This is a genomic window from Caloramator sp. mosi_1 (assembly GCF_028622835.1).
GTDB lineage: Bacteria > Bacillota > Clostridia > Clostridiales > Caloramatoraceae > Thermobrachium.
Genome location: NZ_CP117677.1, coordinates 169,565 through 227,235 on the forward strand (window position 1 = coordinate 169,565; position 57,671 = coordinate 227,235).

The 57,671-nt window shown below is 32.2% G+C and carries 43 protein-coding genes, 14 tRNA genes and 24 pseudogenes (2 of these 81 running past the window's edge); 14 read left to right on the top strand and 67 right to left on the bottom strand.

Annotation, left to right across the window (positions count from 1 at the left end; all coding sequences use genetic code 11):
* The 4 genes from PL321_RS01225 to PL321_RS01240 all read left to right on the top strand — a co-directional run.
* Positions 1–67, top strand: the final stretch of a protein-coding gene (locus PL321_RS01225) for a coiled-coil domain-containing protein (protein ID WP_273963201.1). The gene continues 98 nt to the left of window position 1, outside the view; the window shows 67 of its 165 coding nt (coding positions 99–165); its start codon lies beyond the left edge, outside the window; its stop codon occupies positions 65–67.
* A 134-nt stretch (positions 68–201) separates the two neighbouring features.
* On the top strand, positions 202–657 hold the full coding sequence (locus PL321_RS01230) for a C40 family peptidase (protein WP_273963202.1): 456 nt from the start codon (positions 202–204) through the stop codon (positions 655–657).
* 210 nt (positions 658–867) lie between these two features.
* Positions 868–1,029 (top strand): transposase family protein, encoded by a 162-nt coding sequence (locus tag PL321_RS20700; protein ID WP_443110716.1) that lies wholly within the window; start codon positions 868–870, stop codon positions 1,027–1,029.
* Positions 1,002–1,940, top strand: coding sequence for an ISL3 family transposase (locus tag PL321_RS01240; RefSeq protein WP_337961026.1), 939 nt, complete (start codon positions 1,002–1,004; stop codon positions 1,938–1,940). The genes PL321_RS20700 and PL321_RS01240 overlap by 28 nt, the downstream gene beginning before the upstream one ends.
* Positions 1,941–2,177: 237 nt before the next feature.
* On the opposite strand, the gene PL321_RS01245 is transcribed toward PL321_RS01240, so the two are convergent.
* The 4 genes from PL321_RS01245 to PL321_RS01260 form a co-directional block, all read right to left on the bottom strand.
* Complete coding sequence (locus PL321_RS01245) at positions 2,178–2,678, bottom strand: HD-GYP domain-containing protein (protein ID WP_443110717.1); 501 nt, start codon at positions 2,676–2,678, stop codon at positions 2,178–2,180.
* A 17-nt stretch (positions 2,679–2,695) separates the two neighbouring features.
* Positions 2,696–2,950, bottom strand: a complete 255-nt coding sequence (locus PL321_RS01250; protein WP_273963203.1) for an HD-GYP domain-containing protein — start codon at positions 2,948–2,950, stop codon at positions 2,696–2,698.
* On the bottom strand, positions 2,935–3,237 hold the full coding sequence (locus PL321_RS01255; RefSeq protein ID WP_273963204.1) for a hypothetical protein: 303 nt from the start codon (positions 3,235–3,237) through the stop codon (positions 2,935–2,937). The genes PL321_RS01250 and PL321_RS01255 overlap by 16 nt, the downstream gene beginning before the upstream one ends.
* Before the next feature lie 98 nt (positions 3,238–3,335).
* Positions 3,336–3,965, bottom strand: coding sequence for a hypothetical protein (locus tag PL321_RS01260; RefSeq protein ID WP_273963205.1), 630 nt, complete (start codon positions 3,963–3,965; stop codon positions 3,336–3,338).
* A gap of 145 nt (positions 3,966–4,110) precedes the next feature.
* Between PL321_RS01260 and PL321_RS01265 the strand changes: the two genes are divergently transcribed.
* Positions 4,111–4,184, top strand: a tRNA-Gly gene (locus tag PL321_RS01265).
* Here the strand turns inward: PL321_RS01265 and PL321_RS20705 are convergent.
* The 20 genes and pseudogenes from PL321_RS20705 to PL321_RS01360 form a co-directional block, all read right to left on the bottom strand.
* A pseudogene (locus tag PL321_RS20705) lies at positions 4,153–4,568 on the bottom strand (class D sortase). The gene PL321_RS01265 and the pseudogene PL321_RS20705 sit on opposite strands and share 32 nt — an antisense overlap.
* Positions 4,569–4,605: 37 nt before the next feature.
* On the bottom strand, positions 4,606–4,731 hold the full coding sequence (locus PL321_RS01275) for a hypothetical protein (protein ID WP_273963207.1): 126 nt from the start codon (positions 4,729–4,731) through the stop codon (positions 4,606–4,608).
* A 44-nt stretch (positions 4,732–4,775) separates the two neighbouring features.
* Positions 4,776–5,691, bottom strand: a pseudogene (gene glsA / locus PL321_RS01280) (glutaminase A).
* Positions 5,692–5,766: 75 nt separating this feature from the next.
* Positions 5,767–6,454: pseudogene (locus PL321_RS01285) on the bottom strand (triphosphoribosyl-dephospho-CoA synthase); the annotation flags it as partial.
* A 143-nt stretch (positions 6,455–6,597) separates the two neighbouring features.
* Positions 6,598–6,992, bottom strand: a pseudogene (locus PL321_RS20710) (citrate lyase holo-[acyl-carrier protein] synthase).
* Between the two features lie 38 nt (positions 6,993–7,030).
* Entirely contained in the window at positions 7,031–7,621 is a 591-nt protein-coding gene (locus PL321_RS01295; RefSeq protein WP_273963210.1) for an adenylyltransferase/cytidyltransferase family protein, read from the bottom strand.
* On the bottom strand, positions 7,618–7,824 hold the full coding sequence (locus PL321_RS01300) for a hypothetical protein (RefSeq protein WP_273963211.1): 207 nt from the start codon (positions 7,822–7,824) through the stop codon (positions 7,618–7,620). Before PL321_RS01300 ends, PL321_RS01295 begins: the two co-directional genes overlap by 4 nt.
* Before the next feature lie 231 nt (positions 7,825–8,055).
* Positions 8,056–9,595 (bottom strand): annotated as a pseudogene (citF, locus tag PL321_RS01305) (citrate lyase subunit alpha).
* A 4-nt stretch (positions 9,596–9,599) separates the two neighbouring features.
* Complete coding sequence (locus PL321_RS19370) at positions 9,600–10,055, bottom strand: HpcH/HpaI aldolase/citrate lyase family protein (protein WP_337960917.1); 456 nt, start codon at positions 10,053–10,055, stop codon at positions 9,600–9,602.
* 38 nt (positions 10,056–10,093) lie between these two features.
* Entirely contained in the window at positions 10,094–10,474 is a 381-nt protein-coding gene (locus tag PL321_RS19375) for an HpcH/HpaI aldolase/citrate lyase family protein (RefSeq protein ID WP_337960918.1), read from the bottom strand.
* Positions 10,475–10,487: 13 nt separating this feature from the next.
* Complete coding sequence (citD, locus tag PL321_RS01315; RefSeq protein ID WP_273963212.1) at positions 10,488–10,748, bottom strand: citrate lyase acyl carrier protein; 261 nt, start codon at positions 10,746–10,748, stop codon at positions 10,488–10,490.
* 4 nt (positions 10,749–10,752) lie between these two features.
* Positions 10,753–11,313 (bottom strand): Fe-S-containing hydro-lyase, encoded by a 561-nt coding sequence (locus PL321_RS01320; RefSeq protein ID WP_273963213.1) that lies wholly within the window; start codon positions 11,311–11,313, stop codon positions 10,753–10,755.
* 10 nt (positions 11,314–11,323) lie between these two features.
* Positions 11,324–12,165, bottom strand: a pseudogene (locus PL321_RS01325) (fumarate hydratase).
* A gap of 150 nt (positions 12,166–12,315) precedes the next feature.
* Positions 12,316–13,583 (bottom strand): annotated as a pseudogene (locus PL321_RS01330) (methylaspartate ammonia-lyase).
* Between the two features lie 16 nt (positions 13,584–13,599).
* A pseudogene (locus tag PL321_RS01335) lies at positions 13,600–15,054 on the bottom strand (methylaspartate mutase subunit E).
* Positions 15,055–15,066: 12 nt separating this feature from the next.
* Positions 15,067–16,451: pseudogene (gene glmL, locus PL321_RS01340) on the bottom strand (methylaspartate mutase accessory protein GlmL).
* A gap of 15 nt (positions 16,452–16,466) precedes the next feature.
* Positions 16,467–16,885 (bottom strand): annotated as a pseudogene (gene glmS, locus PL321_RS01345) (methylaspartate mutase subunit S).
* A gap of 111 nt (positions 16,886–16,996) precedes the next feature.
* Positions 16,997–17,254 (bottom strand): hypothetical protein, encoded by a 258-nt coding sequence (locus PL321_RS01350; protein WP_273963214.1) that lies wholly within the window; start codon positions 17,252–17,254, stop codon positions 16,997–16,999.
* Positions 17,239–17,802: a GntR family transcriptional regulator gene (locus PL321_RS01355; protein WP_273963215.1), complete on the bottom strand. Its 564-nt coding sequence runs from the start codon at positions 17,800–17,802 to the stop codon at positions 17,239–17,241. The genes PL321_RS01350 and PL321_RS01355 overlap by 16 nt, the downstream gene beginning before the upstream one ends.
* A 282-nt stretch (positions 17,803–18,084) precedes the next feature.
* On the bottom strand, positions 18,085–18,318 hold the full coding sequence (locus tag PL321_RS01360; protein ID WP_273963216.1) for a hypothetical protein: 234 nt from the start codon (positions 18,316–18,318) through the stop codon (positions 18,085–18,087).
* Between the two features lie 741 nt (positions 18,319–19,059).
* On the opposite strand from PL321_RS01360, the gene PL321_RS01365 reads away from it, so the two are divergent.
* Positions 19,060–20,307, top strand: coding sequence for a dicarboxylate/amino acid:cation symporter (locus PL321_RS01365; RefSeq protein ID WP_273963218.1), 1,248 nt, complete (start codon positions 19,060–19,062; stop codon positions 20,305–20,307).
* A 98-nt stretch (positions 20,308–20,405) separates the two neighbouring features.
* Here the strand turns inward: PL321_RS01365 and PL321_RS01370 are convergent, their stop codons facing one another.
* From PL321_RS01370 to PL321_RS01390, 5 genes are all read right to left on the bottom strand, one after another.
* On the bottom strand, positions 20,406–21,890 hold the full coding sequence (locus PL321_RS01370; RefSeq protein WP_273963219.1) for a sensor histidine kinase: 1,485 nt from the start codon (positions 21,888–21,890) through the stop codon (positions 20,406–20,408).
* A 131-nt stretch (positions 21,891–22,021) separates the two neighbouring features.
* Entirely contained in the window at positions 22,022–23,296 is a 1,275-nt protein-coding gene (locus PL321_RS01375; RefSeq protein ID WP_273963221.1) for a YhgE/Pip family protein, read from the bottom strand.
* A gap of 8 nt (positions 23,297–23,304) precedes the next feature.
* On the bottom strand, positions 23,305–23,667 hold the full coding sequence (locus PL321_RS01380) for a hypothetical protein (RefSeq protein WP_273963222.1): 363 nt from the start codon (positions 23,665–23,667) through the stop codon (positions 23,305–23,307).
* A 71-nt stretch (positions 23,668–23,738) separates the two neighbouring features.
* A complete protein-coding gene (locus PL321_RS01385; RefSeq protein ID WP_273963223.1) occupies positions 23,739–24,371 on the bottom strand; it encodes a YhgE/Pip domain-containing protein in 633 nt (210 codons plus the stop codon).
* Between the two features lie 5 nt (positions 24,372–24,376).
* Positions 24,377–24,523 (bottom strand): hypothetical protein, encoded by a 147-nt coding sequence (locus PL321_RS01390; protein WP_273963224.1) that lies wholly within the window; start codon positions 24,521–24,523, stop codon positions 24,377–24,379.
* Positions 24,524–24,909: 386 nt separating this feature from the next.
* On the opposite strand from PL321_RS01390, the gene PL321_RS20715 reads away from it, so the two are divergent.
* Complete coding sequence (locus tag PL321_RS20715; protein ID WP_443110716.1) at positions 24,910–25,071, top strand: transposase family protein; 162 nt, start codon at positions 24,910–24,912, stop codon at positions 25,069–25,071.
* A pseudogene (locus tag PL321_RS01400) lies at positions 25,068–25,981 on the top strand (ISL3 family transposase). The gene PL321_RS20715 and the pseudogene PL321_RS01400 overlap by 4 nt, the downstream one beginning before the upstream one ends.
* A 198-nt stretch (positions 25,982–26,179) precedes the next feature.
* Here the strand turns inward: PL321_RS01400 and PL321_RS01405 are convergent.
* Complete coding sequence (locus PL321_RS01405) at positions 26,180–26,728, bottom strand: TetR/AcrR family transcriptional regulator (protein ID WP_273964332.1); 549 nt, start codon at positions 26,726–26,728, stop codon at positions 26,180–26,182.
* Between the two features lie 253 nt (positions 26,729–26,981).
* Between PL321_RS01405 and PL321_RS01410 the strand changes: the two are divergent.
* The 3 genes and pseudogenes from PL321_RS01410 (at position 26,982) to PL321_RS01420 (ending at position 28,675) form a co-directional block, all read left to right on the top strand.
* Positions 26,982–27,544 (top strand): annotated as a pseudogene (locus PL321_RS01410) (polysaccharide deacetylase family protein).
* A gap of 582 nt (positions 27,545–28,126) precedes the next feature.
* Positions 28,127–28,330: a hypothetical protein gene (locus PL321_RS01415; protein ID WP_273963225.1), complete on the top strand. Its 204-nt coding sequence runs from the start codon at positions 28,127–28,129 to the stop codon at positions 28,328–28,330.
* 156 nt (positions 28,331–28,486) lie between these two features.
* Positions 28,487–28,675: a hypothetical protein gene (locus PL321_RS01420; RefSeq protein ID WP_273963226.1), complete on the top strand. Its 189-nt coding sequence runs from the start codon at positions 28,487–28,489 to the stop codon at positions 28,673–28,675.
* Positions 28,676–28,763: 88 nt separating this feature from the next.
* On the opposite strand, the gene PL321_RS01425 is transcribed toward PL321_RS01420, so the two are convergent.
* The 30 genes and pseudogenes from PL321_RS01425 to PL321_RS01570 form a co-directional block, all read right to left on the bottom strand.
* Positions 28,764–29,327, bottom strand: coding sequence for a CPBP family intramembrane glutamic endopeptidase (locus tag PL321_RS01425; RefSeq protein WP_273963227.1), 564 nt, complete (start codon positions 29,325–29,327; stop codon positions 28,764–28,766).
* 240 nt (positions 29,328–29,567) lie between these two features.
* A pseudogene (yihA, locus tag PL321_RS01430) lies at positions 29,568–30,161 on the bottom strand (ribosome biogenesis GTP-binding protein YihA/YsxC).
* Positions 30,161–32,466: pseudogene (gene lon / locus PL321_RS01435) on the bottom strand (endopeptidase La). Before lon ends, yihA begins: the two co-directional pseudogenes overlap by 1 nt.
* A 129-nt stretch (positions 32,467–32,595) precedes the next feature.
* Positions 32,596–34,270: pseudogene (gene lonB, locus PL321_RS01440) on the bottom strand (ATP-dependent protease LonB).
* A 281-nt stretch (positions 34,271–34,551) separates the two neighbouring features.
* On the bottom strand, positions 34,552–35,625 hold the full coding sequence (locus tag PL321_RS01445; RefSeq protein ID WP_273964333.1) for an ISL3 family transposase: 1,074 nt from the start codon (positions 35,623–35,625) through the stop codon (positions 34,552–34,554).
* 259 nt (positions 35,626–35,884) lie between these two features.
* Positions 35,885–37,127, bottom strand: a pseudogene (gene clpX / locus PL321_RS01450) (ATP-dependent Clp protease ATP-binding subunit ClpX).
* Positions 37,128–37,141: 14 nt separating this feature from the next.
* Positions 37,142–37,728, bottom strand: a pseudogene (gene clpP / locus PL321_RS01455) (ATP-dependent Clp endopeptidase proteolytic subunit ClpP).
* Positions 37,729–37,778: 50 nt separating this feature from the next.
* Positions 37,779–39,071: pseudogene (gene tig, locus PL321_RS01460) on the bottom strand (trigger factor).
* 110 nt (positions 39,072–39,181) lie between these two features.
* A complete protein-coding gene (locus PL321_RS01465; RefSeq protein WP_273963228.1) occupies positions 39,182–39,508 on the bottom strand; it encodes a hypothetical protein in 327 nt (108 codons plus the stop codon).
* A gap of 330 nt (positions 39,509–39,838) precedes the next feature.
* Complete coding sequence (locus tag PL321_RS01470) at positions 39,839–40,426, bottom strand: MBL fold metallo-hydrolase (protein WP_273963229.1); 588 nt, start codon at positions 40,424–40,426, stop codon at positions 39,839–39,841.
* 2 nt (positions 40,427–40,428) lie between these two features.
* Positions 40,429–40,929, bottom strand: a complete 501-nt coding sequence (locus PL321_RS01475) for a sugar phosphate isomerase/epimerase family protein (protein ID WP_273963230.1) — start codon at positions 40,927–40,929, stop codon at positions 40,429–40,431.
* Positions 40,930–41,525: 596 nt separating this feature from the next.
* The gene (locus tag PL321_RS01480) at positions 41,526–41,894 is read right to left on the bottom strand and encodes a hypothetical protein (protein ID WP_273963231.1); all 369 of its coding nucleotides are present in this window, start codon (positions 41,892–41,894) and stop codon (positions 41,526–41,528) included.
* A 258-nt stretch (positions 41,895–42,152) separates the two neighbouring features.
* Positions 42,153–42,275, bottom strand: a complete 123-nt coding sequence (locus PL321_RS01485) for a hypothetical protein (RefSeq protein WP_273963232.1) — start codon at positions 42,273–42,275, stop codon at positions 42,153–42,155.
* A gap of 85 nt (positions 42,276–42,360) precedes the next feature.
* Positions 42,361–42,436 (bottom strand) — tRNA-Lys (locus PL321_RS01490).
* Positions 42,437–42,453: 17 nt separating this feature from the next.
* Positions 42,454–42,530 (bottom strand) — tRNA-Arg (locus PL321_RS01495).
* A 24-nt stretch (positions 42,531–42,554) separates the two neighbouring features.
* Positions 42,555–42,631: transfer RNA gene (locus PL321_RS01500), tRNA-Arg, on the bottom strand.
* 4 nt (positions 42,632–42,635) lie between these two features.
* Positions 42,636–42,709 (bottom strand) — tRNA-Gly (locus tag PL321_RS01505).
* Between the two features lie 6 nt (positions 42,710–42,715).
* Positions 42,716–42,791: transfer RNA gene (locus PL321_RS01510), tRNA-Gly, on the bottom strand.
* A 5-nt stretch (positions 42,792–42,796) separates the two neighbouring features.
* Positions 42,797–42,880: transfer RNA gene (locus tag PL321_RS01515), tRNA-Leu, on the bottom strand.
* A gap of 6 nt (positions 42,881–42,886) precedes the next feature.
* Positions 42,887–42,962, bottom strand: a tRNA-Lys gene (locus tag PL321_RS01520).
* Positions 42,963–42,991: 29 nt separating this feature from the next.
* Positions 42,992–43,067 (bottom strand) — tRNA-Lys (locus PL321_RS01525).
* A gap of 3 nt (positions 43,068–43,070) precedes the next feature.
* Positions 43,071–43,146: transfer RNA gene (locus PL321_RS01530), tRNA-Gln, on the bottom strand.
* 7 nt (positions 43,147–43,153) lie between these two features.
* A tRNA-His gene (locus PL321_RS01535) sits at positions 43,154–43,230 on the bottom strand.
* Between the two features lie 4 nt (positions 43,231–43,234).
* Positions 43,235–43,311, bottom strand: a tRNA-Arg gene (locus PL321_RS01540).
* A 4-nt stretch (positions 43,312–43,315) separates the two neighbouring features.
* A tRNA-Gly gene (locus tag PL321_RS01545) sits at positions 43,316–43,389 on the bottom strand.
* A gap of 3 nt (positions 43,390–43,392) precedes the next feature.
* Positions 43,393–43,468 (bottom strand) — tRNA-Pro (locus PL321_RS01550).
* A 63-nt stretch (positions 43,469–43,531) separates the two neighbouring features.
* A complete protein-coding gene (locus PL321_RS01555) occupies positions 43,532–43,933 on the bottom strand; it encodes a YfcE family phosphodiesterase (protein WP_273963233.1) in 402 nt (133 codons plus the stop codon).
* Between the two features lie 91 nt (positions 43,934–44,024).
* On the bottom strand, positions 44,025–44,627 hold the full coding sequence (locus tag PL321_RS01560) for an XTP/dITP diphosphatase (RefSeq protein ID WP_273963234.1): 603 nt from the start codon (positions 44,625–44,627) through the stop codon (positions 44,025–44,027).
* Positions 44,599–45,378 carry a ribonuclease PH gene (gene rph / locus PL321_RS01565; RefSeq protein ID WP_273963235.1) on the bottom strand — a complete coding sequence of 260 codons (780 nt, stop codon included), beginning with the start codon at positions 45,376–45,378 and terminating at the stop codon, positions 44,599–44,601. Before rph ends, PL321_RS01560 begins: the two co-directional genes overlap by 29 nt.
* Positions 45,375–46,214 (bottom strand): AIR synthase family protein, encoded by an 840-nt coding sequence (locus PL321_RS01570; RefSeq protein WP_273964334.1) that lies wholly within the window; start codon positions 46,212–46,214, stop codon positions 45,375–45,377. The genes rph and PL321_RS01570 overlap by 4 nt, the downstream gene beginning before the upstream one ends.
* A gap of 391 nt (positions 46,215–46,605) precedes the next feature.
* Between PL321_RS01570 and PL321_RS01575 the strand changes: the two are divergent.
* From PL321_RS01575 to PL321_RS01585, 3 genes and pseudogenes are all read left to right on the top strand, one after another.
* Positions 46,606–47,941: pseudogene (locus tag PL321_RS01575) on the top strand (IS1380 family transposase).
* A gap of 480 nt (positions 47,942–48,421) precedes the next feature.
* A complete protein-coding gene (locus tag PL321_RS01580; RefSeq protein WP_273963236.1) occupies positions 48,422–49,117 on the top strand; it encodes a hypothetical protein in 696 nt (231 codons plus the stop codon).
* A gap of 487 nt (positions 49,118–49,604) precedes the next feature.
* On the top strand, positions 49,605–49,754 hold the full coding sequence (locus PL321_RS01585) for a hypothetical protein (RefSeq protein WP_027308599.1): 150 nt from the start codon (positions 49,605–49,607) through the stop codon (positions 49,752–49,754).
* Here the strand turns inward: PL321_RS01585 and PL321_RS01590 are convergent.
* From PL321_RS01590 to PL321_RS01620, 7 genes and pseudogenes are all read right to left on the bottom strand, one after another.
* Entirely contained in the window at positions 49,718–51,433 is a 1,716-nt protein-coding gene (locus PL321_RS01590) for a peptide ABC transporter substrate-binding protein (protein ID WP_273963238.1), read from the bottom strand. The two genes, PL321_RS01585 and PL321_RS01590, sit on opposite strands and share 37 nt — an antisense overlap.
* Positions 51,434–51,506: 73 nt before the next feature.
* Positions 51,507–52,477, bottom strand: a pseudogene (locus tag PL321_RS01595) (ABC transporter ATP-binding protein).
* Positions 52,470–53,484, bottom strand: a pseudogene (locus PL321_RS01600) (ABC transporter ATP-binding protein). The pseudogenes PL321_RS01595 and PL321_RS01600 overlap by 8 nt, the downstream one beginning before the upstream one ends.
* A 14-nt stretch (positions 53,485–53,498) precedes the next feature.
* A pseudogene (locus tag PL321_RS01605) lies at positions 53,499–54,424 on the bottom strand (ABC transporter permease).
* Positions 54,425–54,436: 12 nt separating this feature from the next.
* Positions 54,437–55,356, bottom strand: a pseudogene (locus tag PL321_RS01610) (ABC transporter permease).
* An 860-nt stretch (positions 55,357–56,216) separates the two neighbouring features.
* A pseudogene (locus PL321_RS01615) lies at positions 56,217–57,165 on the bottom strand (ABC transporter ATP-binding protein).
* A gap of 12 nt (positions 57,166–57,177) precedes the next feature.
* On the bottom strand, positions 57,178–57,671 hold the 3' portion of the coding sequence (locus PL321_RS01620) for an ABC transporter ATP-binding protein (protein WP_273963239.1). 484 nt of this gene lie beyond the right edge of the window; 494 of the gene's 978 nt are visible here — the last part of the coding sequence; the start codon falls outside the window, past its right edge — the gene reads right to left on this strand; it ends in the stop codon at positions 57,178–57,180.

Genomic DNA, 57,671 nt, shown 5'->3' on the forward strand with positions numbered 1-57,671 from the left:
CGACTTAAATGCACTAGATGAAATTAACAAGGGAATTCAAGAGTTAAATAACAAAAACAAGAATTAGAACTTTCAAAATCAAAAATTGAAGAATTAAAGTATCAGAATGAAGAAAAATTAAAGGTTGTAAATCAAAAGAAAATAGAACAACAAAAATTAATCTCTCAATTAGAGAATAAGAAGAAACAGTACGCTGATCAAATGAAAAAATATCAGGCAAGAATATATCAGTTGTACAATCAAATAAACGGTAATTCTAATAAAGGTTCTACTTCAAGAGGAAGTATTACTGCATCTTCAAACGAAATAGTATCATTTGCCTTAAGATTTTTAGGAACTCCATATGTATGGGGAGGAAATACTCCTTCAGGTTTTGACTGTTCTGGCTACGTTAAATATGTTTATGCTCACTTTGGTATAAATCTTCCAAGAAGAGCCTCTGAACAAGCAACAGTGGGACAAACTGTTAGTCTAAGTGAGGCACAACCAGGTGATCTGGTATTCTTCTACAGCCCAATAAGCCACGTTGGAATATATTTAGGAGATGGAATGTTTGTACACGCACCCAGAACAGGTGATGTTGTAAAGATCTCACCACTTACTGGAAGAAAACTGACATTAATAAAGCGTGGTTCTATAATAAATGTTGGGGCGTAGACCCAGCATATTTTTTACAAAAAATATGTGCACCTGATTAGACACCTGGTAAAATTAAAATAACCAAACAAAAACCTTACCTGAAAGGAGGCATCCATCAAGTGCACACTAATAATTCTATCAAAAATTTATTAGGTTTTAAAGATGTTATTATAAAAAGATTATTCATAATGACACGTACATTGAGATATACTTAGAAACTAAGAAAAAATTTGTACTTGCCCTAATTGTAATTCCAAAGTTACAAGAGTTCACGATTATAGAATTCAGCGTATTAAAGACATACCCTTATTCTTTAAACATACTTTTATCATTCTTAAAAAACGTAGATATCGTTGTAATGCCTGCGGCAAAAATTTTATGAACATATAGAATTTTTACCTCGTTATCATAGAATAACTAATAGATTAGCTATGTTTGTAATTTATGAATTATCTAATGAATATAGTATGACATCAGTTGCTAGAAAAACTAATCTATCTATCGATACTATAAAACGTATTTTTGATAATGTATCTTACTCTTCTCCTACTAATTTACCTAAAATAATATCTATAGATGAATTTAAAGGTAACTCTGGTGGTTCTAAATATCATTGTGCAATAGTCGATCCTGTTAATCATAAAATACTAGACATTATTAAAGATAGAAAAGAGCATATTCTTATAGATTATTTTAGAAAAATTAAAAATCGCGATAGCGTTACACACTTTATTTGTGATATGTGGCAACCCTATATTGATTTAGCTAAAACTTATTTCAAAAATGCTGTAATTGTTATAGATAAATTTCACTATATTAGACAAGTCATATGGGCAGTAGAAGCGGTAAGAAAACGTATCCAAAGAGAACTATCAATTAAATTAAGAAAATACTTTAAAAGAAGTAAAAAGCTTATTTTAAAAAGATATGGCTTACTTGATACAGATTCAAAGTTAGCTTTACAAGTTATGTTTTCTTATAATAGTGAATTAGCAATTGCCCACACTTTAAAGGAAAAGTTATTGAGTATTATTGATGCTTCACCTTCTTCTAACGAAGCTCGTGTCCTCTTAAAAGATTGGATTAAACTTGCACAAAATAGTGGTATCAATGAATTGAAAAGATGTGCAAATACCTATATCAGATATTTTAATGAGATTTGTAATTCTTTTGATATTCCTTATACAAATGCTTGTATAGAAGGATTTAATAATAAAATCAAAGTTATTAAAAGAATAGCCTTCGGCTATAGAAATTTTGATAGATTCAGGAATAGAATTCTTCATTGTTGTAATAAATAATCTGTTAAATATTGTATTTTAGGAAATCCAACTATCGTTGGTCTTTTTGTCGTGCAATTTTTTAAGGGTAAACTCCCCTCATCCTATCTATCTTGCTAAAATCATTATCAAATAAGAAAGGACAGGCATTCTAATCTAATGCCCGCCCCAACTATTGACAAAGAGCCCATTTTAAACAACAAAAGTGCCATATCTATGGCACTTTTGTTAATCTATAAATTTAAAATATGATTCCACTTACACTATTACGTTTACAATAGTTATATTAGTCTGCTTTGCTAAATCAATTTCAATAGGCTGAATAGAGTTACCCTTCTCATCATAGATAATTCTTACTACTGGTTTATCTGGTAATCCCTTATTATGTTTTACTACAAACCCTTCAAGCCCGTTTGACAGCTTTACACATACACCTAAAGGATAAATGGAAAAATTATTTTTAAATATCTTTACAAGTTCAACATCAAAAAAAGTTCCGCTTCCACCTAATATAAATTCATAGGCCTCATTTGCTAAGAATCCCTTTCTATAAACCCTGTCGCTTACAATTGCATCATAAACATCACTAATACAGCCTATTCTTGCAAACATTGATATATTTTCTCCTTTAAGCTTATTGGGATACCCTGAACCATCATATCTTTCGTGATGTTCAAGTACAACTAACTTACCTCTTTCATTTATATAGTTTATATTTTTTACAATTTCATATCCATAGACTGTATGCTTTTTCATTATTTCAAATTCTTCTTCTGTTAGTCTTCCTTTTTATTTAAAATCTCTGTTGGAATTTTAGTTTTACCTATATCGTGAAGTAGTGCACCCATTCCTAAATCTAAAAGCATATTTCTTGTATAATTAAGATTAACGCCAAAGAACAGGGCCAATACACAGGTATTCAAAGAATGAATAAAAGTATAGTTATCAAAGGTTTTAAGCTCTAATAAATAAGTTGAGTTTATATCCTTGTTATCTAATAGATACTCAACAATATTCAATATAGTATCCATTGTGTTTCTAACTTCATTGACACTGTTATATTGGAGTTTTGAAAAACTGTAGATACTGATTTTACAGCCTGCGATTTAAGCTGCAAAAATTCAGCATCCTGACTTTTAATGTCCTCTAAATGTGCATCCTTTATATATAAAAACTCAACTCCTATATTTTTTAACCTTTTTATATAAGTATCAGTTAATATTACGCCCTCTCTTAATAAAATTGCACCATCTGAACCTAATATGCTTTGTGCTATCTCATCTCCTGGTTTAACTCTTTCTATGTTGACTAATCTCATTAATCTACACCTCAATACAAATTTTGACACAACTTTATTTTAATTTTTTTACAATTAAAATCAATATTAAAAAATAAAAATTTTGTAAAATACAAATATTATGATGCTTGATTAATAAAATGTAATTCTCTTAACAATCTTGGTTCAAAATTAGGTACTTGATAATTTTTAATAAAATCCAATGTACCCTCAAAATCACTTGTTAAATCCATCCTTTTTTCCATAAGTTCGTGTTTTATAACCTCGTTAAAATAATTCATATATGAAAAATAATCTCTTCTTTCCTTTGAAAACTCACTATATCCATCTTTACATAATTCTATTACTTCTCTGCATAAGTAAAGGTTACAGGGATGTGGACGAAGTTTAAACTCTATTTTACATCCATTTTCTTGCCAAAATGGGCACAATCTAAAAAATAGCTTTGTATCAAAGTCTATATCTTGTTTTAAATTTGATTTTTTATATCCTTCTTCATCAAAATATCCTCTAACTTCTAAAAAATAATTACTTTTATATACATTTTCTTTTGTACTTAGCTCCCTTATAAAGTCTTCTCTTCCTAAAGATATAATATTTTTTATATCCATTAAAGTGTATTTAGGATAATACCAACAGCATCCCCTATTTTTGTTTATATATGACTTAGATTCTATAAATCCATCACATCTTCCACACAAGCTGCATCTAAACAAAGGTATATTATCCTCAAAATGATATATTAACATAGAACCCCTCCTCAAAAATACTCAAATTTATATAAAATTAAAAGCACTTTTGAGATTTACCCAATAAAAACATATAGTTCTCTGAATTTTTAATATTTTTAAAATTGATTATAATTGTAAATTATGGTTATAATATTAATGTGATGCAGGTATAGCTCAATGGCAGAGCTCCAGCTTCCCAAGCTGGCTATGCGGGTTCGATTCCCGTTACCTGCTCCATTTTATTTTTGAGTTCTGCTACAACTATTAACCTCTGTTTATTACTATACAAAGGATGGCAGGTTATCAATGTAACAAGGGATTTACCTTCAACAGGGTTTAAAACTTCAACTTTATCAGGTGTTACTATTTTTTCTCTATAACCTTAAAGAAATACTCCTCATCCTTTGTTTTTATTTTTAATTCATCCCCAACATCAAGTTCATCAAGTCTGTGGAAAAATCCTCCTGTATAGTGTGCCCTATGTCCTGCAATACAATAATTGCTGCTATTTGCTCCTAAGGGCCCTGTTCCTTCAATATGACCTGCGGCGTTTTTTAAGCTCTCCTCTGTTGCTCCCTCAACTATAGGTATTATTAAATCAATTTTTGGTATTTCAAGCACACCTATTGGATTTTTAGCATTATATTTATTTTCCTTTTTAGCATCTTTTTTCTAAATCGTTTGGAAGTATTGTACTTTTAACTCCATTAACCGTCTCAATCAATGCCTGTCTTTCTCTATATGAAACATACTGTACTATACCGGTAAAAACAAGTATTAGCACTCCTAACGTAATTAAAAAACTCCTATTTTTTCATCTACTTCCCCTTAGAATATACTTAAATCAAGCTCTTTAGACAGCTCCTCTAAAACCTTAAGACCTGCTATGCTGTTGCCTTTTTATTTAGTGCAGGTCCAAAGACACCTATTCCCATTCTGTTTGGAACAGCTGCAAGTATTCCGCCGCCAACTCCACTTTTACCAGGTATACCAACCTTAACTGCGAACTCACCTGATTCATCATACATTCCACAGGTCACCATTATGGTTTTTACTATTCGTGCATAATGAGCTGGGATTATTCTTTCTCCACTCCAGGGTAAAAGCCCATTATTAGCAAGCATTGCTGCTATCCTTGCTATATCTTTACAGGTAACCTCCATAGAACATTGCATAAAATATGCATCTAAAATGTCTTCGACATCACCATCAATAACACCTGTGCTTTTCATATAGTATGCAAGAGCTCTGTTCCTATGACCTGTCTCTTTTTCCGATTTAAAAACGTCATAATTTATGTTAATATCCTTATTCCCTGTTATTCGTCTTGTAAACTTAAGTATTCTCTCTATCTTCTTTTCTGAGCTTTCTCCATAAATTAGTGAGGTGGTTGCAATTGCTCCTGAGTTTATCATTGGATTTAATGGTTTTTGTGGATTTCTTGTTTCAAGCGAGCTTATAGAATTAAATGTATCTGCTGTAGGTTCCATATCTATTTTTTCAAATACTTTTTCTGGTCCATTATCTAATAATGCAAGCATTAATGTTACAACCTTTGAAATACTTTGCATTGTAAACTTTACATTGTAGTCTCCCTCGCCATACTCTTCACCATCCAGAGTGACTACATATATTCCTAAATGGTTTTTATCTGCCTTAGATAGTTCTGGAATATAAGTAGCTACTTCTCCCTCCTGTGTATATTTTTATTGTGATTTATTATTGATGAAAGTAAAATTTGCATACTCATTCCTCCATATCTCTTCAATCGTATAAATAAAATAAGTTGCTGCAAGTAAATCTGCACATCCACCAGGACTTATATTCCTCTTTTAAATTCATTATCCATTTTTAAAATATACTCAACGCCCTCTTTTGTTGCCATTCCTCCAAGCTCTAAGGCAATTTTAGAATGGTTTTTTACAAACTCTAAGCCATCAATTGAAGCACGATGAACAACCGTAGTATCGTCAACAACAGACATAAGAGAAAGTAGTGTATTAACCAGCACATCATTTATGCTTAACTCTTTATTAAATTTCTCAAGCGTAGGCAGTGCATAATTTAAAATAGATTTAAGTCCTTCCTCAACTTCACCGCGAATTCCTGTTAAACCGTATTGCTTGTAAATTCTCTGTCCGTTTGTAATATCATTTTGTGTATTTAATTTGTTTAATTCTTTATCGACAATACCCTTAGTAATTTCACTAACTATTTCAGAAATAGTAAATCTATTAATAGTTTTATTTTTACGATATAAAACTCCACACCCTGCACATATAACACCCAATAAAAAATTAATCCCTTATGTGTATTTACTCCGTCTGTTGCACTAAACATATCTTTTTCTGCCATAATCCCTATTGGCCTTAAATTAGATAGGACATTTTCTGTGTAAAAATTCCTACTTTTGTAAATTCCGCAAAATAAGGTGCTATAGCAGCTGAACTTTTTATAAAGGTTACATAACTCATATCCTTATGTGAACCATTTGAAATTGGAGTTACAAGCCCTGGCTTAGGGTGTGTTGAAACCTCAAGTAAGGTAGCCTCTAATGCTGTCTGGGCTACTTTTTTATAAACTTCTCCCTATTTGTCATAATTATCTCCATATTCCTTTATCAATATATTTACTTTATCTAAAACCTCTGTTAAACTATGTCTTCTTTTACAATACATTCCCTTGCAGCATTTCCACAAACAATACATTTTCTTTCTTGTATATCAAGCTCGCCCCTACTTATTGGAACACCATCATTATTATATATATCGATATCAAATATTCTTCCTAAAGGATGTTCTGACTCAATTTTTATACTTTTTTCTTTAATTCTAAAGCTGGCAAATCAATAATTAAAAGTAAACTTTCCCCATCATATCCAAATGCATATTTTTCTAATTTAATAAACTCCTTAAACTCTTTGTATATTTCCTCCTTTAATATACTAAAGGCTCTTTTAGCATATTGCGTATTCTTGTCTGTACCTGGATAGTTTATTTTTGCACACAGTACAGTACCTAATTCTAATTTAATTAGCTTTAACACTTCTTCATATCTTTTTTCTCTGTCCTCTAAAACCTTTATCAATGTGGTAAATCTCTCCTTTTTATATTCTCTATTATTTTTTTACCCTCTTGTGTTTTTAAAAAGTCATAGGTAACTTGTGGTACTAAACTCTCAACCTCACTTAATCTATCGTGCTTTAAAAGCTCCCTTACAATGGATGCGCTAACTGCCCTTCCATCCTTTGTCATCCTTTCAACTAAGCAAACTTCAACTCCATATTTAGGAAGAACACTTAACATAGTTTTATTATATTCATTTGTTACATCGCAATAGGGTTCAGTACCAACATATCTCTTATTTATATTAAAAAACTTTGCTATATACATACCAAAGATTGTCGCATCCAGCTTAGTATAAATACTAAGTTTATCGTCCTTTTTCCTTAAAAAATATGAAGGAAAAGTATTTGAGGAAATAATATATCTACCACCCTTTATAACTGTAACGTTTTTTAGATGACTGCAACCAAGCTTCACTAAGTTAAATCTTATATCCGTTGGAAAAGATGACCTATCCTCCTCCACAACAAATACAATAACCTCTTCATTTTCCTTAGCTGCTGTTTCAATTAAATAAAGATGTCCAAACGTAAAGGGATTGCAATTCACAACAAGTGCTGCCCTTTTTTACCTGCATCAACACCACTTAGCTTTAACATATTCATAAGGTACCTATTTACATCCGAAGTACCACCCTCAAGAAGTACAACAGAATCGGACTTTGCAACCTCTTTAAAACCCAGTGATTTAAATATAGTTTCATTTTTTTCTAAAGTAAAGACAAAATATTCATATATCCCTTTATCAAACATTCTATTTTGTATTTTAGTAATAAGAGAGGAGGCAAGCCCCTCCCCTATATTCTTCCTTTATCCCAAAGCATTTAATTACATTTTTGAATAGGAGCAGGTTCCTATCACTACCCCATCTTCAAAACAGCACAAAGTCTCATCTACATCGTTTTCCAACTCTAATCCAATGGCCTTTAAAAATCCTCTGCCAAGTGTTTTTCAAAATCCATCAAAAATCTAAATTCCATACTATCATTCCTTTACCTTTTTAACTACATCAATCACAGTACCATCTCTATATTCTACTACAGCTACAACTTTATCATCAAACTCTATTTTTTCTGGAGTTCCTACCATATTTTCTGCAAGTGTTTTTAGCTCTTCTATTGTCATTATTGGTAGATTTCTATCCTTAAGTTTTTCAATCAAGTCCTGTCTTTTTGGATTTACTGCTATTCCTCTTTCTGTTACTATTACATCAACAGTTTCTCCAGGAGTTGTAACTGTTGTAACCTTGTCAACTACAATTGGGAGCCTTCCCTTCAAAAGCTTTGTTACTACAATTGCAAGCTTTGAACCTGCTGCAGTATCACTGTGTCCTCCTGAACCTCCCATAATAACTCCATCAGAACCAGTTGTTACATTTACATTGAAGTTTACATCTATTTCAGTTGCACCAAGTATCATTACATCTAACCTGTTAACAACTGCTCCTTTGTTGTGTGGATTCCCATATAGTGATGCAGACATTCCTTGGTGTGCAATATTTCTTCTATAGGATTCAACAGCCTTAAGGTCAAAACATTGAACATCAAATAGTGCTTCAAATAGGCCTTCTTCAAACATATCTACTATATAGCCAGTAATTCCACCTGCTGCAAAGCTTCCCTTTATACCATTTTTCTTCATTGCATCTCTAACATACTTTGCAACTGCAAGGGATATACCTCCTGCACCAGTTTGAAATGAAAAGCCATCCTTTAAAAGTCCTGAAGCTTCGATAACTTCAGTGGCCATCTTAGCAATCTTAAGTCCAACTGGATCTTTAGTTATCTTTGTAGTACCTGAAACTATTCCTTTTGGATCTCCTATTGAATCAACCTTAACAACAAAATCTACGTATTCTTGGCTTATTTCAATAGGACAAGCTGGGAAAGGTACTAAATTATCGGTTATTGCAACTACTCTTTGTGCATACATTGCATCTGGTATTGCATATCCTAAGCTACCGCAGGTTGATGGTCCATATACGCCATTTATGTTGCCATATTCATCGCAGGTTGGGGCTGCAATAAAGGCTATGTCTATCTTTAAATCTCCTGATTCTATAGCCCTTGCTCTTCCTCCGTGGGTGTGCATTATAGCAGGATATTTTAAAAGTCCCCTTGATACTGCTTCTGCTACAGGTCCAGACATATAATTCGCATAAATACCTGTTACTACTCCATTTTTTATATGCTCTACAAGTGGTGCGTGAACTGGGAATATTGAACTTGCTGCAACCTTTATATCCTTTAATCCCATCTTTGCTATTTCTTCCATCACCATATTAAGAACATAATCACCGTTTCTTAAATGGTGGTGAAAGGATACTGTCATACCGTCCTTTATTTCGCATTTTTTAAGTGCCTCTTTTATTGACTCAACAAGTTTTACATCTGAGGGTGCAACACATTTAACGGAAACTTGTTTTTGTTTTTATTCCAAGATTATTAAAGGCTCCGCTAAAGGGCTTAACCTCTCCATAACCTTCTATGTATTCTGGTAAAACTCTTCCTAAAATATTTTCCATAAAATCACTCCCTTATGATACCTGCAAGTTTAGCTTTTAATAAAATGTTTTCTGCCCTTTGAATAATTGGTGCATCCACCATCTTTCCATCAAGTGAGAAAACACCTTTACCTTCCTTTAGTGCCTCTTCTTTAGCCTTTAAAACCCTCTTTGCATACATTATCTCTTCCATAGAAGGTGAGAAGACATCGTGTATATAATCAATCTGTCTTGGATTTATTGCTGCCTTCCCTGTCATACCAATTGCCTTTGCTCTCTTTGTATCTTCTATAAGGCCCTCAACATCATTCACATCAGCAAAGGGAGTATCTATTGCATCTATTTTATATGCCCTACATATTGAAGCTACTCTATTTCTTGCATAGAATATTTCGTTTCCCTCTCTTGTTCTCTTTATTCCCATATCTGCTGTTAAATCCTCAGCACCCAGAAGAACCCCTACATTTCTCTTTGATGCCAATATTGTATCTCTTATATTTTCAAGTCCTATAGCAGTCTCTACAAGAGGAAAAGCTTAATTGAACCTAATTTAAATCCTTCTTCCCTTTCTATTATAGATAGAATTTCATCTATCTCTTCAATATCTTCACTGGTAGCCTTTGGTACAAGTATTGCATCAGGTTTAACCCTTGCAATAACATTTAAATCATCATATCCAAAATCACTTTGGATAGAATTTATTCTAACAATAACTTCACATCCTAAGAAATCAAGAGTTGATAGGGCATTTCTAACAAGCATCCTTGCTGCATCCTTTTCATCTATTGATACAGCATCCTCTAAATCTAATATAACACTATCAGCCCCAAGTATTGAAGCATTCTGTATCATACCAGGATTATTACCTGGCATAAAAAGCATTGTTCTTCTAAGTTTCATTCTAAACACCTCGCTACATTGCTCTTCTTATTGCAGTTTCAACTCGTGCCTTAATAGTATAGTCAAGGGCTCCTCTATCCTTTGCAATAACCTTAGCATTCTCAACCTTAAGTTCCTTTAAAGTCTCCTCTATTACTTCCTTTATCCTCTTACCAAACTGTTTCATTACTATACTCTCAAGTTCTATCTCATTTCCATTGTCATTAGGAAAAACCATAATGAATATGTCATTTGATTCTAAGCTTCCTGCCTTTGCTGGATTTATAATCTTCATATTATCACCTACTCAATAGATTTTTATATTCCTGCTGTCCTATTTCATAATAGTTGTTTCCCTCTGCATCAATAACTACTATTAAAGGTAAATCCTCAACATACAGCCTTCTTATAGCCTCAGCTCCTAAATCTTCGTAGGCTACAAGCTCCGATTCTTTAACGCATTTTGCAGTTAATGCTGCAGCTCCTCCAATTGCTGCGAAATAAACTGCCTTATTTTTCTTCATTGATTCAACAACCTCTTGGCTTCTTTTGCCCTTTCCTATCATACCCTTTAAGCCTTTATCTAAAAGTGCAGGGGTATATGGATCCATTCTATAGCTTGTGGTAGGCCCTGCTGAACCTATAGGCATACCCTCTTTAGCTGGAGTTGGTCCAACATAATAAACTATTTGTCCTTCAACTTTAAAGGGTAAATCTTCTCCCTTTTCAATAAGCTCTACAAGTCTTTTGTGGGCTGCATCGCGCGCAGTATAAATATACCCTGTCAAAAGTACACTATCTCCAGCTTTTAGATTTTCTATACATTCATTTGTTAATGGTGTTGTAATTCTCTTTTGCATTTTACCCCTCCTAAATAACGGCCTCTTTATGTCTTGTTGCGTGACAGTTTATATTAACTGCAACTGGTAGGCCTGCAATATGAGTTGCATAGACTTCAATATTAACACCAAGGCAGGTTGTAAGTCCTCCAAACCCCTGTGGTCCGATACCAAGCTTGTTTATTTCATCTAAAAGTTCCTTTTCTAATTTAGCATAATATGGATTTTTATTTTCTTCATCTATACTTCTAAGTAGAGCCTTTTAGCAAGGAAAGCTGCCTTTTCAAATGTTCCTCCTATTCCTATTCCAACAACTATTGGTGGGCAGGGATTTGGGCCTGCTTCCTTCACTGTCTCAAGAACAAATTTCTTAACTCCCTCTACACCATCAGCTGGCTTTAACATTTTTAGTTTGCTCATATTTTCACTTCCAAAACCCTTTGGTGCAACTGTAATCTTTATTTTATCTCCTGGTACTATGTTATAGTGAATAATAGCTGGAGTATTGTCCTTTGTATTTACCCTATCAAGAGGATCCTTTACAACTGACTTTCTAAGATATCCTTCAATATATCCTTGTCTTACTCCTTCATTTACTGCATCTTCAAGGTTTCCACCAACTATATGAACATCCTGTCCTATTTCCATAAAAACAACTGCCATACCTGTATCTTGGCACATTGGCATTTGTTCCTTCTCTGCTATTTCACTGTTGTTTATTAATATATCAAGTATCTCTTTACCTAACTTAGAAGTTTCCTTCTCTTTAAATTCATAAAACTTATTTTTTATATCTTCACCTAAATAATAGTTTGCATCCATACAAAGTTTTTTAATAGTTTCCGTTATTTTAGAAATGTGAACTTCTCTCATAATATTCCTCCTAAATGTTTAATAGGGCTACCCTCAAAACTATCTATTTGTAAGTTTTGGTGCCATGAACCATCATGGCACCACATAACTTAAATAAATATTAATAACAATTTGAAAAATCGTTTTGAGCTAGCCCTTTATATTACTTTGTTATTGCTGCTTCTCTTTTAAATTTATTCTTTCTCTTGCCTTTGCTAAAGTTATAACTCTGTTCATTTCGTTATACACTATCATAAAACCTTCATCAACACCCATACCTGGTTTTGCAAGGCATTGGTCAGCTCCACACGCTATTGCAATATTTGTACAGATTTGTGCTGAACGATCTGTTTCATTACAAGTTCCTCCACAGTATGCTCCAACGCCGTGCTTTTTGCAGTATAGAATTGATTCAACAATGTTGTTTATACCACCTAAGTCTGGAGTCTTTATTTGTATCATATCAGCTGCTTCTTCATCAACAAATAGCTTTATATCTTCCCAAGTGTTGCACCATTCATCTGCTACTATTTCAACACCTATGTTTCTCTTCTTTAATTCTTGTCTTAGTTCCTTTAATGCCTTTAGCTGTCCTTCTCTATTTTCAACGTCCATCGGTCCTTCTATTCTTAATTTAAATGGAGCTGCTATCTTTTCAAGTTCTCCAAGATATTCAGCCATCTTTTGTGTGTCGTTATTAAAGGCAATACCTATAGTACCATAAACATCTATGTGTAGAACTGGTGCATATCCTTCTTCTGTTCTTAGATGCTTTATTCTATCTCTAAGCCAAGCTACATAATCCTTTAGAAGTTCTCCGTTTCTTCCAAGCTTTTCATCAACATTGTTTATAAGACCGTGTGGTAGAACATCTGCTCCCTTTATTATCATCTTATCAACATTATTGTATCTATCATCTCCTGATTGAGTAAATATAGGAACTCTCTTCATTTCTCCCTTAATGTTATACTCTTCCTTTATTACTTCTGCCATTGTTAGCTTCCTTACCTTTGAAACAGCATCAAGTATTGCCTGTGTAACACCGTATCTTATAGCTGTATGAAGCCTTTTTCCGTTAACTTCCATAGAATCTATCTCTTCTGCAAGTTCCTTAAATCTTGTTACTTCTCTTCCTATTAACTTTGGAGCAATTTCCTTCTCTATTACTGGAATAAAATCCTCTGCTAAGAATAGTGGATCTCTACCACCTGCACCTGAGTATTGAACAGCTGCACAATCACCATATGCAATTTGACCATCTTCAAGAATTAGCATTACTGAAATTGATTCTCCTGCCTGTCTTATCTTCTTAAATCCTTCTGTTACTGGCTCTCCAACATAGGTAAATCCGTCGTGCTTTGCTCCCTTTTAATTGCTCTTTGGTCATCAAAGAAAAATCCTGTTCTACCTGCTGAACAAATTACATCTATTATTCTCATTTTAAATCTCCCCTAATTATCTCATATTTTCTGGTCTTCCAACTAAAACACCTTTTCCTACTGCAAAGATATCATCAACCGCCATTTGGAAGCTTACTGGTCTTCCTTCATATTTTGCTCTTTCTTCAAGAAGCTGTCTATTAAAGTCCTTTATTTCCTTTGTAAATGGTATGTTACCAAATTCTAAAAATCTTACTGCACCATTATTATCTCTTGCTGGTATTATTTGACCTGCATTGTACTTGCTTGGTGCAAAGGTATATCTAAAACTCCTGCTTCAAAGGCCTTAACTGTACCTACTGCTAAGTCACCATTTCCAAGTTCAAATACTTTGTCAAGTATACACTTAGTTTCTGCCTTTATAAGTTCAATTTCTGCCTTTAATTCCTTTGATTCTGGAAGTCTTTGACCTCTTAAAAGGTTTAATGTTTGCTTAGTTGCCTTAATTCCTGCTGCATTTGCTTCCTTAGTTGGTATACCAACAGCTTCGTGTGGAGTCTTAACTATAACCTTTGTTGCTCCTGCAAGTGCCGCTGTAGCTGAACCCCAAGAAATTACACCAAAGGCCTTTGATTCGTCGTGTGGGAATCCACCCATCCATTGATGGAATACTGTTGTTAAGTAAACATCATATCCATACATCTTAAAGTATTCTTCTGCCTGTTCAACAAGTGCTCTTATTGCTGCAACGTCTTGTATTAGGTTACCACATTGTCCATATCCTAATGTTAAGTTCTTTACACCTTGTTCTGCTGCAAGAAGTCCTTCTATTATAGCAACAGCATTTGATATACTTGGTGGAACAAGAGTTCCTGTAAGTGGACCAAATGATTCACGATTAAGTTCAATTCCCATTTCTTCATACATACCAACTAATCTATCACAATATTGCCAGTCTCTTATGGTTTTTTCAACTGAAACACTCTTTGCATATGGTATATTGTAGGAAATTCCTCCACCTTCATTTGATGTCCAACCTGAAGCGTGTATAATTTCTGAAAGAAGCCTTGCATCTGGTGTACCGTGTCTTGCCTGTAGTGGTAAATCAACTGCTTCATAAACCTTTCTACAGCCTTCTACTCCATAGTTAACTGCTGGGAATCCATTTAGCATTGAACGTCCAGCCTTCTTACTTTCTTCTATACCAACTTCACATTCATTATATCTATTTTGTCTTGTATAACTATCTATAGTTGATGGAAGAAGGTCAGCTTCTCCTTCATTTTGTAAATATCTTAAAAGGTTGATGTGCTCTTCTACTAATGCAACACCTGCTCTTGGTTGTGCCAGTGTTATTCCATTTTCCTTTGCATATCTTAGTTTTTGCTAAAATGTTTGTGGTCTGGAACCTTCTTTAAGTATTCTGCTGCTTCCTCTAAGTTAAGATTAGCACCAGTTGGCCATTGTCTTAAAACTTCTTCTCTTTGTTTAAAAACTCATCGTGTGTAAGCTTTTTATTTCTTAGTTCCATAAGTTTTCCTCCTTAAGCCCTTACAATATATTTTTTCATAATTCTAACTGCCATATCAGGATATTCCTCTGCTAAAAGCCCCATAGCAGATAATATGTAGGTCTTATCAACTAATATAACAGGGTTGACGGGTTTTAGATAATTTGGACTTTCCATTGTAAAAGCCCTGCCTTTAAAATTTTTCTGGATTTCTACTGTGTACTAAAACTCCACCTGTTCCTATTAAATATTTTACATTTAAAAGATCTTTACCAACTTGTGAGTATATAATTCCCATAGGTGTGTATACACTTTCTACTGTTCCTACGTGTCTTTCCATTGCAATTTCAGTAGCTACCATACCAAGTGCTTCATCAAATTCATATTCTTCTTCAGTCTGTGGAATTATATTAACATTTTGTTGTAAGAACTTACATCTTTCCTCTACATCATATGGTGTATTAGGTACAAACTTCTTAATTCTCCTTGTTCCTGCAGCTTCAAATAACGATACTGCACTTACCCTCATTCCAAGGTCGCCTTCAACAGTTCTTTTAGCATAGGGCTCTTGAAGCCCCCTTAAAGTAACCCCTGGCTTTGATGGGTCACCCTTTGCAATTGAGTGAACATCAGTTGTTGCACCACCTATATCAACAATTACAAGTTCCCCTATTCCTTCTTCTTTATCACTTCCATCTGCTAAAATTTTTGCTGCCTTTAGTACTGCTGCTGGTGTTGGCATTAATATACCATTGATGAAGTTTTCAGCATTTTTCATACCCTTTGCTTCAACAATCTTTTGCATAAAAATGCCTCTTATTACTTCCCTTGCAGGTTCCACATTTATTGTATTAAGCTTTGGCATTACATTTTCAGTAATCTTATAAAAAGTCCTGCCTTATTAAATATTTCTTCAATCTCATCATTTGCATTTTTATTTCCTGCTACAACTATCGGAACATCTTTAATATGTTCTGCTAAAAGCTTTGCATTATGGATTATACAATCCTTATTGCCTCCATCTGTTCCACCTGCAAGTAGAATTATATCTGGCTTCTTTGATTTTATTTCTTCTATTTCGTGCTTGTTTAATTCATAGCTGTAAACTCCAAGTATTCTGGCCCCTGCACCAAGAGCAGCACGTTTTGCGGCTTCGGCAGTAAGCTCAGGTACAAGCCCAATTGCAACCATTTTAAGCCCACCTGCTGCACTTGAACAAGCAAGCTTTTTACAAAGTTAACTTCTTTTTGTCCAATATTTTTCATTAACTTTTCATAGGCCTTGTTAAAACCTATCATTATATCTGTATTTACTGTTGTTAAATCCTTTGCTGTTGCAAGTATCTCTTCATTTTCAAGATCAACAGCAGTTAGTTTGGTATATGTGCTACCAAAATCGATTAATAAAATAGCATCCATAAAATCACCTTCAAATTATTCTTCTAACCCCAAATCCTTCTTTAAGTCCTTAATTGATAACTTAATATCTGTTCCAGGTGGATATGCTCTGTTAAATCCCATATCTAAGAATCTTTTTCTACTTCCTTCCAGTCTTGTTTTCCTACTACAAGATTTCCACCTACATAAAGTATTATGTCCTTAAGTCCTGCTTCGTTGCATTTTTCTCTAAAACCTCTACAGTCAATTTCACCGTGTCCATAAAGTGAAGAAACTAAAATTGCATCTGCATTTGTTTCAATTGCTGCGTTTATAAAGTCTTCTTGTGGGCTTAAAACTCCAATGTTTACTACGTTAAATCCTTCTTCCTTTAATGCGTGTTCAATAATTTTGTTACCTACAGCGTGACAGTCAGCACCAATTACTCCTATTACTACAGTCTTTCCATTTTGCATAAAAATCCTCCCTCATTCTTTATATTTTTTTAAGTTCTACCATTTTTGAAATAACAGCTTTTACGCTGCCCTGGTCTAAATTATAATCAAAACTTATAATCTCCCTTTGTCTCATACGATTGCCTTAACCTCTTTACGTCTTCCTGGGGAAACTATTACTACATCAGATGAGTTGACTATATTTTTAACATCATTTAGTTCACGGCTGGTTGTAGCAATAATATCAACATCAAGCCCTGTTGACTGTAATGCACTTTGGACCTTGAACTGAAATTCATTTGATATGCACACAAGTCCAAACTTTGTACCCTTTGGATATTTAGCAATCTTTACAATAGTCTCAAGGCAAGGTGTTATTGCAACTCCCAAAACCTCTTTTTTAAGTCTGATGTTAAGTCCTTAACCTCATTTACGTGGTTAAAGGTTGCTATTATAACCTGTGCTTCATTTAAAATTTGTTGTACACCATCACTTCTCTCATTCAAATCCTTTGTAGTTAGAGGTATTATATTAAGTCCAGTTGCACTCGATAACTGCTTTGCAAAGTCCTTAGCCTGTTCAATGTTGCATTCTACAAAAATAGCATTTATATTTTTTAGTATTTCCTGCTTCTCCTTTACTCTATTTACAACAAGTGCAACAAATTCATCATAGGATAATCCCATTTCCAGGGATTCCTCAAGGGCTATATCAATAATTTTTAATAATTTATCATTTATGCTGTGTCGCTTCCAAGTTTTAGCCTCCTCAGCAACAAAGGTTCCTTTCCCTTGATATGAAACTATAACTCCCTCTTGCTCAAGAAGTTTATATGCTGAACTTATAGTATTTCTACTTGTATTTAATATAGAAGCCAATTCCCTCTCGGTTGGCATTTTGGTACCAACCTTTAGGGTGCCATTTTTAATCTGTTCCATTATTTGATTTTTTACCTGTATATATAGTGGAATTCCACTTTTTTGTCTATAACTATATTCATTTAAAATACCTCTTAAATTGTTTGGATTATTGGATTAATCCATTTGGTCCATTTTTATTTTAACATTTAACAATTATTTTAACTAACTTAATTTTCTGTCAAATTTTATTGTAATATGGCATATATATTGTTTATATTCAAATAAGTATATTTTTTATTTATTTTATCTTGTTTTTGTACAAGTTTATAATGATTAGTATAAAAATAAGAGCTGTATCCTTTAAATTGCTTTAGATACAGCTCTTTTAATTCCTTCTATTCTTTTATTTCTTTCCCTTATTTCTTTTTCTAATCTCTCTTCTTCCTCTAAACATTCCTTAATAAATTCATCTTGGCAAACTGTTGTAATATTAATATCTATATTATTAACAGTATAATATTGTCCTACTATATTTATTTTTATTGGAATTTTGTCCACCAGTATCAACATATTGTTTTCCCATACCCTTTTCAATTCCTTATACTCATACTTAATTAACTCAACTGTTTTAAAATCATCTCCTATATGACGACAAATTGCGTCAATTAAAAGAGTATAATAAAAAGTCCATTTAGTGCCTTTGGTATTGAAATCTTTAATATCTCTCTATGAAGGATTATCCTTTTTCCTTTTCACTCAAATCAACAAATTCCACATCCCCAAATTCTACAATTATTTTATTCTTTTTGACCCTACATATTGATGATTCATTAAGTCTACTGTAAATTCCTGTCCATAAAATAAGCTCCTTTTATTTATTACCCTAACCTTCAAAATAACACCCCTATAAAACAATAAAGCAATTATATCAACTTATAAGGATGAATTCAAATGTAATTTATTCTATTAGGGTAAAAATTATCTTAAAACCATTAGAATTTCGCTCTCCATAATCTATCTAATCCTTTATCCCTTCCCCTAAAATAATATTAATGTTAAATGAGCTTTTTATTTAAAATAACAATAATCACAATTTATGCAGGAATGTTTTATTCTTATTTCATTTTACTTTAATCTACAAAACATATGAATTTAAAACAATTAAAACCGACATTACATAACAATGTTAAGAATTTCAAATACTCCATATAAAAAACATTTATTATTTTAAACAAATCGCAATACTAATTGAATTATTAAAATTTATTTATTGCATATTTCATAATATTTTGTTTATAATTGAATTATAATTCTTATTTTAAGGGGATTGGTAATATGAAAAAGATTTCTTTGGCAAAGCAAATTCTACTTGCTCTAATTTTAGGACTAATTTTTGGAATAATCGCCAACAACTTTTTCCCACAGACCGTAAATGCTACGCTTGCTAAATGGATTTTAGTGCCTGTAGGAAATATATTCTTAAGAGGAATTAAATTCATAGTTGTACCGTTGGTATTGTTCTCACTTATTGTTGGTACAGCAAGCCTTGGGGATATTAGAAAGTTAGGTAGAATTGGTGGTAAAATTATAGTTTATTATTTAGCAACAACAGCACTTGCAATTACAATTGCCCTCATACTTGCAAACATCACTAACCCAGGTGTTGGACTTAATCTAACCTCATCTGCTGAATTTAAAGCAAATCAAGCTCCATTTATTATGGACATATTTGTTAATATGATCCCAACTAATCCATTCGAATCTCTTGTAAAGGGTGAAATGCTTCAAATAATTGTATTCTCAATACTATTTGGAGTGTGCATAACACTTGTTGGAGAAAAGGCTAAAGGGCTTTTAAATGTAATCGAACAGGCAAATGAAGTTTGTCTAAAACTAATTGGTGTTGTTATGCTTTTTGCTCCTTATGGTGTTTTTGCACTTATATCAAACGTACTTATGTCACAGGGTATGAAGGTTTTAATACCTCTATTAAAATATGGTTTAACCGTATTATTTGCACTTTTACTACAATTAGTAGTTATATATGGTTCTATGCTTAAGGTATTAGGCAGAGTAAATCCAATTAATTTCTTTAAAAAGTTCTGGACTGTTATGGTTGTTGCCTTCAGTACCTCCAGCAGTAATGCAACTATTCCTGTTAATCTAAAAATTTGCGAAGAAAAACTTGGAATACCTGAATCTATTGCAAGCTTTACAATACCACTTGGTGCAACAATAAATATGGACGGTACTGCAATTATGCAGGGTGTTGCAACAGTGTTTATTGCACAATTATATGGTAAGAACCTAACTATTACACAACTTATTGTTGTAGTTTTAACCGCAACTCTTGCTTCAATTGGAACTGCTGGTGTTCCCGGTGCAGGAATAGTTATGCTAACTATGGTTCTTCAACAGGTAGGATTACCAGTTGAGGGTATAGCATTTATACTTCCTATAGACAGAATTCTTGATATGTGCAGAACTGTTGTAAATGTAACTGGAGATGCCGTTGGAACAACTATAGTTGCTAATTCTGAAAAAGAACTAAATATAGATACCTATAATAGCTTAAATATTTAATTATATCTCATAAAACATCCCCATAATGGATTCCTTAAGAACTCCTTTATGGGGATGTTTTTCTTATTTATTTTTCAGCAGGCTATATAAATACTATTTCAAGAGTATATATCAGAAAACTCAACATCAATCTTTTCAACATTTAAATTATGTTTAAATATCTCATTTTTATTAACTGTTTCAATAGTTTTTATAGGAATTGAAAAACTAAATGTACTTCCAACTCCCTCTTCACTTTCAACCTCTACAAATCCACCGTGAAGCTCTGTTAAGCTCTTTACAAGGGATAATCCTATTCCACTTCCATTTTTCATACACCTATTTTCTACCTGCTTATATCTGTCAAAGATTGTGCCTAACTTTTCCTTTGGTATACCACATCCAGTATCCTTTATACTTACCTTAACATATTCCTTTGAAGTATTAACAAGAACAAATATACTTCCACCTCTTGGAGTAAACTTGATAGAATTTGATAAAAGGTTTAGAACTATTCTTTCTATTTTATCTGGATCACAGGCAACAACAACTTCCTCTTCATCTGTATCAAATACAACTTCTATACCCTGAGTACTTGCATACTCTACAACAGATTGAACAATATTTTCAACAATGCTGACTATGTTGTAATTATTGAAATTCAAACTTAGAAAACCAGCATCTATCTTTGTAGCGTCTATCAGATTATTAATAAGTCTTAAAAGCCTTAAACAATTCTGTTTCATTATATGCATATACTTATTTACACTCTCTTCTTTACTTACATATATATTTAGCATCTGCAGTGAAGCTAATATGACATTAATTGGAGTTCTTAATTCGTGGGCTAAGTTTGCATAGAATTCAGATCTAAGTTGTTCGTTACTATAAAAATTATCGATAATTGACTTCATATCCTCTGATACATTTTTATCAGAATTACAAAACAGGAGGCAAAGACATAAATTTTTATTAAAATAGGACATAGGATGAAATAAAAGAGTAATATCTTCATCCTTAAAGTTTTTAAGTTTTGACTTTGTATATGATGGAATTCTTTTATTTATTGCACTATAAAATGCCTTGTTTATTTCATTAATATAATCATTTTCTACTAAGTTAAAAATATTTTTTAAAGTAACATTACAAAATATCATATCCTTAAACGTTTTGTTTGACATTATTATCTGTCCCTTTTTATCTAATAAAATTAAAGGCAACTGTATGCTGTCTAAAGCTACCTTTATTCCTTTCTTATCTTTAGAGTTAAGTTTAATATGTTTATTCCTATAGTTATGATGACAGAATATGTGAAAATAAGGAAAAGCTAAATTTAAAATGATCAGGTCATATCTTATGCCTGTTTGAAATGTATTTATAGCAATGTATATAGAAAAAATAACCGCATTTATTGCAAGATATGTAGAATTTAAAAAATACAGCGTAAATATATAAAAGAAACCTAAGATATAAATAAAAATATCTAATTTTACTTCCCAACTTATCCTTATTAAAGCTAAGATAAATATTAAGTTAAACAGCGGTTTGATTAAATTTTCTAATTTATTTACCTTATTTTTCATAATCGACATTAAACCTTCCACATAAATCCCCCATATTTACTATAATTATACATAAAACCAAAAACTCCTTCTTTTAATAGAAAAATAAATTTATTTAAATTCAAGAATAAAATAGGGGGATATTTTATAAAAAGCATAAGAGGAGTTTCCTCTTATGCTACCTGTGTATTATTCTTAATTTTTCCGATTCTTTGAGATATTTTCTCCAATCTATATTTTAATATTATAGATAAAATAATAGAAGCTATCATAAATATTACAAGTATCATTATATCTCCCTTTAATATACCGTAATCTATACCAGATATTATCTCTCTAAGTGCTGATGTAGCATAGGTCATTGGAAGATATGGGTTTATTTTCACAAAGAAATCAGGAACAAGTTCAAGTGGGAATGTTCCTGCACAGGACGTTAATTGTAACATTAACAGTACAAGTGAAAGGAACCTTCCTGCATCTCCAAAAATCATTATTAAAGCTTCTATTACAGATATAAACACAAAGGATAATAATATATTAAATCCATAGAACAAAGCTAAACTCTTAACTTCTAAGTTTAAAACGTGTATTAAAATAAAACTTGAAGCAACTGCCTGTAATATTCCAAGGAATGCAAAGGTTATAAACTTACCAAATATTATTGAAGCAGGATGTCCTCTAAATTCATCATCAACTTCACCAGAAACTATGAAGAACATTATAAGAGCTCCAACCCAAAGTGATAGTGGTATAAAATACGGAGCAAAACCTGTACCATAATCAGGAACGTGATTAATTGGTTCTTCATTTAACCTTACTGGTTCTGACATAAATTTAGACATATCCTCTGATGAAAACTTCAATTTATTGTCTATCTTGTCATAACCTTCTGTTAACCCATCCTTTAATTCTAAAGTTCCATCAGACAATCTATTTAAACCATCATTTAATTTTAAAGATCCCTCATATAATTTAACTGTTCCATCCTTTAGTGTTCCTAACCCAGCATTTAATTGTGCTGAACCTTCATAAAGTTTTGTTGAACCAGCCTTTAATGAAGATGTACCATCTTTAAGTTCTAATGAACCTAAATAAAGTCTATCTAACCCTAAGCTTAATTCGTAAGTTTTACCTTCTGCTACACTTAATCCTTCTCTTATCTTTTCTGCACCAAGTTTTAACTCTGCAACTCCATTTGAAAGCTTAGAAACACCCTCATTTGAGGTAAGCTGTGCAACTTGCCCTAAACCATTTTTTAAATTAGTTGCTCCATTTTTAACCTCAGTTAAACCACCTATTAATGTTGTAATACCGTCTAATGAACTTTTGCTTGAATCTGCAAAAACTTTAGTTCCATCAGCAACTTGCTTTGTACCAACCTTTAAATTATTAGTTGCCTGTTTTAACGTATCCACCGCTACAGCAGATTCCTTAAGTGGTTTTGACAAATTATCCTTTAAATTTTTTGTTGAATTTCAGACAATATCAATTTTGCTTCCTCAATCCTACCAGCATCTAAAAGTGCCTTAGCTGAGTCTACTGCATCTGATACATCATCTATACCCTGAGCTGCACTATTTAATTTTGTACTAATATTTAAAGCACTTACTTCTTCATTTAATTTTTTAGCACCCTCTGCAACCTCATTTGCTCCATTTACAAGTTTAATTATATTATTCTGACCTTCTTCTATTTGAGACTTAAACTGTGAAACCCTATTAACTATTTCATTTAATCCCTCTTCAAGTTTAATTGTTCCTTCATACAGCATCTGAATTCCAGACTTTGAATTTAGTAAATTGGGTGCAAATACAGACATACCTTGAACTACCTTGTCAATCCCTTCTACTAAACTTGTCTGTCCAATCTTTAATGCACTTAAGCCATCCTTTAATTTTTTGAACCATCACTTGCAGTTTTTAAACCTTCCGATAAAGCCCCTGCTCCATCATCTAACTTAGCAGCACCATTATTTAATGTATATAAACCTTCCTTTAATTGCACTGAACCATCCTCTAACCTAAAAGCTCCACTCTTTGCTGTCGATAATCCATTTACTAATTCCCTTGAACCATCCCTTAATTTAACTGCTCCATCATTTAATTGTGTACTTCCATCCTTTGCCTCTAACAATCCATCCTTAACTTCATATAGACTATCAATTACTACCTTTGAAGCTTCCTCGGTAATTGATTTTGATATCTCGTCTTTAAGTTCAAGCATTATTCTTGAAGATACCTGTGCTGCCAAGAAATTTTTCTTTTCATTTGGTATATAGATAAGCTCAGCCTTATCTATTTTACCCTCCGATGCATCGGTTATCCTCTTTGAAAACTCTTCTGGAATAATTACAGCTGAATAATATCCCTTGTTATTTAGACCATCCATTGCTTTGTTGTAATCTACAAATTCCCATTTTATCTTTGTATTATCCTTTAGTTCCTCAACTATGTCGTTGCCGTAGTTTACATTCTCTCCATCCTTTACACTTCCCTTATCTAAGTTTACTACTGCAACTGGCATCTTGTCTAATTTACTGTAAGGATCCCAGAAGGCATATAGGTATAAAAACTATAAAGTAAAGGCATTAAAGAAACTACAATTACAGCTACACGGTTAAACCTGTTATTAAATAAATTTTTTAAGTCTTTCTTGGCAATCTTAAATGCCCTCATTTTTTCACCTCCCTATTTATACTGGTCAGTATAATAATACACTTTTGTACTGACCAGTCAATATATTTTTGAACTGATTAGTTTAAAAATGTGTATATTTTTGTTAAAACATTTATTTACAAAAAACAATCTGAGATAAACTATTTTTATCGGTTCTATAATAAATGTTGGGGCGTAGACCCAGCATATTTTTACAAAAATATGTGCACCTGATTAGACACCTGGTAAAATTAAAATAACCAAACAAAAACCTTACCTGAAAGGAGGCATCCATCAAGTGCACACTAATAATTCTATCAAAAATTTATTAGGTTTTAAAGATGTTATTATAAAAAGATTATTCATAATGACACGTACATTGAGATATACTTAGAAACTAAGAAAAAATTTGTACTTGCCCTAATTGTAATTCCAAAGTTACAAGAGTTCACGATTATAGAATTCAGCGTATTAAAGACATACCCTTATTCTTTAAACATACTTTTATCATTCTTAAAAAACGTAGATATCGTTGTAATGCCTGCGGCAAAAATTTTATGAACATATAGAATTTTTACCTCGTTATCATAGAATAACTAATAGATTAGCTATGTTTGTAATTTATGAATTATCTAATGAATATAGTATGACATCAGTTGCTAGAAAAACTAATCTATCTATCGATACTATAAAACGTATTTTTGATAATGTATCTTACTCTTCTCCTACTAATTTACCTAAAATAATATCTATAGATGAATTTAAAGGTAACTCTGGTGGTTCTAAATATCATTGTGCAATAGTCGATCCTGTTAATCATAAAATACTAGACATTATTAAAGATAGAAAAGAGCATATTCTTATAGATTATTTTAGAAAAATTAAAAATCGCGATAGCGTTACACACTTTATTTGTGATATGTGGCAACCCTATATTGATTTAGCTAAAACTTATTTCAAAAATGCTGTAATTGTTATAGATAAATTTCACTATATTAGACAAGTCATATGGGCAGTAGAAGCGGTAAGAAAACGTATCCAAAGAGAACTATCAATTAAATTAAGAAAATACTTTAAAAGAAGTAAAAGCTTATTTTAAAAAGATATGGCTTACTTGATACAGATTCAAAGTTAGCTTTACAAGTTATGTTTTCTTATAATAGTGAATTAGCAATTGCCCACACTTTAAAGGAAAAGTTATTGAGTATTATTGATGCTTCACCTTCTTCTAACGAAGCTCGTGTCCTCTTAAAAGATTGGATTAAACTTGCACAAAATAGTGGTATCAATGAATTGAAAAGATGTGCAAATACCTATATCAGATATTTTAATGAGATTTGTAATTCTTTTGATATTCCTTATACAAATGCTTGTATAGAAGGATTTAATAATAAAATCAAAGTTATTAAAAGAATAGCCTTCGGCTATAGAAATTTTGATAGATTCAGGAATAGAATTCTTCATTGTTGTAATAAATAATCTGTTAAATATTGTATTTTAGGAAATCCAACTATCGTTGGTCTTTTTGTCGTGCAATTTTTTAAGGGTAAACTCCCCTCATCCTATCTATCTTGCTAAAATCATTATCAAATAAGAAAGGACAGGCATTCTAATCTAATGCCCGCCCCAACTATTGACAAAGAGCCTTTTTATCTCAGATTGTTGATAAATAACACATTATTTCTTCCCTATTCCTCTCATAATAAATTCAATAGTCTCATCAATAATATCATTTGCATTCTTATCCTTATGTATCAAACTATACACAACAGTTGATGACATAACCCCAAAGAAATTATATACCTTAACCTTTATATCTGTTCCATCTATTAATCCAGCATCTACTGCCTCTTGTATATATCCCTCTATAAGATTAAAATATCTGCTTAATATTTCTCTTAATTGATTTTGTCTTTCTTCATCTCCCCACATTTGGCTCAATATCGTTTTAAAAAACTCAATATATTTAATAACTAAATCTAACTGAACCTTACACACCATTCTTAATTTTTCTATAGGATTTTCTAAGTGCTTTGTTTTATCTACTATTTCTTCTTCCATCATTTTAAGACCTTCGTCTATTATAAACTTAAAAATATCTTCCTTACTTTTAAAGTGATAATATAAAGTTCCCTTTGCAACACCTGCTGTCTCTGCAATTTCATCCATAGTAGATTTATGATAACCCTTCTGAGAAAAGGCCTTTATTGCCGCCTCAAAGATTATTTTTTTGTCTTGTTCATAACATCACCTCTTCCTTAGTAGTACAAGATAATTATTACATATTTTTGTTTTTAGACAATATAGTCTAAATTTTTTTATTATTCTAATTGTTATTTATTCATTTACTTCTAAATATATTTTAATAGATATATCTCAGGGGAATGAAATTGATTTCAATAATTATTAATATTATCCTTTTTTTACACTAAATTTTAACTATATAAATCAATTTTATGAAAATCTAATTGAAGATAAAATGGTAAGTAACCAAAATTACACATATACTTACCAAGGAAATTATGATTATAAGGAAGATGAATTTTACATAAATATAATTTATGTAAAATTGAATAATAAACAACTTGCTTCATCTTCTCCATTACCCTTAATTACAACCACCAAGGATAAACAAAACAGCAAATCTAAAACAATATACTTAACCTTTGATGATGGTCCAAGTAAATTAACTCTGGATGTACTTAAAGTTTTAGATGAATATGATGTTAAAGCTACATTTTTGTTGTAGGAAATAAAATTAAAGATTATCCAGAAATTATTAAACAAATTCATAATGAAGGACATATATTGGCCCTTCATTCCTATTCCCACAACTACAAGAAAATCTATAGTAATTATGATAATTTTATAGACGAAATGGAAGTTACACAAAATTTAATTTATGATTTAACAAAATATACATCAAATATTATACGATTCCCTGGGGAAGCTATAAAAGGCTTAATTCTGAATTTTACTATAAGCTTAAAGAAAAAAATTATAAAATTTATGATTGGAATGTATCCTGTGGTGATGGAATAGGTTCAAATAAAGACAGTGAAACCATATATAAAAATGCAATAGAATATGGTAAACATTCAAATGTAATACTTCTTATGCACTGCAGGCAAACTGATAATGCAACACTATATGCCCTGCCAAAGATTATTGAATTTTACAAAAACAGAGGATTTAAATTTGAAACTTTAGACAAATATGAAGGAGATTATATATTTCCATTTAAGTAGGTTTTTTACCTACTTTTTTGTAACCAAAATTGATTTTTATACATAGATTATTATTAGAAATACATTAATTCGACAAGGAAGAAGGTGAATATATGGATATATCAAATTTATTATCTTGCTGTCCTACAGGTCAAACAACAAACACTAACACTTGGGCATGGTTTTTAATACTTTTAATAATATTAGGGTATGGAAATCAGGGATATGGATGCTCTTGCAGAAAGTGCAGAAGAAAGCATCACTGCTGCAACGACTTCTTTGGAGGAGATTCCCTATTTGCTCTACTAATCTTAGCATTAATATTCCTGCTTTCCAAATCCCCATGCTCCACTACCACAACACCTTGTTAATATCCTATAGGTAAAGGGGGTTTGTTATGGCAAAGAAATGTTGTGGTCTCAACAATATGTGCAGCTTAATAATCCTACTTCTCATCCTATTACAATTTGGTAGAAGAGGTCCTGGCTGCCATAATGAAGGTCCAGTAGACTGCTTAGGAGGAAATACTACAATTGACAACAGCGTTCTATTTGTAATTGTACTCTACTATCTAATTTGCTGCGGCTGCGGCAAGAAATAATTAGATGCTGCTAATATTAGAAACATATGGGGATGGGTATCCATCCCCATACATAGAAATATAAGGAAGTGATTAGATGGGCCATCACAAAAACATCATAAACATAAACATCACTATGAAGACTTAAATAATCAACTTGACTTAAATAATGTTGATATGTCACAGATTCAAAACATAATGCAAAACATTGATATGAATCAATTAAACGCTATGCTATCTAACTTAAACCTTCAACAAGGACAAAACAATATCAATCTACCTCAAAATAATCTAAATTATCCTCAAAACAATGTTATTGCTGTTTTATCTGCATTAAAACCCTTTTACCAGAGCATAGATGTATGATAATCGATAGAATAATCGAAAGTTTATCAAACATACCCTTTTAAATAAAACTAATAATATAAGTCCTAAGCAAATCTTTGCTTAGGACTTATATTATTTGAAGTAATATAGATGCAATTTCTGTATAACCTAATAGTTTTAATGCCACAAGTACTATTGACGAGGTAAAATTAGTTATAAAATGATTTAAAACTGCTGCTTTATATCCGTATTTTTCATAAAAGACACAGTTAACTACTCCAAGTAAAAATATTGCTATTGAACTTACTACATTAAAATGCAATATCATAAATATAACACTAGATACAAGTATACCTATGATTCTACCGTATTTTTTACTTAAATTTCTATAAAATATATGTCTGAAAACGTATTCCTCAACATAAGGAGCAAATAAATTTATACTCATAAGCATAAATATCAATTTAAACAAATCAGACCTTTGCAGCATATCAACAATTTCCTGAGGTTTAGGTTCAATTCCTATCTCAGATAAAAAGATTGCAAAAATCGCTGTAAGCAGCATAGTAATAAATTTTAAAGCAAAACTAAATAAAACTATTTCAAACTTTTTATATCCTAAAGGCTTTAAAAGCTTATTATCATCTATATTACCCTTCTTTTTCTCGTGCTGTAAAATTAAAAATACCAAAATAAATGGTAAAAAGTTTTGTGTAAATAGTGATATTATTATATAAAATAAAAAAATAGGACTTTATATTTCTTTTTTACTCTTTTTAATATTTGTTTTCTAAAGGCCATCCAAGGAATTAATATTATTACAAAAAATAATAATAGCTTTTACTAACTCTAAAAAACTATTCATAGTTTATCCCCCATAAAACAAATTACTTAAAAGGTGCTATAGTTTGCATTATAGCACCTTTTGGTTTTATTCAGTAATTCCACACTCTGAATTTATTATCTCCCACAATTCTTCCTTACCTCTTTTTGTTTCTGCTGAAAAAGAACAAACCTTTCTTCTTCTGTCAATTTAAGAGATTTTTTATAACAGATACCTGCTTTATTAACTGATTATTACTTAACTTATCTGCCTTAGTAGCAACAACTACTACTCTTTTACCTGTCTGCCTCATCCATTCAAGCATTAATTTATCATCCTGTGTAGGCTCGTGTCTAATATCAACAAGAAGAATAACCAATCTAAGCTCGTCTCTTCCATTTAAATATCCTTCAATCATTGCCCCCATTTTTTCTTTTCTTCCTTTGAAACCTGTGCATAACCATAGCCTGGTAAGTCAACTAAAAATAATAAATCATTTATGTTGTAAAAATTTATAGTTCTTGTCTTGCCTGGTTTACTACTGGTTCTTGCCAAAGCTTTTCTATTTACAAGTGCATTTATAAGGGAGGACTTACCAACATTTGACCTCCCTGCAAAGGCTACTTCTGGATATCCTTTATCGGGATATTGAGACTTTAATGCCGCAACGCATTCAATCTCAGCTTTTTTATAATCATAAATTACCTCCTTAGTGCAATTTCCAGCACTTCTTCTACTCTTTCAACAAATTTAAATTCTATTTTCCTCTTTATATTTTCAGGAATCTTTTCAGTGTCCTTTTATTATCCATAGGTAAAATAACAGTCCTTATTCCTGCTCTATAGGCTGCAAGTGCCTTTTCCTTCACGCCACCAATAGGAAGTACACGCCCTGTTAGTGTAATTTCTCCTGTCATCGCAACATCACTTCTAACTGGTGTCTTAGATAGTGCTGATACCATTGCTGTTATCATTGTAACGCCTGCTGATGGACCATCCTTTGGAACAGCACCCTCCGGTACGTGAATATGTACATCCATATTTTTATAAAAATCTTCATCAATATTGAACTCTTTAGCGTGTGCTCTAACAAAGCTGTAACCTGCTTTTGCCGATTCCTTCATTACATCTCCAAGTTTTCCTGTAAGTTCAAGTTTTCCTGTACCAGCCATTGGAATTACTTCAACTGGAAGTGTATCTCCTCCATAGGCAGTCCAAGCTAATCCCATTACAACGCCAATTTGATCTTTTTATTCATTTCTTCATATTTATACCTTGGTGCACCTAAATACTTTGTTAAATTTTGTTGAGTTATTTTTATCTTCTTTTCTCCATCTTCTAAAATCTCAATGGCTGCTCTTCTGCAGATTGTACCTATTTTTCTCTCAAGATTTCTAACACCAGATTCTCTTGTATATAGATTAATAACATCCTTTATTGCCTTGTCGTTGAAACTTAAAATACCCTCTTTTATTCCATTTTCTTTTACTTGTCTTGGAATTAAATAGTCTTTACATATATGTAGTTTCTCCTCATCTGTATATCCATATATCTCAATTACTTCCATTCTATCAAGTAATGGTCTTGGAATTGTATCTAAAGTGTTTGCTGTTGTTATAAATAAAACCTTAGACAAATCAAATGGAAGTTCTATATAGTGATCTCTAAAGCTGTGGTTTTGTTCTGCATCTAAAACCTCAAGTAATGCATCTGCTGGGTCTCCTTTAAAATCAGAGCTCATTTTATCTATCTCATCAAGTAAAAATAATGGGTTCTTAGAACCTGCCTGTTTCATTCCATTTATTATTCTTCCTGGCATTGCTCCTATGTAGGTTCTTCTATGACCTCTAATTTCAGCCTCGTCTCTTACTCCTCCTAAAGACATTCTTACAAATTTTCTTCCAAGTGAGTTTGCAATTGACCTTGCAATTGAAGTTTTACCTACACCAGGAGGACCAACTAAGCATAGAATAGGTCCCTTCATACTTTTATTCAACCTTGTCACAGCAAGGTACTCAAGTATTCTCTTTTAACATCCTCAAGTCCAAAATGCTCTTTTTCTAAAACTTCTCTAACCTTCTTAATATCTTCTACATCCTTTGTTTCTTTACTCCAAGGAAGGTTAACAACCCAATCTAAATAAGTTCTTATAACACCTGTTTCAGGTGAATTAGAACCTAATTTCTCCATTCTTGAAATTTCATACAGTGCCTTTTCCTTTGCTTCCTTTGGCATTTTCGCCTTTTCTATTTTCTTTTTATAATCCTCTATTTCTGCTTGTATTCCATCTCTATCTCCTAATTCTTCTTGAATTACCTTTAGCTGTTCTCTTAAATAATACTCCTTTTGCATCTTGTCTATTTTTTCTTAACCTTTGCACTTATCTTTCTTTCAATTTTTAATATCTCTATTTCCCTTGCTAAAATTTCAAGAAGTTTTGTCAATCTTTCCTTTGGTTCAATAGCTTCTAAAAGCTCCTGTCTATTTTCCTGTTTAATTATTAAATATGATGTTATTACGTCAGAAAGTTTACTTGGATCATCTAAATCAATTACTGTTTCTATAACATCTTCAGGAATTGTTGGATTTAATGATATGTACTCCTCAAACTCCTCAATAACTTGCCTCATCAAAGCTTCTATCTCAACGCTTAAGTTTACCTTCTTTTCTTCAAATACAATTGCCTTTGCCTCAAAATATGGTTCTGTTTGAGTAAATTCTAAAACCTCTGCTCTATTTATACCTTCTACTAATACCCTTATATTATCTCCTGGAAGCTTAAGTATTTGCTTTATTTTAGATATTGTACCTATTTTATATATATCATCAAAGTTTGGATCTTCTATCTTTAAATCCTTTTGTGTAACAAGTATTATTGTTTGATCATTTACCATAGCCTCTTCTAACGCTGCTATGGATTTTTGTCTTCCTACATCAAAATGTAGAACCATATGTGGAAATATTGTTAATCCTCTAAGCGGTATAAGAGGTAATTTAACTTCTGTCATATAATCAACTCCTTTCAAGGGCGTTTCAATTAATATATTATAACCTATAACATACAATTTTTTCAACTTTTCTTTTACTATGCAAAATTAAAGGTATGCTAGTATGTGCATACCTTTATATTATTATTATTATAAATTACTAGCTGTCAATATACCTACATCCGATATTTCTTTATCAATAATAACTCGTTTATTTTCTTGCAATATTGCGTTTTCTATAACTTCTTTTATATGTTCTACTGGAATTATTTCTATATCGTATTCTTTAAAACTTTCCTGATAATTATCCTTAGGAATTAAAACTTTCTTTACTCCTGCTCTCTTTGCTGCTTCAATTTTAGCAAGTATTCCTCCAACAGGTTTTACAAGCCCTCTTATTGATATTTCACCTGTCATTGCAACTTCGTTATTTATAGGTAATTTGGTAATTGCACTGTAAATTGCAGTTGTAATTGTAACCCTGCAGATGGTCCATCTACAGGCATACCACCTGGGAAATTAACGTGTATATCATATTGACGCGTATCAATATTAAAACATTTTCTTAAAACAGTCAATACATTTTCAACAGAACCCTTAGATGTACTTTTTCTCTTATATTTTTACCGTAGGATCCTGTCTCCTCCTCATCTATTATTCCATTTACAATAAGCTTTCCAAATAATCCATCCTGCTTTATAGCAACAGCTTCTACCTCAAGAAGTGTACCCATATTAGGTCCATAAACTGCAAGACCATTAGCAAGACCTATTTGTGCCTCGACCTCTATTTTTTATCTGGTCTTGGCGAATAATTTCCACTTTCTATAACCCATTCAACATCCTGTGCAGTTATGTCTTTCCTCTTTTCATTAATTGCTATTCCTCCTGCTATTTGGATTATATTTACAGCTTCTCTGCCATTAGTTGCATATTTACTTACAATTTTTGCTGCCTCCTTTGATATTTCAAAGCCACCTTTTTGCTGCATTTATTGATATCTTCTCAATTTCATCCTGGGTTAATGCTCTAAAGAATATTTCAACACAACGTGAACGAATAGCTGGCGGAATATCCTCTGGATTTTTAGTAGTAGCACCAACAAGTCTAAAATCTGCTGGGAGACCATTTTCAAATATGTCACGTATATGTACAGGTATGTTTGGATCTTCTGATGAATAATATACACTCTCTAAGTATACCTTCCTATCCTCTAAAACCTTTAGAAGTTTATTCATTTGTACAGGATGTAATTCTCCTATTTCATCTAAAAATAAAATTCCACCGTGTGCCTTTGTAACTGCACCAGGCTTTGGTTGAGGAATACCTGCAACACCAAGAGGTCCAGCACCTTGATATATAGGGTCGTGTACAGATCCTATTAACGGGTCAGCTATACCTCTGTCATCAAATCTAACTGTTGTTGCATCAACCTCAACAAATTTAGCATCCTGTTTAAAGGGCGATAGAGGGTTCTTTTTGCTTCCTCAAGCACAAGCCTTGCTGCTGCTGTCTTTCCTACTCCTGGAGGACCATATATTATAACGTGCTGTGGATTTGGCCCACAAAGTGCTGCCTTAAGTGCCTTTATTCCTCTATCTTGTCCTACAATATCTTCTGAAGGTTGAAGGCCTTGTTTTTTCAGAGAGAGGCTCTGTTAAACTTGTTGTTCTCATTTTATAGAGTTTTTCAAGTTCCTTTTTACTCTCCTTTTCAATATATATTTTACTGCTCTGTTGATTTTTTAGTGCATTGTAAAAATAGAGTCCTATTATTGCTGTGAAAATTAAATTAACAATCACCAGCAGCTGTGAAGCATATGCCATATTAACCCCTCCTTTGTTTAAATATAGTATGTGTTTATAAATTCTTTTTATTCAAAAAGAAAAGTGGCTAATTTTAGCCACTTTTAAGAAACAATCTCAGTTTTTAATTTATTTTTGGCTCTTTGTCAATAGTTGGGGCGGGCATTAGATTAGAATGCCTGTCCTTTCTTATTTGATAATGATTTTAGCAAGATAGATAGGATGAGGGAGTTTACCCTTAAAAATTGCACGACAAAAAGACCAACGATAGTTGGATTTCCTAAAATACAATATTTAACAGATTATTTATTACAACAATGAAGAATTCTATTCCTGAATCTATCAAAATTTCTATAGCCGAAGGCTATTCTTTTAATAACTTTGATTTTATTATTAAATCCTTCTATACAAGCATTTGTATAAGGAATATCAAAAGAATTACAAATCTCATTAAAATATCTGATATAGGTATTTGCACATCTTTTCAATTCATTGATACCACTATTTTGTGCAAGTTTAATCCAATCTTTTAAGAGGACACGAGCTTCGTTAGAAGAAGGTGAAGCATCAATAATACTCAATAACTTTTCCTTTAAAGTGTGGGCAATTGCTAATTCACTATTATAAGAAAACATAACTTGTAAAGCTAACTTTGAATCTGTATCAAGTAAGCCATATCTTTTTAAAATAAGCTTTTTACTTCTTTTAAAGTATTTTCTTAATTTAATTGATAGTTCTCTTTGGATACGTTTTCTTACCGCTTCTACTGCCCATATGACTTGTCTAATATAGTGAAATTTATCTATAACAATTACAGCATTTTTGAAATAAGTTTTAGCTAAATCAATATAGGGTTGCCACATATCACAAATAAAGTGTGTAACGCTATCGCGATTTTTAATTTTTCTAAAATAATCTATAAGAATATGCTCTTTTCTATCTTTAATAATGTCTAGTATTTTATGATTAACAGGATCGACTATTGCACAATGATATTTAGAACCACCAGAGTTACCTTTAAATTCATCTATAGATATTATTTTAGGTAAATTAGTAGGAGAAGAGTAAGATACATTATCAAAAATACGTTTTATAGTATCGATAGATAGATTAGTTTTTCTAGCAACTGATGTCATACTATATTCATTAGATAATTCATAAATTACAAACATAGCTAATCTATTAGTTATTCTATGATAACGAGGTAAAAATTCTATATGTTCATAAAATTTTTTGCCGCAGGCATTACAACGATATCTACGTTTTTTAAGAATGATAAAAGTATGTTTAAAGAATAAGGGTATGTCTTTAATACGCTGAATTCTATAATCGTGAACTCTTGTAACTTTGGAATTACAATTAGGGCAAGTACAAATTTTTTCTTAGTTTCTAAGTATATCTCAATGTACGTGTCATTATGAATAATCTTTTTATAATAACATCTTTAAAACCTAATAAATTTTTGATAGAATTATTAGTGTGCACTTGATGGATGCCTCCTTTCAGGTAAGGTTTTTGTTTGGTTATTTTAATTTTACCAGGTGTCTAATCAGGTGCACATATTTTTTGTAAAAAATATGCTGGGTCTACGCCCCAACATTTATTATAGAACCTATTTTTTTAGAGGAAGTTTTTTTACTTTTTTAAATTTTCTCCAACTATTAAAGTAGGTGGTTGCTTCTTTTCTATTGTATCAAGGGTTACGATGCATTTTGCAACATCATCCCTTGATGGAATATCAAACATTATATCAAGCATTATTTCTTCTATTATAGCTCTTAATCCTCTTGCACCTGTCTTTCTCTTTATTGCTTCATCTGCTATTTTATAAAGTGCTTCCTTTTCAAATTCAAGCTCAACACCATCTAATTCTAAAAGCTTTTGATATTGTTTTACAAGTGCATTTTTAGGTTCAGTTAGTATCCTTATTAAGGCTTCCTTATCAAGCTGATCAAGTGTAACCACAATAGGTACTCTACCTACAAACTCTGGTATCATACCAAACTTTAATAAGTCCTCTGGTAAAATATTTTTGAGAAGTTCTCCAACGTTCTTTTCTTGCTTACTCTTGATTTCCGCACCAAATCCCATTGAATTAGTGTGCATTCTCTTTTCTATAATCTTTTCTATACCATCAAATGCACCACCACAAATAAATAGTATATTAGTTGTGTCTATTTGTAAAAACTCTTGATGTGGATGCTTTCTTCCGCCTTGTGGTGGAACATTGGCTACTGTTCCTTCTAATATTTTAAGTAGTGCCTGTTGCACACCTTCACCAGATACATCCCTTGTTATTGAAGGATTATCTGACTTTCTTGCGATTTTATCGATTTCATCTATATAGATTATACCTTTTTCTGCTCTTTCTATATCGTAATCTGCATTCTGTATTAGCTTTAAAAGAATGTTTTCAACGTCTTCACCTACATATCCAGCTTCTGTTAAAGTTGTTGCATCTGCTATTGCGAAGGGTACATTTAAAAGCTTTGCTAATGTTTGAGCGAGCAGTGTTTTACCTGAACCTGTTGGTCCTAATAAAAGTATGTTACTCTTTTGTAGCTCAATATCCTTATTTTTTATCTTTGGCATATTTATTCTCTTATAATGGTTATACACAGCAACCGCCAAAGCTTTTTGCCTCATCTTGACCTATTACATATTGGTCTAAGTATTCTTTAATTTCCCTTGGTTTTGGTAAGTCTGTGTACTCCACCTCCTGCTCTTCAAATAGTTCTTCTTCTATTATTTCAGAGCAGAGTTCAATACACTCATCACAAATATACACACCTGGGCCTGCTATTAATCTTTTTACTTGTTCCTGTGTTTTCCCACAAAAGGAACATTTAAGTTGTTTCTTGTCATCTATTTTTGGCATTGTTACACCTCGCATTACTTACTCTTCTTAGTTATAACATCATCTATAATGCCATATGCCTTTGCTTCCTCTGCTGTCATAAAATAATCTCTTTCAGTATCTTGTTCTATCTTTTCAATTGGTTGACCTGTTCTTTCACTTAAAATTTGATTTAATCTCTTCTTAATTCTTAAAATGTGTTCAGCGTGAATTTTTATGTCTGTTGCCTGACCACGTGCACCACCAAGTGGTTGATGTATCATAATCTCACTGTTTGGAAGTGCAAATCTCTTTCCCTTCGCACCTGCTGCAAGTAAAATGCACCCATTGATGCTGCCATACCAACACATATTGTTGAAACATCTGGTTTTATATATTGCATTGTATCATATATAGCCATTCCGGATGTTATTTGTCCACCTGGGCTGTTTATGTACAAGTATATATCCTTATCTGGGTCTTCTGCCTCTAAAAATAGTAGTTGTGCAACAACTAAACTCGCAGTCTGATCATTTATTTCATCTGATAGAAAAATTATTCTTTCCTTTAAAAGCCTTGAATAAATGTCGTAAGACCTTTCACCCCTACTGGTTTGTTCAACAACAATTGGTACCAAACTCATATTCATAACCTCCTTTTAATGAAGGCTAGCATATGCTAGCCTTTTATATATTATTCTGTAACTTTACTATTGTTAACAAGAAATTCAACAACTTTATTGTTAACTATTTCTTCTTCAATCATATATCTTTCAGTCATTAAAATAGCATTCTTCATCTTTTCTACGTCATCCTTTGAGTACATCTTAGCAATTTCTTCTGCTCTATTTTCTACTTCTTCATTTGTAGCAGTTATATTTTCTGCCTTTGCTATTGCTTCTACAACAAGATTTATTTTTACTCTCTTCTTAGCAACTTCTTTGAAATCATTTCTTAATGTTTCCATTGTAATTCCAAGCATATCTACATAGCTATTTATATCCATTCCTTGATATCTTAATCTATAATCAAGGTCTTTAATCATATAGTCTATTTCGTGTTCCTATCATAACTTCTGGGATTTCAACCTCACAAGCATCTACTGCCTTTGTTAGAACTTCTTCTTCTAAATCTCTCTTTGCTCTTTCTTCATTTTCCTTTTCAAGTTTAGCCTTAATGTCCTTCTTTAATTCTTCTAATGTATTAAATTCTGAAACTTCACTTGCAAAGTCATCATCTAATTCTGGAAGTTGCTTAACTTTGATTTCCTTTATAGTAACCTTGAATAGAGCTGGTTTTCCCTTTAGTTCTTCTGCGTGATAGTCTTCTGGGAATGTAACATTAACGTCAACTGTTTCTCCAACCTTTGCACCAACAAGTTGATCTTCAAAACCTGGAATAAATGTTCCAGAACCTATAGTTAGGTTGTAGTTATCAGCCTTTCCTCCTGGGAATGCAACACCATCTACAAATCCCTCAAAATCAATAACTGCTATATCTCCATTTTCAACATTTCCTTCTTGTTTTGTTGTTAATCTTGCACTTTTTCCCTTAAAGCATTTAGTTCTGCTTCTAAATCTGCATCTGTAACAGCATATTCAATCTTCTTAACTTCTATTCCTTTATAATCTCCAAGTTTAACTTCTGGCTTTACAACAACTTCTGCAGTATATACAAAGTCTTCTCCCTTACCAATCTTTACAACATCTATTTCTGGTCTATCAACAGGTTCAATATTGTTTTCCTTTATTGCTACTGGATAAGTTTCATCTAATATGTAGTTAATTGCATCTTCGTAGAAAACACCTTCTCCATAGTATTTTTCTATAACTGCCTTTGGAGCCTTTCCTTTTCTGAATCCTGGAATATTAAACTTTGATGCATTCTTTCTGTAGGACTTTTCTACTGCTTCATTAAATTTTTCACTTGAAACTGTTATTTCAAGTTTTACCTTATTATTTTCCAATCTTTCTACCTTTGTATTCATTTTGCTTCCTCCTATCAACATTTTGTTCTACCTGTTGCTATATATAAACAGCCTTTTATTACAGTTTAACATTGTAATAATAACACAATTAAAAAATAAGTTCAATAGTGTCAAGTAATTATTTGACCATTAGAAAACCTTGCTATAACCTTATCCTCTGGTAATTTTACATTTTCTTCACTTAATACTTCCTCCTCTGCACTATTTAAAAGATTTATATCATAATATTTTGAAGCATTAAAAACTCTAAATCCTACACACCTTCCGTTTTTATCAAATACATCTACCATATCAAGTATTAAGGAGGCTGCTTCATCAAAATCATAGTCTCTTTTTATCTTGTTGGTATTGTCATCACAAGAAACACTCTCCTCTACATCCTCCATATCAAAGTATAAACTAACTATGTCGTGTACTCTGTCATAATAAACCTTCAAAATATCACCCACAATACAAAATATATTATCCCTTTACATTATATCCCATTATACATAAAATTTAAACAGTTTAATCTATTTTTTTATCCATATACTTTTTCCATCAGTTGTAAATTCCATATCTCCTACTTCATCTGTTCTAAAATATTTTATCCCTAATTTATTTAAAAGATAGATGACTTCTTTATGTGGATGCCCATAGCTGTTGTCTTTACCTACTGAAATTACCGCATATATAGGATTTACTTTTTTATAAATTGTACAGATGATGAGGATGAACTGCCGTGATGCCCTAATTTAATGACATCTGCTTTTACTTCATAGCCTTTTTTAATATTTCTCCCTCTGAGAGTTTTTCTGCATCACCCATAAGTAAAAAGCCTTTTCACCATATTTAACTCTTACTACAACCGAATAATTATTTAACTCTTCATAAAAATTATTATTTGGAGCTAAAAATTCAAACTCCACACCATCTATATTAAACTTAATTCCTGCCTTTGCAGTTTTTATTTTTAAATTTTTATTTTTTATTTCATCCATCATACTAATAAATGTTTTTGTATTTGTTGTCACCTTAGGTATATAAATTTCTTTTATATTATAATTTTTAATAACATCATCCATATTACCTATGTGGTCTTCGTGGGGATGTGTGGCTATTAAAACCTCTATATTCCTCTTTGTGTTTTTGTTGAGTTTATCTAAAAATTTTCCCTTTACACTATTTGAACCAGAATCTATTAATATATTTTTACCCTTAGGTGTTTTAATTAAAATCGAATCCCCTTGACCTACATCAAAAACTATAACCTTAAGCTGATTCTCTATTCTATTTGATTCCTCAACATTTACTTCAATACATCCTATAAGAAAAATAGTCAAAACTATAATTAAAGCATTTAAAATCCTCTTCAATGTTATACCTCCAAATTACTCAAATATTCAAAGCTTTTCTTTATTTCTTCAAAGTCCCTATAATTGTCCCTATAAACCTCAATAATATATTGACAATCCTTGTTTAAATTTTTAGTTTTATAAATTACATCTTTAAAATCATATAAACCATAGCCTGGTAGTAAACAGTCACAAAACTCATCAGAATCAGATATATGTACATTTACAACTCTACCTTCAAAAACGTTTAAATACTCATCTATACTCCTATTACTCCTTATTGCTTGCTTTACATCTAAAGTAAAATAAATTTCCTCCTTCATATTTTCCTTTACAGCCTTTATAAATTTAGGGTCGCTTCCCATACACCACGAAACATTTTCCCAAGCTATCTTTACATCATATTCATAGGCTATTTTACATAAATTATCCATAACCTTTGCAGTCCAAATTGCATCTTTAGTTTGATTATTATTTCTCTGTCCGTGAAATATATAATACCTTGCACCAAGCTTTTGCTGCACTACAGGCTAATCTAAACTTTGTTTCCATTTCCTGTCTTCTTCTTTCATAAACATCAAATAAAAAGGGTTCAAAGGTAGCAGGAAAAGGATGTATTGTATTTATATTTAAATTATACTTTTTATATTTTCATCTATTTTCCAAAGTATTTCATCCTTCATCTCAGACTCTGATTCAAAAACACCTCACAGAGTTTAAACCCCATTTTGTTGATGAGCTTAAGTGTATCTTCTGTTAAAACTTCTGGATAAAAGCAAGCTGTTGAAATACCAAAGTTCATAAAATCCTCCTAAAAATTTAATGTTTAAATGTATAATTCCCTAAATTAAAGGTAATATTAATTAATGTGATGAATAAGTTAAAAAGGCAATCCCAATCTCCTGTTTGTTAACTCCTGTTTCGTTCTGTTTTAATGCTGCCAAACCAATTTTAAAAGGGGTTGCCTTTTTATACAACCTTCTAAAATTAAGTTAACTACATAATATCTATTAAAAATCCTCTATGTAATATAGAGGATTTTTATTTTTATATTATTTTAACTCTTTAAGTCTATATTTTCCCTTTTCTAAAACAAATATTTTATTATCTGAAATTATTTTCAAAGCTTCTTTTCATCAAATCCATCATATTTTATTTTATTAATATCATAGGATAACTCACCTATTCTTACCAATCCAGAACCATTATAATCTGCAAACCAGATAAATATACCTCTTTTAGTTAAATTATATGGAAGCTTTGTAAGAAATACAACTTTACCATCAGATGTAAAGTGTGGTCTCTCTGCCCATATATAATCCTTATGTCTCTGAAGAATCCTTTCTTTTTCAAAGACATATTTAGACGTCTTAAGAGTCTTTAATGTTATATCTTGATATGTACCATCTATTGAATATACAATTATATTTTGGTTTTCTTTATCATCAAATACTACCTTTGTTCCGTCCTTTAAAATATCATAATCCACATTGAGTCCATCGGCCTTTACTTCTATGAATTTTTTATACCATTTTCATCTTTATATATTATTTTAAACTGTTTTTGTGTGTTAGAAATATAAGTATACTCCTTTAATGTTTCATCTACCTTATTTTCTTCATTTGATGTCTTAGTTTCTTCTTCTCTTTTGCTTTCTTTATTAACATTTATATCTTTGTTTATATCACTTTGTTCCTTTTAAAGAATTTTATCCTTCTGGAAATATTTATATCAATACCTCTTTTATTTAACTGATATTGTACGTAAAAAAGGTAGCAGAAATTATTATTAATATTATTAATATTATATTTATCCTTCTTCTTCTCATCTGTTCTTCATAGTTTCTACTAAAGATACTTGGTTTTCCCAAAGTTATCTCCTCCCTTTAATTGTTCCATCATATGCTATTATACCCTATTATGCAAATAAAAAAGCCTTCTTTTAATGAAGGCTTTTGGTGGGCCATCGGGGACTCGAACCCAGGACACCCTGATTAAGAGTCAGGTGCTCTACCAACTGAGCTAATGGCCCATATTTTGTATTCTTTCTGGTGCGCCCAGTAGGACTCGAACCTACGACCTCCAGATTCGAAGTCTGTAACTCTATCCAACTGAGCTATGGGCGCACGAATTCGCGCCATAATAAAAAATGGTGCGCCTTGAGAGATTCGAACTCCCGACACACGGCTTAGAAGGCCGTTGCTCTATCCAACTGAGCTAAAGGCGCATATTGGAGCGGGTGATGGGAATCGAACCCACACAACCAGCTTGGAAGGCTGGGACTCTACCATTGAGCTACACCCGCAGATTCTGGAGCGGGAAACGGGACTCGAACCCGCGGCATTCACCTTGGCAAGGTGACGCTCTACCAACTGAGCTATTCCCGCATATATGGTGCGGGCGGAGGGACTTGAACCCCCACGCACTGGGCACTAGATCCTAAGTCTAGCGCGTCTGCCAATTCCGCCACGCCCGCATATTATGGTGGGCCATCGGGGACTCGAACCCAGGACACCCTGATTAAGAGTCAGGTGCTCTACCAACTGAGCTAATGGCCCATATATATTAGCCTTACGGCTATGTAAACTGGTGAGCCACCGGGGAATCGAACCCCGGACACCAAGATTAAAAGTCTTGTGCTCTACCGACTGAGCTAGTGGCTCAAATGGCTGGGCAGGCTGGACTCGAACCAACGAATGCGGGAGTCAAAGTCCCGTGCCTTACCGACTTGGCGACTGCCCAACATAAATGGGGTGGATAGTGGGATTCGAACCCACGGCCTCAAGAGCCACAATCTTGCACTCTAACCAACTGAGCTATACCCACCATATGGTGCGCCTTAAGAGATTCGAACTCCTGACACACGGCTTAGAAGGCCGTTGCTCTATCCAACTGAGCTAAAGGCGCATATTGGAGCGGGTGATGGGAATCGAACCCACACAACCAGCTTGGAAGGCTGGGACTCTACCATTGAGCTACACCCGCAAGTGGTCGGGGTGACAGGGATTGAACCTGCGACCTCATGGTCCCAAACCACGCGCGCTCCCATCTGCGCCACACCCCGACTGACATAATAAAGTATAATACATAAAATTAATTTAGTCAATACCTTTTTTGATAGTATTTTTTACTCTATAGTAAATCTAATAGTATTGATTTCAATCTCTCCATCCTCTTTAATCTCAAGGAGCGCAGCACCAGGCATACCATCTCTTGGTCTTGATGTGCTTCCTGGATTTAAAAACAAAACATCTCCTTCTCTATCTATCCTTTGCACGTGGGTGTGTCCATATAAAACAATATCTACATTTTCCTCAAGTGCCTTTAAATAAAGCTTTAAAATATTATAGTAAACATCGTATCTATGGCCGTGTGTTAATAGAATCTTCTTTCCACAAACATCAATTACCTTTTCATATTTTACATCTTTACCATAATCATTATTTCCACAAATATATTCAATAGGCTTTTTATACTTTTCATTTATCTTCACTATATCATTGAAATGATCCCCAAGATGAATAATCATATCAAACTCCCTAATTTACTTAATGCTCTATCAAGGGAGTAAAGATTCCCGTGCGAATCACTGACCACTGCAATCTTCAATACAATTCCCCCTACGACTTTTTAGCAAAATAATCCCTTAAAAGCTCCTTTAAATTTTCTAATGCCCTTGCTCTGTGACTAATGCTATTCTTTTCTTTTTCTGAAAGCTCAGCAAAGGTTTTATTTAAGTCTGGAACAATAAACAGCGGATCATAACCAAATCCATTGTTTCCTCTTTTATATCTTGAAATAGTTCCTTCTACTGTTCCTACTGATTTTATTACTTCTCCATCTTTTGTTATCAAAATCATTGTGCAAACAAATCTTGCACCTCTATCCTTATCGTCTACATTCTCAAGAAGCTTTAGCAATTTTTCATTATTTTTATCATAATTACATTCTTCACCCGCAAACCTTGCAGAATAAACACCTGGAGCATTGTCTAATGCATATACCTCAAGCCCCGAATCATCCGCAAGAACTGCTTCACCTGTTAAATCGTAAATTGTTTTTGCCTTTTTATAAGCATTCTCCTCAAAGGTTTTTCCGTCCTCGACAATTTCAACCTCTATCCCTGCCTCTTTCAAAGATACTGTTTCTATTCCTAAAGGTTTTAATATTTCTTTTATTTCTTGAACTTTATGACTATTGTTGCTGGCTACTATTAATCTCATCTTCAGTCTCCCTTCTTTCGCCTATTCTTAAACCATCATAACCTAAGACCTTCTTTTGTAATAAAAATATTTCATTAAGTCCACCCTCTGCAAGCTCCAATAACTTTGTAAGCTCGTCCTTAGAAAATGGCCTATCTTCACCAGTTCCCTGGATTTCTATGTACTCATTCTTATCTGTCATAACGACATTCATATCAACCTTTGCACTTGAATCTTCTAAATAACATAAATCTATCATAGGTATATCATCCACAATACCAACACTTATTGCTGCAACATAATTTTTGATAGGATAAACCTCAAAATTTACTTCTTTATCAAGTTTATTTACAGCATCAACAAGTGCAATAAAGGAACCTGTTATTGAAGCTGTTCTTGTACCTCCATCAGCCTGTATAACATCGCAATCTATCCATATAGTTCTCTCTCCAATTGCCTTAAGATCAACAACCGAACGTAATGCTCTACCTATTAATCTTTGTATTTCGACAGTTCTTCCATCTAACTTACCCTTACTGGACTCCCTTGGTTTACGTGTTTGGGTTGACCTTGGAAGCATACCATACTCACAGGTAATCCATCCTTCTCCTGTTCCCTTTAAAAATGGTGGAACTTTATCTTCAAAGGAAGCAGTACAAATAACTTTTGTATCCCCAAACTCAACTAATACAGACCCCTCTGCATATTTAGTATAGTTTCTTGTTATCTTTATATCTCTCATTTGATTATACTCTCTTCCATCAACTCTCATATATTTTCCTCCTTAATTATAGCTTTATAAATCTCGTCTGAATATGGTTGTGTTAATCTTTCTATGGCATTATTTGATTCTAAAATTCTATCATATTCAATAATTTTCCCAACAACCTCTGCATTAATACCATTTTCTTTAAGTTTTGCACAAAGGCCTACCCCGTCTTTACAAGTTATAACCATACTTCCACTTGAAATCAACTTATATGCATCTATATTAAATATTTTACATATTTCAATAGTTTCCTTAAGTACAGGAATATTTTCCTTTATAACATATATTCCTTTATTTGAAGCCTCTGCTATCTCCCAGATAGCCCCCAGAACTCCTCCTTCTGTAACATCGTGCATAGCTGATACTCCATATTGTGATGCAATTTCTGCTACCTTAACTACACTTATATCCTTTAGCAAGTTCTTAGCCCTTTCAATTGTATCTCTGTCTAATCTATCCTTTAAATATTCTTCATATTCGTGGGCTAATATACTTGTTCCCTCAAGACCTGCATAGCCAGTTAATATTACGTCATCTCCCACCTCAGCTCCACCTGTTTTAACAAATCTCTCCTTTTTACCCTTACCAACCGCAGTAACAGATATTACAATTCTATTCACAGCATCTGTTACCTCTGTATGTCCTCCTAATACATCAACTCCATACCTATTACAGGTTTCATTTATTTCTTCAATAATTCTCTTAATATTATCAAGCGATTCTGTTGGTGGAATAAGAAGAGTAATAAGCACCCCTAATGGTTTGATTCCTGATGAAGCAATATCATTTAAATTTATATTTACAGCAAGTGCACCTATGTTTTTAGTTGCCGCTGTTATAGGGTCTGTAGTAAAAACACATACATCCTCCCCAAAACTTACTGCTGCACAATCCTCCCTAAACTTGGCCCAACTAAAACATCCTCATTTTTTATTTCAAACTTATCAAGTATTATTTCCTTTAAGATGTCATTGGGTAACTTACCAATATCCATAAAATCCCCTCCTAACTATCTTCTATAATTATACATTTTCTTTATGAAAATTTACAATTATTTTTTAACTTGTATTCGGCAAGTAATGCCGAAAGACATTGGAATTAAAGGATTTTTGTTCAAAAATTAAAAGAAATCATCCCTTTTAAGTGTTAAAATATAATTGCAAAACTAAAACACAAAAGGGTGATTTCTATGGATAGTTTACAACAAAATCAAAAAATTTAAAGAAGAAAATTAGATTTTTGAACATGAAAGCAAAATTTAATGATACCAAAGTTACTTCTGTAGCAACTTTTTCTTATGTGGAATCCTTTAAACAAATAATAGGATTACCAACTATTTTAGAAAAAGGCGTAACCTATAAGAAGGCCGCTAATTCTACTTTTAATACTGCAGAAATTATAGAATACATGATTGATGCAAATATTCTTGGTTTCTCAAGATTTATGCACATTGAAACATTAAGAAATGATGAAGGATATAAAAAGTTTAAAGGTGTAGATAAATTACCCAGTGAAAAAGTATGTAGAGATCTCTTAAAAGCTTTACCAACAGAAACTTTAGAAGAATTAAGAACTATAAATAAAAAATACTTGACTTAAAGTCTTCAACTGAAGATGTACGCGAGGTTTGTATTAATATTGATGATACTGTTATAACTATCTTTGGTAATCAAGAAAAATCAGGAATAGGATATAATCCAAGGTACAATGGAAGACCATCATTTAAAGAAAAAGTTGGGTTTATTTCAGGAACTGATGAATTACTTAACATTACTCTTGAAAATGGTAGACACCATAGTAATTATAAATTTTTAGATTTCTTTAAGAGTTGTGTAAACCAGCTTCCTTCAAGATATATTCTTAAAAGAGTTAGACTTGATAGAGGTTTTTTGATGAAGAAAACTTTTTATATTTTGAAGATAATGGAATAGAATATGTTGTTAAATGTAAAATGTATTCTACTGTTAAAATGATAATAGATTTTATAAATAATAATCCAAAGGATTATATATGGCACGATATAAGTTCTACTTTATCTGTTACAGAAATTACAGTTCCATTGCCTAAATGGCAAAGAGCAAGAAGATTTGTGATTATAAGAGAAAAAATTATTCCAAAAAATATGAATCAGTTAATGTTCGAAGAATGTAAATATAAATATCAAGCAATAGTAACAAATATAAATTATTTAACACCTGAAGAAATATTTCAAGATTATAATCAACGATGTGATGTTGAAAATAATATAGATGAAATAAAAGAAGGCTATGCCTTTAGCGAAAATAGTTTAGTAAATCATAAATGCAATGAATTGTACCTTTTAATAAAAATGATAGCATATAACATTCATAACTGGTTTAAACAAGCAATCATGCCTAAGGAAGTACAACATCATGAAATTAGTACATTAAGAAGAATATTTTATAGAGTTTGTGGTAATGTTTGCGGCAGCAAATATTATAGATATTTAAGTTTTTCAAATAATTGCTTATTAGAAAAAATCATTACTCATATTCAAAAACAAATACATATTTTTAGTAGAAAAATGATAACAGTTTATACTTAATAGTAAAATAAAAACAATAAATTCCCTTAAAAATCCAAATGTTATTTGGGTTTATTAAGTATACTCAAAAAAGACCTAACGGTATAAAATATCATAATAAATGTAAATTTATTCATAAAGAAAACAAAAATGGCAAGTAGAAACTTTTTTAAAATTTACTTGCCGAATTCAAGTTTAAAATATAGTCACTTAACCTGTCCACTACTCATATTATATTTACTAAAGAATACAAACTGGTGGTGTATTAATGGAGGAAAATATAACTCTAATACAACAAATAAACAGCATATATAAAGAACTAAAAAGTTCAGCGAAGTTAATATACTTAACACTTGCATCTTATCAGGCTGTGGAATATTACTGAAGGAAGATGATAAAACAATAGAAAAAATATATAAACATTCTAATGACAATCTGCACGAACTATTTGACAACGCTATACCCATTCAATGTATTTATAAAAAAGCAAAACCAATTTTTATGACGCCAACCGACGAATATGTAAACTTAGGCATATATATGTGGGATATATCAAGTTTTAATAAAGTTGTAAAAGTTGAGGCCCAGTGCTATTCTATTTTATCTATGCTTAAATTAGCAGAAATATATAGAGAATCACATCCTAACCTTTCTAAGCTGCTTATTTACTACTCCTCCTTGTTCTATGATTTTCTAATTAGTTTTATGCGAGATGAAGCTGGACTTTTTATCGACATTAAAAATAAAACTAAAAATAGTGATGATAAAATCAGTATTAAGCCTAATAAATCAAAGGTTAAACTATCGGATCAGCTTTTAGTTTATTATAGTCTACTCTATTTAAATAAAATGTATAATGACGAAATATACAAAAGGTATGCAAAGGAGCTAAACATCGAAAGATATAAAGCTGAAATAAATAGCATTTTTAATTTTATATCTGAATCAATTGAAACTGCATTATCCCTTTCATCCAGAGAACTTTCGCAATTTATTACCATATTATATGGATGTTATAAAATAGATACAGAACTCGAACGTATAGAAATGTATAATGAATTTATAGCTCTTTTTAGTGATGAAATAATAAATAGAATAAAAGCCAATGGAGAGGTAGAAAAGGGGAAAACAATTTTGAACCAGTTTCCTTCTATACTAATCTTAGATGTGCAAATGCCCTTATTGAAGGATATTTAGTTACCAAAATTGAAAAGTTTTTAGATTGTGCAAACAAAATAATAAGATATATTTCATCTTACTATAACAGCGACCTGTCTCTTTATATACGCGATTATGATAACAAGATAAGCATATCAATTAGAGACATTGCAGAAACATTTAAACTATTTAACTATATGTATTTAATTAATAAAGACACCGAGTCTCTATATAAGCTAACAAAAACATACTATAACGTTATAAAGGTTTCAGGCATAATGCAAAATGATATGCTGATTACAGACGGCATTGAAGACTTATTTGAAAATATGAAAATAAGCACAAAGCCACCAGTCTTTTAAAAAGCTTAAGACTAAACCCTAAAAACAATATGCAGATAAAGGCATCTAAATATGTCAATAATCAATATTCTTTATATAGCTCTTATATCTTCTTAAATTTAGAACAACCTACTGATTAAAAAAGTTTATTCTGTAACATACTAAAGTTAAGGAGGGGATTATTTATGACAAATATTAACTGTTCAGCTAATTGTGTACACGAAAAAAATGGGAAATGTACGCTTAGCCATATTAGTGTTATTGTAAATGCTATAGGACACGGCACCGACTGTGCCTACTACACACCAAGAAAAGAAACTCCTCCTGAAAAATAAAAAGCCCACTTTACGTGGGCTTTTAAATTACTTTGAACATATGCCTTGTCAAAGTATACGAAGCCAAGTGGTGACTTATGAACATCCTTTACATAGTCCTTCATACATACAACGTTTACATAGTAGTAAATTGGGATTATTGGCATATCATTCATTAGTATGTCTTCTGCTTCGTGTAGTAATTGAATTCTCTTAACTGGATCTGTTTCTCTCTTTGCTGCATCTATCTTCTTATCATATTCTGGGTTGTTGTATCCTGCATCGTTTTGTCCGCTCTTTGATGTCCACATATCAAGGAATGTCATTGGGTCAGTATAGTCACCTATCCAACCGTGTCTTGCAATTAGATATTCTTTCTTATTTCTTGTTGATTGGAATACCTTCCATTCTTGGTTAGCAAGTTCAACTTCTATTCCTAAATTTTCCTTCCACATTGCTTGAATAGCTTGAGCTATATTTTGGTGTCCTGCACTTGTATTGTACATTACAGTAATCTTTGGGAATCCCTTTCCATCTGCATAACCTGCTTCAGCAAGAAGTCTCTTTGCTTCTTGTACATCTGCTTCAGCCTTGTAATAATCCTTATTCTTGAAGTCCTTACCATCTGCCATTACAATACCACTTGGTACAAATGATGTTGCAGGTTCTTGACCAGCCTTTGTAACAGTTTCAATTAATGCCTTTCTATCTATAGCAAGTGCAAGTGCCTTTCTAACTCTAACATCCTTTAGAGCCTTAGCTGCTGCTGGATCAATATTGTTAGCCTTGTCTGTTAGGTTAATTACATAGAAATATGTTCCAAGATATGGATATTTCTTTGCAACTCCTTGGCTTAATAATGTTGGTATTTGTTGTGTTGGTGGTGATTCTATGAAATCTAATTCTCCTTGTTGGAATGAAGTTAGTGCTGTATTTTGGTCGTCAATCATTCTGATTTCTATTCTATCTAACTTAACATTTGCTGCATCAAAATAGTTTGGATTCTTTTCAAGAACTATTGCTTCTTTTATCTTCCATTCCTTTAATTTGAATGGACCATTTCCTATGTATGTCTCTGGCTTAGTAGCCCATTTTTCCTTATCAGCTTCTACTATATCCTTTCTTATTGGCATATAAGTTGGGAATGCAGTAAGTGATAAGAAATATGGTGTTGGGTATTCAAGAGTTACTTCAAGAGTATAATCATCTAATGCCTTAACTCCTACATCTTCAGCCTTTGCATTACCTGTGTTGTATGCTTCACCATTCTTTATATAATATAACTGATAAGCATATTCTGCTGCTGTTTCTGGATCAAGTGCTCTCTTCCAAGAATATTCAAAATCCTTAGCTGTAACTGGCTTTCCATCTGACCACTTAACATCTTTTCTTAGATAGAACTTATAAGTTAATCCATCTGTTGAAACTTCCCACTTTTCAGCAACACCTGGAGCTGGTTGATCTTTGTCATCAAGTCTTGTTAACCCAACAAATGTGTTAACAATTATAGTTGCACCATCTACGGCACTGTTTAATGTTGGGTCAAGTGTCTTTGGTTCTGAACCAATGTTGTACCTGATCACTTGTTCTGTCTTCTTTTCGCCTTCTTTGCCTGACTTAGCACAGCCTGCAAGCAGTGATACTGAAAGCACAGCTGTCATTGCTAAAGTCAAAAACTTAGCTGCTTTCTTCCTTAACATCTCAATTCCTCCCCTTTAATATAGTTTAATATAATTTTATTATGTTTCGGCAGCTTTTATGCTGCCGAAATTATCAATATAAATGACAGGCAACAAAATGTCCTCCACCCATATCCTTAAATACAGGTTCTTGTTCACTACATATTGGCTTTGCATATCTACATCTATTTTTAAACCTACATCCAGGTGGTGGGTCGATTGGTGATGGGATTTCTCCCTCTAAAACTATTCTCTTTTTCTTTGCTGATTCATCTGGATCTGGGATAGGTATTGCTGAAAGCAACGCCTGCGTATATGGATGTAATGGCTTAGTATAAAGTTCATTACTTTCTGCAAGTTCAACTAATTTTCCAAGATACATAACCCCAACTCTATTTGAAATATGCTTAACCATTGATAAATCGTGTGCAATAAATAGGTATGTTAAACCTAAATCTGATTGTAAGTCCTCAAGCATATTTACAACTTGTGCTTGAATTGAAACGTCAAGTGCTGAAATTGGCTCGTCACATATTATAAATTCTGGTTGAACTGCAAGAGCTCTTGCTATTCCTATTCTTTGTCTTTGGCCACCTGAGAATTCGTGGGGATATCTGCTTGCGTGCTCGCTGTTTAGCCCTACTCTATTTAATAAGTATTGTATTCTCTCTTCCCTTTCTTTTGCCCCCATCAATTTGTGAATGTCTATTGCTTCACCAATTATATCTCCTACTGTCATTCTTGGGTCCAGTGATGCATAAGGATCTTGGAATATCATCTGCATCTTTTTCTATATTCAAGCATTTGTTTTTCATTAAACTTCGCGATGTCTACACCATCATAAATTATTTTTCCATCCGTTGGTTCATAAAGCTTTATTATTGTTCTACCGCAGGTAGTTTTACCACAGCCTGATTCACCAACAAGCCCCAATGTTTCTCCCTTATTTATTGTAAAAGAAACATTATCAACTGCCTTTAAATAGTGAGAAGTTTTATTAAATAAACCCTTTTTTATAGGAAAATATTTTTTTAAATTTTTTATCTCTAAAAGAGGCTTATTCATTATAGGTCCCCCTTCTTATAGGTGCTTCAACCTTTGGTGCATCCTTGTGATTTAACCAGCACGCTGCCTTATGTCCTTCTCCAATTTCAAATAAAGGAGGCCTTTGTGTCATACAAATTCTCATTGCATATTGACATCTTGGGGCAAATGGACAACCTGCAGGTGGCTTTAATAAATCTGGTGGTTGACCATCAATTGGCTTTAGTCTTTCCTTAACTAAATTCTTTGGATTTGGAACACTATTTAATAGTCCCCAAGTATATGGGTGTTTTGGATTATAGAATATATCCCTTGTTGAACCTGTCTCTGCAATAAGTCCACCATACATAACATTTATTCTGCTGCAAAGGTCTGCTACAACTCCAAGGTCGTGAGTTATTAATATAATAGATGTATTAATTTTTGTTTTAGATCCTTCATAAGTTCCAAGATTTGAGCTTGTATTGTAACATCAAGAGCTGTTGTTGGCTCATCTGCAATTAGAAGCTTTGGTTCACAAGCAAGAGCCATTGCAATCATAACTCTTTGTCTCATACCACCAGAAAACTCGTGTGGATATTGACTCATTCTGCTCTTTGGACTTGGTATACCAACAAGTTCTAACATATGAACAGCTCTGTCAAAGGCTTGTTGCTTTGACATTTTCTTATGCTTTATAAGTGGTTCCATCAATTGGTCACCAATTGTTAAAACTGGGTTTAATGATGTCATAGGGTCTTGGAATATCATTCCTATTTCATTTCCTCTAACCCTTTGCATCTCATTCTCAGGAAGCTTTGCTAAATCCTTTCCTTCAAATAGAATTTCACCTTCAACAATCTTTCCATTATCAGCTAAAAGCCTCATAACAGACATCATTGTTATACTTTTTCCACTACCTGATTCTCCAACTATACCTATCGCTTCACCTTTATCTAAATGAAAACTTACTCCTCTTACAGCCTGAACTTCTCCAACGTGTGTAAAGAAAGAAGTCCTTAGATTTTTATTTCAAGCAATCTTTCCATTATGTTACCCCTAACTACTTACGCATCTTTGGATCAAGAGCATCTCTTAAACCATCTCCAAGGAAATTAAAAGCAAGTATTGTAAGTGAAATTGCAAGTGCTGGGAACAATAATTGATAAGGATATATTGATAATCCTTCCAATGCCTCTGATGCCAATGTTCCCCAAGATGCCTTTGGAACAGAAACTCCAAGACCTATAAAACTTAGGAAGGATTCTGTAAATATTGCTGATGGCACTGATAGCGTAAGTGTTACTATTATTGGTCCCATACTATTTGGAATTAAATGTCTAAGTAATATTCTTGCATTACTTGCACCTAATGTTCTTGCTGCAAGTACAAACTCCTGTTGCTTTAATGAAAGAATTTGTGCCCTAACTATTCTTGCCATTGATAACCAATATGCTATTGCAAGAGCAACAAGAATACTTCCTAATCCAGGTTTAAAAATAAGCATAAGTAGAATAACGTATATCATCATTGGAATTGAATATAGTATGTCTACAATTCTCATCATTATTAGGTCTACTTTTCCTCCAAAGTAACCTGAAATACCTCCATATAAAACTCCTATTACAAGGTTTAAAACACTTGCTGCATAACCTACAGTTAAAGATATTCTTGCACCATAAAGAACTCTTACAAAAATATCTCTACCAAACATATCTGTTCCAAACCAAAACTTTGAGCTTGGAGGTTGATTGGAATATTTATAATTTTGAGTTGCATAGTCTATTCCTCTAAATATCTTTACAAGTGGTGGTCCTACTATAGCAAGAAGTGTAATAAATAAAACAAAATATAACCCAAACATTGCAAGTTTATTTTGTTTTAGTCTTCTCAAACATCTTGCCAATATGTTTCACTTGGTCTTACTATTGTATTTAAATCCTTTTCACTTTCAGGAACTCTTTCGAACATTTCCTTAGTTATATCCATCTATATCACCCCTTATGCCTCTAGTTTAATTCTTGGGTCTATTACCGCATATAATAAATCTACTATTAAGTTACAAATTACAAGAAGGGTGCTGTAGAAAATTGTTGTACCCATAATTAACATAAAATCTCTATTACCTATACTTGTTACGAACTCTCTACCAAGTCCAGGTATTGCAAAAATCTTTTCAATAACGAAACTACCTGTTAAAACACCAGCTACAAGTGGTCCAAGATAAGTTACTACTGGAATAAGTGCATTTCTTAAAGCGTGTTTATATATAACAACATTTCTTGAAAGTCCCTTTGCCTTTGCTGTTCTAATATAGTCTTGTCTAATAACATCAAGTAAGCTTGAACGAGTAAGTCTTGCTATAAAAGATAATGAATATCCACTTAAAGCAAGTGCAGGTAGTATCATATACTTTGGCCCTGAAAATCCAGATGATGGTAGCAAACGTAATTTAACTGAAAATACATACATAAGCAATGTTGCTATAACAAAACTTGGAACTGTAACCCCTAATGTTGCAATAACCATAACTAATCTGTCCTGCCATTTACCTTGATTTAGAGCTGCAACAACTCCTAAATAAATTCCTAAAATTAGTGAGAAAATTATCGAAACTGCACCTAACTTTGCTGAAGCAGGGAATGAATATGCTATCATTTCATTAACTGTTCTACCTTCATACTTTAGAGTAGGTCCTAAATCTCCCTACTTAAATTCTTTAGATACATCACATATTGCTCATAAAGCGGCTTATTTAATCCATACTTTGCTTCAAGATTTGCTTTTATTTGTGGTGGTAGTGGCTTATCACTATCAAAAGGTCCACCTGGTAGTGCGTGCATTAAGAAAAATGTTGCAGTAAGAACTACAAATAGTGTAATAACGCTGGCAACCAGTCTCTTGATGATGTAGTTAATCATTCTTCTCTGCTCCTTAAAATAATGTTCCCCCTTTAGGTTAAACAGATTTTAAATAAATATTAAACTAAAACCTAAAAAAATCAATTAAATTTTTGTGTATTGCGACACTTGAAACTGAAATATATTTAAATTTCTTTTGTAATTTTATTATACTACACTTTTTCATATTCTCCTTCTAAGATTTTCTTGGTATTTTATACCTTTTTATAGCTTATGACATTTTATGAAACATATTATTGCACATAAATTATTTTTATGCAATATTTTTGTTGATTTTAATTTTTTAAATGTATATTTATACTTTTTAATAACATTTTAATTTTTATTAATTTCATTTTACTTTTGTAAATTTTTTTAATAATTAATCAGATTCCATAAAGCTCTCTATTTTATTTCTGAATATTGTTTATTTTCTGTTTATTGGTGCTCTTTGGAGTTAGATATTTTATTGTGCAAGATATATATCATATTGATAGAGCATTTTTAAACAATGTTATAAATACTATATCTGTTAAATTGCTTTTTGTGCTTTATTGCTTAATCAGACTAAAGTTTTATTACTTTCCCTACAACTGTATTATGTTTAAAAAATATTTTTAATACTATTTTTAACTTCTATTGCTGCTAAATATTTATATTATAGATGTTATAACAATTTTATTTCTTTTTATTTAATATTTAAAATTTACACTCTATTTTAATATATTAACTAAAATTAATATCAAAAACATTAATTTTTATCCATCCCACAAAAATTATACTTTTAATTTAAAGTTGAAATTTTTGTCGATTATGATTTCTAAATTAATAACATTTTTCTACACATAAAAGAAGGCATTTTAAAATGCCTTCTTTAAAATTTATTTAACTAAGTGACACGCCACATGATGTTCGTTTCCAATGTTCTTTAATTCTGGCGTCTCCTTGAAACATCTATCCTGTGCCATCCAACATCTCTTAGCAAATCTACATCCTTCTGGTGGATTTATAGGTGATGTAATTTCACCCTTTAATAAAATTCTTTCCCTCTTATGCTTAATGCTTGGTACAGGTATTGCTGATAGTAGTGCCTTTGTATAAGGATGTAATGGATTTTTGAATAACTCCTTTGATGATGCAAGCTCAACAACTTGTCCTAAATACATAACTGCTATATTATCTGATATATGCTTAACAACAGATAAATCGTGGGTAATAAACATATAAGTTAGTCCCAGTTCTTCTTGTAAATCCTGCATTAGGTTTAATATTTGTGCCTGTATTGAAACATCAAGAGCTGAAACCGGCTCATCGCAAACTATAAACTTTGGATTTAATGCTAAAGCTCTTGCAATACCTATTCTTTGTCTTCTACCACCATCTAACTCGTGAGGATAAGTATTATAGAGTCTCTCTGCAAGCCCAACTGTTTCCATAAGCTGAGCAACTCTCTCATCTAACTCTTTTTACTTTTAACAAGCTTGTGTATTTTTAATGGTTCTGCTATTATTTCACTAACTGTCATTCTTGGGTTTAATGAAGCATATGGATCTTGAAAGACAATTTGCATTTCCTTTCTTAGATCCCTTAGCTGATTCTTATTAAACTTTCTTATATCTTTTCCTTCAAACAATATTTCTCCTTCAGTTGCTTCTATTAATCTTAAAACAACTCTACCTGTTGTTGATTTTCCACAACCTGATTCTCCAACAACACCTAAAGTTTCTCCTCTATTTATTGAAAAATTAACATTATCAACAGCGTGTAAAAACCATCCTTAACCTTAAAATACTTTTTAAGGTTTTTCACCTCTAATAACTTATCAGCCATCTGTTGCACCTCCTATGCTTCAACAAGTCCTTCATATATTAAGCATCTTACCTTGTGGCCATTTCCTAAATCCGTAGTCTTTGGTACTTGAATCTTACATAAATCTTTTGCCTTTGGACATCTCGGATGGAATGGACATCCAGATGGTAAATTTGTTGGGTCTGGCATTAAGCCTTTAATTGGGTTTAATCTCTCAACTTCTTCTTCTAAATTTGGAATTGATCCAAATAGACCTAAAGTATATGGATGCTTTGGATTTTCAAATAAATCTTCAAGTGAAGCTGATTCAACTATTTCGCCTGCATACATAATTGCAACCTTATCACAAACCTCAGCAACTACTCCTAAATCGTGAGTTATTAGTATCATAGCTGTGTTAAATTCTTCCTTCAATCTCTTCATCAAGTCTAAAACTTGTGCCTGAATTGTAACATCAAGTGCAGTTGTTGGTTCATCTGCAATTAAAAGCTGTGGATTACAAGCCAATGCAATAGCAATTACAACTC

What these genes read in the sequence shown, in the direction of transcription:
- PL321_RS01300 (WP_273963211.1), bottom strand. Translation starts at nt 7,824, where the DNA reads ATGTTTGATAAAGGGATATATGAATATTTTGTCTTTACTTTAGAAAAA.
- PL321_RS01585 (WP_027308599.1), top strand. Translation starts at nt 49,605, where the DNA reads ATGACAAATATTAACTGTTCAGCTAATTGTGTACACGAAAAAAATGGG.
- PL321_RS01555 (WP_273963233.1), bottom strand. Translation starts at nt 43,933, where the DNA reads ATGATTATTCATCTTGGGGATCATTTCAATGATATAGTGAAGATAAAT.
- PL321_RS01230 (WP_273963202.1), top strand. Translation starts at nt 202, where the DNA reads ATGAAAAAATATCAGGCAAGAATATATCAGTTGTACAATCAAATAAAC.
- PL321_RS01250 (WP_273963203.1), bottom strand. Translation starts at nt 2,950, where the DNA reads ATGGATACTATATTGAATATTGTTGAGTATCTATTAGATAACAAGGAT.
- PL321_RS01420 (WP_273963226.1), top strand. Translation starts at nt 28,487, where the DNA reads ATGTCACAGATTCAAAACATAATGCAAAACATTGATATGAATCAATTA.
- PL321_RS01580 (WP_273963236.1), top strand. Translation starts at nt 48,422, where the DNA reads ATGACGCCAACCGACGAATATGTAAACTTAGGCATATATATGTGGGAT.
- PL321_RS01385 (WP_273963223.1), bottom strand. Translation starts at nt 24,371, where the DNA reads ATGCCAGTTGCAGTAGTAAACTTAGATAAGGGAAGTGTAAAGGATGGA.
- citD (WP_273963212.1), bottom strand. Translation starts at nt 10,748, where the DNA reads ATGAAGATTATAAATCCAGCAAAGGCAGGAAGCTTAGAATCAAATGAC.
- PL321_RS01415 (WP_273963225.1), top strand. Translation starts at nt 28,127, where the DNA reads ATGGCAAAGAAATGTTGTGGTCTCAACAATATGTGCAGCTTAATAATC.
- PL321_RS01380 (WP_273963222.1), bottom strand. Translation starts at nt 23,667, where the DNA reads ATGTCTGTATTTGCACCCAATTTACTAAATTCAAAGTCTGGAATTCAG.
- PL321_RS01260 (WP_273963205.1), bottom strand. Translation starts at nt 3,965, where the DNA reads ATGTTAATATATCATTTTGAGGATAATATACCTTTGTTTAGATGCAGC.
- PL321_RS01255 (WP_273963204.1), bottom strand. Translation starts at nt 3,237, where the DNA reads ATGAGATTAGTCAACATAGAAAGAGTTAAACCAGGAGATGAGATAGCA.
- PL321_RS01355 (WP_273963215.1), bottom strand. Translation starts at nt 17,802, where the DNA reads ATGGAACAGATTAAAAATGGCACCCTAAAGGTTGGTACCAAAATGCCA.
- PL321_RS19375 (WP_337960918.1), bottom strand. Translation starts at nt 10,474, where the DNA reads ATGAAACTTAGAAGAACAATGCTTTTTATGCCAGGTAATAATCCTGGT.
- rph (WP_273963235.1), bottom strand. Translation starts at nt 45,378, where the DNA reads ATGAGAGTTGATGGAAGAGAGTATAATCAAATGAGAGATATAAAGATA.
- PL321_RS01365 (WP_273963218.1), top strand. Translation starts at nt 19,060, where the DNA reads ATGAAAAAGATTTCTTTGGCAAAGCAAATTCTACTTGCTCTAATTTTA.
- PL321_RS01320 (WP_273963213.1), bottom strand. Translation starts at nt 11,313, where the DNA reads ATGCAAAAGAGAATTACAACACCATTAACAAATGAATGTATAGAAAAT.
- PL321_RS01590 (WP_273963238.1), bottom strand. Translation starts at nt 51,433, where the DNA reads ATGTTAAGGAAGAAAGCAGCTAAGTTTTTGACTTTAGCAATGACAGCT.
- PL321_RS01390 (WP_273963224.1), bottom strand. Translation starts at nt 24,523, where the DNA reads ATGAGGGCATTTAAGATTGCCAAGAAAGACTTAAAAAATTTATTTAAT.
- PL321_RS01560 (WP_273963234.1), bottom strand. Translation starts at nt 44,627, where the DNA reads ATGAGATTAATAGTAGCCAGCAACAATAGTCATAAAGTTCAAGAAATA.